The following is a 57,671-nucleotide window of genomic DNA, read 5'->3' as shown; positions in this document are numbered from 1 at the left end:
AAAATGCCAATACAGACAAAATGGTTTTCTTTTTAATTTTATATATACTAATAAACTTCTTCATAAACATACCTCTATCTATTGTATATATATTTATACTTTTTGAAAAAGTTTATTATCACATTTTCCTATTAATTTTTCACCCTAGTCTAACTGTTTCTAACCTTCACCTTAGTCCCTTCTTTTGAGTCTATTATATCTATTCCCATGGATTTAAGTTCATCCCTAATAACATCTGCCTTATGCCAATCCTTGTTGTTTCTTGCATCATTTCTTTCACATATGAGTCTTTTGATATCTTCTGAATCCAACTTTTCTAAATTATGATTGCTTAGCTTTAAAAGATCCAGTGAAAAAACAGTATCAAAACTTTCTATAAGTAAGCTTTTTTCCTTACTTGTCAATTCATTATCTTTTATAACTTCAAATAACACAGTAAATGCATTTGGTATATTCAAATCATCACTTATCTTTTCCTGAAATTTATTTTTATACTTATTAACAAGTTTCTCATCTGCCCTTTCATTTTCTTTTACATTTGAAACTATATCTGCAACTTTCTCCTTTAATTTTTTATAAGCTAACTGTGCCTGCCTTAATGCATCAAAACTAAACATAAGTTGTTTTCTATACCTAGATTGAAGACAAAAGTATCTATAATCCATAGGTGAGAAGCCCTCCTTTTCAATTTTAGAAAGAGTTAAAAAATCACCTTTTGATTTAGACATTTTGCCATCAGATAATACTAAAAATTCTCCATGCATCCAATAATTCACCCATTTGTGTCCAAGTACTGCTTCTGATTCAGCTATTTCATTTGTATGATGTACTGGAATATGATCTACTCCGCCGCAGTGTATATCTATTTTATCTCCTAAGTATTTTATTGACATAGCAGAACATTCTATATGCCAGCCAGGAAAGCCTTTTCCCCAAGGGGAATTCCACTGCATTATTTGATCTTTAAATTTAGAATTTGTAAACCAAAGTACAAAATCCAGCGGATTTTTCTTATTCTCATCCACATCTATTCTAGCTCCTGCCTCTAATTCTTCCATACTTAAATTAGCTAGTTTATTATAATCTTTAAATTTATCAATTTCATAATACACATTTCCATTTGATGTGTAGGTATATCCCTTTTCCTCCAGTGTCTTAATTATATCTATCATGTCTTGAATATGATCTGTGGCCTTACAAACTATATCAGGTTTTCTTATATTAAGTTTATGACAATCCTTAAAAAAAGCATTCTCATAAAATTTAGCAATCTCCCATACAGTTTTATTTTCACGTTCAGCCCCTATTTGCATCTTATCTTCACCTGTATCTGCATCAGATTGCAAATGTCCTACATCAGTTATATTCATAACATGCTTAACTTTGTAGTGACCATATTCAAAAGCTTTCTTTAATATATCTTCAAAAATATATGTTCTTAAATTCCCTATATGAGCATAATTATAAACTGTAGGACCGCAGGTATAAATTCCAACTTTTCCTTCATTTACAGGAACAAATTTTTCTTTTTTTCTACTCATTGTATTATAAACGTAAAAATTCATAGTATATCTCCCCTTACTAGGCATAAACTGTTAAAATTGTGTTATAAATAAATATTATCACAATTTTAATATAATTCAATAATCTCACATGTCCTATTTTACATAATCCCTTATATAATTGTGAAAATCCCAAAGATGCAAAAACCTTTCTGAACTACTATATCCTGATTGGAAAAGTTTCATCCTCATTTTACTGGATATATTAAATTCTGTGCTTCTAACTCCTAATGTTGGAATAAATACAGTTCTAACTGCATATTTATCCTTCACATACACTTCTTCATTTTTATCTACCATAGTCCCAAATATATCAAATAAGTAAGAAACAAAATCCATCTTTTTTGATTCTCCATAGCTTATATCCTCTTCCGCTAATTTAAATCCTATTGTAGGGAACTCCGGGACTTCCTCTGTATCAAATATCCATATTGGAAAATTACTGAGTATGCCCCCATCAACTATATAGCTGCATTCGCCTTTATAATAAAATTTTACCGGTTTAAAATAAAGGGGGATACTTATACTCATTCTAACTGCTTCTGCTATTTCAAACTTCATAGGATCTATACCGTATTCTTTTAAATCATCTGGTAATATTATCATTCTCTTTTTAGTTATATCTGATGCTACTATTTTAAGAGGTGACTTTCCATCTACACTTATATCTCCAAAAGTTCTTTTTCCCTTTTTAGATATGAGTTCTTCAATATATTTTTTTACAGCATCTGAAGAATATATTCCCTTATCTTTAAAAAGTGTAAAAGACTTTTTAATTAAAGAAAGTTCTCTTATCCATTTTTTTTTAAAGAATATATCTCTGTCTAGATTCATAGCTATGTTTTTCAACTCTTCTCCACTATACCCTACTGCTAAAAGTGAAGCTATTACCGCTCCAGCAGAAGTTCCTGCAAACTTGTTCCACTTATATCCCATTTTTTCAAAACAACATACTGCTCCTATAAGTCCTATTCCCTTCATTCCTCCACCTTCAAATACAGCATTTGCTATCATAAAACCACCTCAATATATAAATATGTAAATTTTCATATATTGGATACTTAAAAATCAATTATAGAATATTATTCAAAATAAGTGGGAAGCTATAATTATAATTATTGATATTATATTAAAAGAAGGGAGATTGTCAAAATGCGAATTGAAATTTACTATAAAGGCATTAAAAACGCCAATGAAGCTGTAAAAAAACTTAAAAGTGAAGGATTTAGCCATACTGCTGTGGATTTAAATGACAATTATATAGACCCCTTAAGCTCTAATTCAGATTTTGGTATAAATTTTTCAAATGTAATAAATTCCTCAGGAGTTTCCTATACTTCATCCGGAAGGACTCTTCCATCTACAAGTCCTATGATAAGTGGTTTCGGTAGTTTTAGAGACCTTGAAAACACATCTTATAAAGTAATTGTAAATTCTAATTCTTTAGATAATGAAAAATTGAAAGAAACCATAAAAAAAACTGGTGGAAAAATCAAAAATTATATTTCAAATAATGAAAGTAAAATTGGAGATAATAGTTTACTTTAATTTTAAGTAAACATAATAATTTTTACGTTAATTAAAAACCTCACATAAGTATCTTAAAATTTTATAACTCATTATGTGAGGTTCTCTTTTTAAATTTTCTGATTATCATTCTGTGGAATTTTATCTTTGTCCTTATTTATTTCCCCTGCAACAGATTGTCTTAATTGTTCTATTTGAGCAGTAGTCAAATCAGGCAATATTTTTAATATTTCTTCTTCAAATTTTTTTTGTTTGTTAGAAATAGTACTTTTTATGTTTGAATTTATCCTAAAATATTCATCTACAACCCTCCACACTTCCCTGGCAACTTGCAGCCATCCATTATATCTATTAATACGTATTTTTTGTATAACCTCCTCTTTTCTTTTCTCAACTAATACTACAATGGCATCTCCAATAGCTTTAATTACTGCAACTAACACCCCTACTATGACAGTTATAGCTATAGGAACAATTCCATTAATAATACTCTGTAACATTTACAAGTTCCCCCTTAAATTTACTTCAAATGTCTGTTACCAATTAGTTTATTAATGTAATACACGTAATGTTCCTATTATTGTATACGTAAACATATATATTGATAAAAAATAGACTAGCATACTGACTTGTTATTTCTTTGAAAATGCCTTATAGCAAGAGCTGCAGCTCCAATAGCCCCAGAATCTTCTCCTAAAAGTGCAGAAAGTATCTTAGTGTTTTCACTTATAGATTGAAAACATCTTTTTTTCACAACCTGTTTTACTTTACTTAAAACTATACTTCCACCCTTGGAGACCCCTCCTCCTATTACAACTACTTCCGGATCAAAGCAAGTGACTACATTTGCCACACATATTCCAAGATAATTTAAAGCTATGTCTAATATATTTTTAGATACTCCATCTCCAAGTTCTGCCTCTTTAAACACTTCTTTTGAAGTTATATTCTTATATTTAGAAAGAGAAGTACATTCTCCTGTTTTTACTGCTTTTTTTGCTTCTCGTGCTATAGCAGTACCGGATGCAAGTACCTCTGCACATCCATAATTTCCGCAGTTACATAGGGGACCTTCTTTTTCTAAAGTCATATGCCCTACTTCCAGTGCATTTTTAGTATTACCTCTATATATTCTACCATTTAATATAGCTCCTCCCCCTATTCCTGTAGAAACTGTTATGAATACCATGTTTTCACTGTCCTTGCCTGAACCAAACATATATTCCCCTAGTGCCGCTGCATTTGCATCATTATCTAAATATACGGGAATCTTAAAATTATCCTTTATAGGTTTTACAATATTAAAATTTCTAAAAGGCAAATTTGGGGTGCATATTATCTCGCCTTTATCTATATTAAGCGGACCTGGAGATCCGATTCCCACGCCTACTATTGCTTTTCTGTCAACTTTACACTCCTCAATTACCTTCTCAATAATCTCTATCATTCTATTTAATATGAAGTTTTCCCCTTTTTCCGCTTCCGTTGGCAAAGTAGCCTTACATATTACTTGTCCCATGAAGTTTACAACAGCAGCACAAATTTTGGTACCACCTAAGTCAATTCCCACTACATATTTATCTTTCAAGTTATCTTCTCTCCTCTCCATATAATATCTCCATCAAAATATAATATATCACATATTTATATCATTAACTAATTTTTATAAAAAGGTATATATCTACATAAAGTTACTCAAAATAACTTAAATTAGAGTTATTAAGTTGGATTAATATACACATATTATAGATATGTATTTTTTATATATTTTGGAGGAAGTATTATGTTAGAAAAATTTGTAGATGTTTTAATTGGTAAACCACTGCCAAATGAACAAACATCACATGAAAAATATAATATTTTGTTTGGATTAGCAATTATGGCTAGTGATGCTATTTCATCAGTTGCATATGCAGCAGAAGAAATTTTAGTCGTATTAATAGGCGTATTAGGTTTAGTTGCCTACAACTGGCTTGGATGGGTTTCATTAATGATTATAGGCTTATTGTTTATTCTCACCATATCATATGTTCAAATTATCAGAGCATACCCTCAAGGTGGAGGCGCCTATATAGTTGCCAAAGAAAATTTAGGGATAAGACCAGGATTAGTTGCTGCATCTGCATTATTAATAGATTATATATTGACGGTTGCAGTAAGTGCTAGTGCTGGAGTTTCAGCAATAATCTCAGCTTTTCCTACTTTAGGAATTCATAAGATTTCACTAGTAGTGGGATTAATTATCATACTTACTATCTTAAATTTAAGAGGTGTTAGTGAATCATCTAAAATATTTAGTATACCTACTTATCTCTTTATACTGGGTATGATAACTATGATTATATATGGTTTTATAAAATACTCTATATATGGTGCAGCTGCACCTATGATAAATACTTCTATTAAGGCAACGGGAACATTAAGTATATTTTTAATTCTTAGGGCTTTTTCTTCAGGTTGTTCAGCGCTAACGGGATTAGAAGCAGTAAGTAATGCAGTTCCTAATTTTAAAGAACCTAGCCAAAAAAATGCTAAAATGGTTATGATATTATTATCAAGTTTAATATTGTTTATCTTTGGTGGCACTTCACTGCTTGCTAGATTTTATCATGCTGTACCAACAAAAAATGTTACAGTTCTATCCCAAATAGCACTTGGTGTATTTGGCAGAAACTTTATGTACTATTTTATACAGATTACTACATCCATAATATTAATAATGGCATGTAATACAGCTTTTACAGGATTTCCTATGCTAATGTACGTTGTTGCTAGAGATGGATTTGCACCAAGACAATTCACTATGAAAGGTAAGAGATTAAGCTTCTCAATAGGCATTGAAGTATTATCCTTTATTGCAGGAATATTAGTACTTATATTTAAAGCAGATGTTCATAGCCTAATCCCTCTATATTCAGTAGGTGTTTTCTTGTCCTTTACTTTAGCACAAACGGGAATGGTGCTGCATTGGAAGAGTAGTACTGAACCTGGATGGAAAAAGCGTGCTTTAATTAATGGTATAGGTGCCATAGTAACTATAATTACAACGCTTATAATTATATATGAAAAAGCATTAGCTGGTGCATGGATAGTTATTGCTTTAATTCCTATAATAGTTATTATTATGGCATCTATAAAGAGACATTATGATAAAGTGGCAGAACAGCTGAGGGCATCAAAAGAAGATATATTAAATATAGAGTTAGGTAAAAAATTTACACATATTTGCATAATTCCTATTGCAAGTTTAAATAAAGCAACGTTAAACGCTTTACAATATGCTAGGAGCATAACACCAGATGTAATAGCTTTAAATGTATCTATTGATAAAACTTCTACAGAAAAACTAAAAACTAAATGGGCTGAGTTAAATACAGATATATTACTAGTAACTAAGTATTCTCCTTATAGACAAATAATAACTCCATTACTTAAGTATATAGAGATCATATCAAATGCAGCTTCTGAGGATGAGAAAGTAACTATAATATTGCCACAATTTATAACACATAAGTGGTGGGGAAATTTTCTTCATAATCATACAGGATTTTTGCTTAGAGAAAACTTACTGAGAAATAAAAATATTGTAGTATCAACTTATCCTTATCATTTAAATGATGAAGAATTGAATTAACTTTAAGTGCCTGGCACCTAATGGAAATATTTTTCTTCCACTCGATGCCAGGCACCATTACTATGCTTCTACACTTTTTAATTTATCTTTATGATCTTTATTATCTATAATGGATTGGTAATACTTTTCACCCTTTTCCTTGTCATATACATGTTCCCAGTTGGCAACAAATATACTAGCTAAAGAATTTCCAACAACATTTACTACTGTTCTTCCCATATCTAAAAGACGATCAATTCCAGCTATAAAAGCAAGACCTTCTATTGGAATACCGCAAGTTCCTAATGTAGCTAGTAGTACTACAAAAGAAGCCCCTGGGACACCTGCTATTCCCTTTGAAGTTATCATAAGTACTATTACTAAGCTTATTTGGGCTCCAATGGAAAGATGCATACCATATAACTGTGCTATAAATATAGCTGCCATAGATTCATAAAGTGTGGAACCATCAAGGTTAAAAGTATAACCTGTAGGAACTACAAAAGATACGGTAGCACTTGGACATCCATACTTCTCCATTTTTGACATTAACCTTGGAAGTACTGTTTCTGAACTAGCTGTACTAAAAGCAAGCAAAAGCTCATCTTTCAATATTCTTATTATCCTAAATATACTATTTCCAACCAATTTTGCTGCTATCCCCATAAATACAAGTATAAAGAAAATCATACCAGCATAAACTAATATCATTAGCTTTCCCAATGGAATAAGAGATTTAAGTCCAAAATTGCATACAGTGCAGCCAATTAATGCAAATACACCTATAGGTGCAGTTTTCATAATCTGGTTAGTTACCCAGAACATTGTATCTGCTACACCCTGGAAAAAGTTTAATATAGGTTTCCCTTTTTCTCCAATAGACGCAACTCCGAGTCCAAACATAACAGAGAAGAATATAATTGGAAGCATATCTCCTTTACTTAAAGAATCCATAATATTCGTAGGGAAAATATTTATTATAGTATCTACAAATCCCTTATTAGTAGCCTTTTTTGCAGTATCAACGTAACTAGCAATATTTGTCTTAGTCAAGCTACTCATATTTACGCCCGTACCTGGATGAAATACGTTTGAAAATAAAAGCCCAACAACTAATGCAATAGTAGTCATTATTTCAAAATATATTATAGTCTTTAATGCAAGAGCTCCTACTTTTTTCATATCGCCTACTCCTGCAACACCTACTATAAGACATGATACTACAATAGGTATAACTATCATTTTAATTAGCCTTAAAAAAATAGTTCCAAAAGGTTGAAGATATTTAGGTAGATTTGGATTACCATAAAAAATAGCTCCAACTATAACTCCAAGTATAAGACCAATTAAAATTTGAGTGGCTAATCCTCCTTTTAGTTTTCTTTTCTTTTCCATTCTAATCCCCCTTCTCGTCCTTCAAATAATTATATCGTTGTTTTGTAAACGATTAATATATGTATATATTTCAACATCTCAATGTTACAACTCAACATACAAAAAACTATATTATTATACTGAATTATATAAAAAATTTTTTATCAATTTTATAAATAAAGAATATATTTGCATGTACTAATTTAAATTTCAAACTAATTAAAATATATAATTAATAATGTTTTTGTAGAAGTTTGTCAATCTTATTTATTTAATTTATAATATATAGGGTTTTATTTTTATCTGATAACTACCTATTGATATAATTAAAATGAGGTGTGTTTACTTGAAGAATACTACATCTGCCTTAAAAGAAGACTTATTTATTTTAATATTAATAATAATTTCAGTACCAATAGTTGGAGAATTTAAATTTTTCCCACTAAATAGTACTTTTCGTGTTAGCTTTAGTCCTGTATTATTTTTATTTTTTTTATTTTGGGTTAAAAAACTTCCCATACCTTTATATGGGATTGTAGCTGGTATATTTACTGTTATATTTAGAGTTATTCTCGACTGCATACTTCAAAGTGGATTTGAATTTCAGCAAGCTTTTTTGATAAATTTTCCTGCATTTTTTTACTATTTAGTTTTTTCGTGTTTATTTTATTTAACAAAAATAAATAGCTTACACAATAATCCTCTTTTGATGGGTACTTTAGCTGCATGTATAGACATACTTTCTTCAACTTGTGAACTTATAGTGAGATTTTTAGTACTTAGAAATTCTATTTCAGTTTATGCTTTTGGGTTAGTTTCCATAGTGGCAGTTATTCGATCATTTTTTGTACTTGGTTTTTTCAACATAATAAAGTTAAATGAAGTGAGATCATCTGCTAACCAACAAAAAGAGCAAAACAGGTATATGCTGCTGCTTATCTCAAACTTATATGCAGAATCTGTACAATTAAAGAAATCCCTTAGCTTTGCAGAAAATATTACGAGAGACTGTTATACTTTATATGAATCTTTAAAAAACAATTATTCAAAATTAAATAAAACTGAATTGTCACAAAACCTATTAAAAATTGCAGGTCAAGTTCATGAAATTAAAAAGGACAACCAAAGAATATATTCTGGACTTTCCAAAATGATTTTATCTGAAAATTCTAAGGACTATATGAATATTGAGGAAATTGGCAATATAATAGTAGATACAAATAAAAAATATTCTATGGCTCTTGGAAAAAGCATTGATTTTTTAATAAAAATAGCACCTGGTGGCATTCCTGACCTTCATATTTATACTGTACTGTCACTTATAAATAACTTAGTATCAAATTCCGTAGAATCTATAGAAAATGCTGGTACTATAAAAATCCACATAAGCAAAATAGAAGACTTAATTAAATTTCAGATCTCTGATAATGGCGTAGGAATACCCGAAAAGAAAAGGGATCTCATTTTTAAACCCGGCTACACAACAAAATATAATAAGCTAGGAAAACCATCAACAGGAATAGGTCTTTCTTACGTAAAACAAATAGTTACAAATTTAAAAGGAAAAGTTATGCTGGAAAACACATCTAACTCAGATGAAACTACTTTTACTATTGAGCTTCCAATTAGAAGTTTGATAAAGGAAGGATGATATAAACATGCGATTTTTTATTGTAGACGATGATGAAGCTATTCGTTCGATGTTATCTGAAATAATTGAAGATTATAATTTAGGGGAAGTTATTGGTGAAGCAGCAAATGGCGTTCCCATATCAAGCAGTTTTCTATGTACTAAAAAAATAGATATACTTATAATTGATCTTTTAATGCCAGTTAAAGATGGTCTTCAAACTATAAGTGAACTTGACCCTTCTTTTAAGGGTAAATCAATAATGCTATCCCAGGTAGAAAACAAAGAAATGATAGGAAAAGCTTATTCTTTAGGCGTACAATACTATATTACAAAACCAATAAATAGGCTTGAGGTAATTGGTGTTATAAAAAAAGTAATTGAACAAATAAAAATTGAAAAATCCATAAATTATATTCAAGACACCTTGAACTTTTTAAAGATAGATACACAAGATGATAAAAACAGTTCAAAATCAAATAAAGGTATTTTAGAATATAGCGAATTTATATTAAATCAATTAGGTATAATTGCTGAAAGCGGCAGTAAAGATCTATTATCCATAGTAGAATATTTATATACTCGTGAGAGCGAAAAGGCTATTGAAAAAGATTTTCCATCTTTAAAAGAGATATTCACTAAAACCTCTGAAAAAAAACTTGGCCAAAGTTCTTCTTCGATTGATATAAAAAAGGAAGTAAAGGCGTCAGAACAAAGAGTTAGAAGGGCCGTACTCCAGTCACTAAATTATATAGCTTCTCTTGGGCTTACAGACTATTCTAACCCAAAATTTGAAGAATATGCTGCTGAGTTTTTCGATTTTACAGAAGTGAGAAAAAAAATGCTAGAATTAAAAAATAATACTCCCCTTAGTCAACCTATACATATAAACGTTAAAAAGTTTATCAAGGTTTTATACATAAAATCAAAAAACTATAAAAGCAATGATATATAAAAAATAGTATCAGAATTTTTACTAAAATTCTGATACTATTGTTCTATTTTTACTAAGTACTCTATTTCTTAGGGGCTAAAATCATAAACATATTATTCCCTTCTAATTTAGGTGCTCTTTCCACTACTGAGTTTTCATCTAATTTACTTAAAAATGTGTCGAAAACTTTCCTACCTAAACTTGTATAATTATTTTGTCTCCCCCTAAACCTTATAGAAACCTTCACTTTATTTCCTTTGGTCAAAAATTTTCTCGCATTATTTGCCTTGATTTCTATATCATTTTCCTCAATAGTAGCACTTAATCTAACTTCCTTTAATTCTACAATTTTTTGATTCTTTTTAGCTTGTTTTGCTTTTTTAGATTGCTCATAAAGAAATTTACTATAATTCATTATCTTACATACAGGCGGTTTAACCTGCGGCGAAACTGCTACTAAATCCATACCCTGCTCTCTTGCCATATTTAATGCATCTCTGGTATTTACAATTTCGCTTTCTTTTTCTCCTACCAATCTAACCTTTTCTGCCCTAATTTCTTCATTTAAGTTATTTTTTTTATTAATAGTATACACCTCCACAAATTAAAGTTTACCTATTTACTATTATATATAAGCATTCAATCTTGTGCAACCACAAAATATGGTTATTCATCTCATTTTCTCAATATTTTTCAATTATAATAATAAATATGCTTTTTAGTTTTCCCAATCTATATACTTCCTATTACTGCTTTAATCAGTCTTGTAAATTTTTCACTTGCATAGAGGGAATTTTTTATAACTTCTTCATGATTTAAGGGTTGTTTCAATATTCCTGCTGCCATATTAGTTATGCAAGATATTCCAATAGTTCTCATATCACTGTGATTTGCCACAATCACCTCAGGAACTGTGGACATTCCCACTGCATCCCCTCCTAATACACTTAACATTTTTATTTCAGCTGGCGTTTCATAGCTTGGCCCACTCATGTAAGCATATACTCCTTCTTTAATAGATATGTGCAATTCACCTGCCACCTTTTTTACCATTTCTCTAAGATGACTATCATATGCATCAGACATATCTGGAAACCTAGGTCCAAATTTCTCAAAATTCTGTCCTATTAAAGGATTTTGTCCTGATAGATTTAGATGATCCCTTATAAGCATCAGATCTCCACTTTTATAACTTTTATTTATTCCCCCTGCAGCATTAGTTACTATTAGATTGTGAATTCCCAACATTTTCATAACTCTAATAGGAAAAGTCACTTCTTTCATTGAATATCCTTCATAATAATGAAATCTGCCCTGCATTGCAGCTACTACCTTACCTTGAAGCTTTCCTATAACAAGACAGCTTTTATGACCTTCCACTGTAGAAATAGGAAAGTTTGGTATTTCACTATAAGGATAAATTTTTTTGTCTTCAATTTCATCTGCAATATGTCCAAGACCCGATCCAAGTATAAGTGCTATCCCTGGCTTTACCTTTATACCAGAGCTTATATAACTTGCAGCTTCCTCTATATTTGAGTTTAAATCCGTACCATTTTGTTTAAACATTAAATGCATTTCACTTCCTCTCTGCTAAATTTTATTATAGCACAAAATTTTCAACTATTTTATAGATTTCATCCCATATATTTCTTTACAGTATTGTACTGTTTCATGAATAGTTCTAGGAAAAAAGTCTGCCTTTACATATTCACAAACCTGTTTATCCAATACTCCCCCTCCAATTAATATCTTAATCTCTTTTCCAAACTCTGTATTCCTTATAGATTGTATGCATTCCTTTAAATTTTCAAAGCAATTCGTCAAAAGACATGAAATGGCTACAACCTTAGGATGATATTCTTTAATTGCTTTAATAAATTTTTCAGTTGATACATCCGTTCCTAGATCAATTACTTTAAAATCATTACTGCTCATGGCAGTACATACTATGTTTTTACCTACATCATGTATATCTCCGTAAATAGTTCCCATAACAAATACTCCATGTTTAGCTGTGCCAGATGGCATTAAATCTTTAAGTATTTGTGAAACTTCTTTAAATATTTCTCCTGATATAATAAGTTCAGACATAAAGTATCTTTTTTCTTGAAATCTTTTTCCTACAATTTCAATACCCTTTTGCAAATAGCCTACAATATCCATTACAGGTATATTTGCTTTTATAAGAGCCTTTACTTCTTCAATGACTAAATCTTCATCAAGTTCTGCCATTGCGTCTATAAGTACCTTGCTCATAAAAAATATCCCCCTCATAATTTATACTTATGTATATAAACTACCATAAATACACCCATAAAGCATCATACAATATGAAGAAATTTTAACTTAAAAGTATACAATATGTATAAAACGTTTTTCTAATAACAAATTAGCACTTTTATTATGTCAAATAATAGGTTATTATGATATTGAGAGGTGTTTAATATGGGAATGAACCTACATACTTTCCTAGGCAAAATAAAAAATTATAATCCTAGGTTATATATTTCACAAACAGAAGGAATAACAATTAAATATGTTAAACTCCTTGAAGAAAATCAAACTTTATTTGAACCAGACCATTTATACGTATGTGAAACCTTTAATTTTAAAAAAATCCCACCGCAAAAAGGTGCTATAAATATACTTTGTATTAAAACTGACGATCTTCAATATAAACCAGATAAAAATTCCATAGTAAATTTAATAGTGTTGAATACTAATATGGATATATTTAAAACTTTCAATGAAATACAAAGCATCTTAATAAAGTATCAGGAATTTAGTATAGCTTCAACAAAACTATTAGATGCTTTAATAAGTGGAAAGGGGCTTGAATATATAGTAAATACGGGATGTGAGATTCTTAAAAACCCTATATGTATTCTAGATCTTAGCTTTAAGCTCATTGCATCTTCTAAAGATATTAAAGTAGAGGATCCTGTATGGATTGAACTTTTAACTAAAGGCTACTGTTCCTACAACTTTGTACCTATGTCAAATGTTCGAAATTTTATTGATGTAGTACATAAAAGCAGTTCTCCTATTTTTATAGGAAAAGATAAATTTAGAATTCCACGTATAATATCAAATATTAAAATTAACGATAAAGTAGTTGGATATGTAACTGCGTTGGAATGTCAAAAACCATTTTCTAGAAATGACATAGAATTTATCTTTCTTTTATGTAAAGTAGCTGCTTCTGAAATGCAAAAAAACGGTTCCCTGCAAAACATAAAAGGATTGAAATATGAAAATTTTATCATGGATTTACTCAATGGAAAAGAAACTGACACACGGGTTATTGAAGAAAGGTCAAAATTTTTAGATTTACATTTCAAACCTAATCTCTATATACTTGTAGTAAATGTACCTCAAAATAATTTTGTAACCATCCCTCTTCACAGGGTAAGAGATGCTATTGAATATATGCTAGTAGGAAGTAAGTCTGTCATATATGAAAATTCTGTTGTCATACTAATAAGCCAAAAAAATAAAATATCAGATATTGAGCACAGTTTTAGTAAAGTCATAGACTTCTTTAAAAAAAATAATATACATGGCGGTTTAAGTAGATGTTTTCATGATCTAGCTAATACTAGGAAATACTATGAGCAATCTTTAAAGGCTATTACACTTGGTATGGGACTGAAAATAAATAAGTTTCTTTTTTTCTATGAAGATTTAGCAATATTTCATTTATTGGAAACATGTTCTTCAAAAAGTGATTTGAAAAATTTTTGTCATGATTCAATATTTAACTTAATGAGATATGATAAATCCCACAATACCAAATATTTAAAGTGTCTTCGTTTTTATTTGTCAAATGAAAAAAATCAGTTAAAAACATCAAAAACTTTAAATATTTGCAGGAGTACTTTAGTCCATCGTATAGAAAAAATCCAGGAAATTATGGGTGTTAATTTAAATGATGTAAAAATTACATTTCATCTCAATTTAAGTTTTATTATACTTGAATATATTGATGAATTTAAATAAGTTGTTTATATTTATCAATATAAATTTTATATTATTGGGGGGATATTAAATGAACAATTACACAGTTACTTTTAAACATGAAAACCGCAAAATATCTGTCTGTGAAGGAACTACCCTTAAAGAAGCTATCACAGCTGAAGGATTAGATTTTGATTTTCCCTGCGGTGGAATGGGCACTTGTGGTAAATGTAGAATTAAAATATTAGATAAAAACTTAAAGGCTACAGAAAAGGAACTTAAATTTTTAGAAGGAAAAGAACTTAAAGAAGGTATACACCTTGCTTGTGAAACTAAGGTATACAGCGATATAACCGTTCAACTAAATCAAAAGAAAAATGAAGTCTATAATATACTACAATCATCTACAGAAAGGACTTTTACTATTAAACCTCTTATTGAAAAAGTTTACGTAGAAGTAGACTTGCCTTCTTTAGACAAGCAGAAATCTGATTTAAAACGTTTAAAAGAAAAATTAATGCAAAAAAAACCAAATTATAAAAATATTAAAATGAATATTTCTGTTCTAAGGGAACTGCCCGTGAAACTTCGTGAAGCAAACCACCATATAACTGCAGTTATCCACGGCAATGAGATTATTGGTATAGAAATGGGAAATACTGAAAAGAGTATGCTTGGTATAGCTTTTGATATTGGTACTACTACTATTGTAGCTTATCTAATGGATCTATATACTGGAAAGAAACTTGCTGTTTCTTCAGCAATGAACCCTCAAATAAAGTTTGGGGCAGACGTAATCTCACGTACAACTTTTGCCAATCAAAATGAAAATGGTGTTAAACTAATGCAATCTACTCTCTTGGATGTATTAAATAAATTAATTGAAGATAGTGTACATAAAGCAACCATGTTAAAGGAAAACATATATGCAATTACCATTGTGGGAAATACCTGCATGCACCATCTATTTCTAGGTCTTACTCCAAAATATATTGCATATATACCTTATGTTCCTGTAATAAGTGAAACACTAGAAGTAAAATCATCAGATCTTAACCTTCACATTAATCCATCAGGTAAGGTATTTGTGCTTCCAAATATCGCTGGGTTTGTAGGGGCAGATACTGTAGGTGTAATTTTAGCCTCAGAAATGGATAAAAGTAAGGATATAAAATTAGCTATCGACATAGGTACTAATGGCGAAATAGTCCTAGGATCTTCAAAGAAACTTGTCTCCTGTTCTGCAGCAGCAGGCCCCGCTTTTGAAGGAGCTCAAATAAGCAGCGGTATGAGAGGGGCAAAAGGTGCTATAGATCATGTAAGCTTTGGTGAATCTCTAAACTACACTGTTATAGGAAATGAAAAACCTGAAGGTATTTGCGGATCTGCTCTACTTGATATTGTGGCAGGACTTGTGAGACTTGGAATAATAAATAAAAGAGGAAAGCTTTTATCCCCTGACAACTTTACAAATCCAAATGCACTTCCATTTAGAAATAATATAGTAACTTATGAAGGTACAAATGCTTTCTTAATAGTTCCTCCGTCGGAAACAGCACATGGACGTGCTATTATGCTTACTCAAAATGATATAACTTCACTTCAGCTAGCAAAAGGAGCTATATCTGCAGGTATAAGCATACTTGTGAAAAAGTGTAATATAAATACATCCGATATAAAAGAAGTAATCTTAGCTGGTGCTTTTGGTAACTATATGGACCCACATAGTGCCTGTACAATAGGTTTAATTCCACCAGAGCTTGAAAATAAGATACAATTAGTAGGGAATGCTGCTGGTACAGGCTCAATGCTTGCCCTACTGTCAAATGACGAATATGAGCATTCTAATGCTATAGCTAGTAAAGTAACCTACATTGAATTAGGAGCACAAAAAGATTTTAACAGGGAATTTGCTCATGGAATGCAATTTCAAGATTATAAGTAGAATAAAAGAATTCACCAGTTAATTTAAACTGGTGAATTTTTTTATTTCTATCTGCCTGTAGCTGCAGAAATCATTGCTTTTACATTTTCAACTTTTGCATTTGGAGGTACACTACATCCACTTGCTAAAATAAATCCATCTCCCATATCTTTAACAAGTTTAGAAGCATAATCATACACTTCATCAGGAGTACCAAGAACAAGCTTCCCAGCAGGTACATCTCCTTTAATGCACATACGATCTCCAAGCTTTTCTTTTATTTTATAAATATCTGTTACACCATCTGTTTCAAATACAATCTTTCCCTTTGGAAAATCTTTAAAGTAGTCAAGGTCACGCTCCCAGTTTCCATCAATGTGGATGCTACATATTGTACCTTCTTCTATAACAGCATCTGCTGTCTCCTTAATATATTTCCATACAAAACGCTCCCATAACTTAGGAGAATAGAATTCACTAGCTCCACGTGCTGGAGAAAGGAAAAGTACATCTGGTTTAGTAGCTCTTATTTGCTTCCTTATTCCTTCAACTACTTCTGCCTGAATAACATCCAAAGTTTCCTCAACTTTATCGGGCATTCTAAATAAATCTCTCATAAATTTTGCCATAGAACGTCCACCACTTAAATATTCATTTACAGTTATAACTGCAGCAGGACTATATACTACAAATCCAGCATCTTTGACATTCTGATCGGCTTGTGGAGCATAAGCTGCATCTGCCATAATTTCATCAACATTAATTCCCAATCTATCTTTTAAGTAACTAGGCATAAAATTGTTCCAGCCTTTATTTATAATGGTATCATAATCCTCTGGCTTCATCATTTCTGCTTCATCAATTTGCCAAAGCATGTCATCTGCAAGCTCTCGTCCTGGAAGCTTAACTCTTGACATAAATTCTAATGGAAATAAAGGTCCTACAGAGTAGGATGAATTAACTCCATCCACATCTCCCAAATCTTTTAGAGAATCTATTATAACTTTATTCGATACTTTAACACTATCTTTTCCACAAATATCTGCCAACTTCAATCCCATATGTCTAGCGGCAAAAGAATCGTTCATAAGTATAACAGGTGTTCTATCTGTTTTTTCTAATGCTAATGTTTTTCTAAATCTATTTAAACGTTCATCACATAACTCTTTTGTAGTTTTCAACTTACTTAACCCCCATAGCTTTTTTACAGAAATCTACTGTCTGCTGTGCATCTTTGCAAACTAAATCTGCACCCATGTATTTTCCTGCATTTTCATCTACAGGACCACCTCCAACTAGAATCTTTAAATCCTTTCTAAGTCCTGCATCTTCTATTTCCTTTATACATTGTTTTACATTATCAAAGCAAGTAGTCAAAAGGCAAGATATTCCTATCACCTTAGGCTTGTATTGCTTTATAGCTTCAATATATTTTGATGTAGGTACATCAACTCCAAGGTCTTTTACGTCAAAGCCATTGCTTTTCATTACAGTAGTTACAATATTTTTTCCTATATCATGTATATCATCATAAATAGTTCCCATTACAAATATTCCGTTATTTGGTCCTGAAGCTTCTCCTAATCCTCCAATGATCTCTGATGCTTCATTAAACACTTCTGCCGACATTATAAGTTCAGATAAAAAATATTCTTTTTTTTCAAATCTGCTTCCTACAATTCCCATTCCTTCCTGTAAATCTGCTATTATATCTAATACTGGTGTTCCGTTTTCCTTTTGTGCTTTTACCTCTGCTAAAACAACATCTTCGTCCAAATCTGCCATTGCATCAACTAACTTTTTATTCATTTTCATATCCTCCCTTTTAATTCAAATTAAATATAATATCTTTCAAATACTCTAAAACTTTTTCTAACTTCTAAAATAAATCATTCATTAAAAAGTATAAGTCCTACATAAGAAAGTGTATTTAATCCATTATAATATGGAATTCCTGCTCCTTTTTCAAGTGCCATAACATCAATTCCATAAGCCTCAACAGATGAAAGTGCTTTATCTGGATATCTGCACTCTTTTTTATCAAGATAAGTGCATCTTTTACACACTGTACAGCACCCTGCATTTAGAGGTAAAATATCCTCAAACTCATATTTGTCTTTTATGCTGCTAACAATATTTCTAAATATTTTTTCATGAACATCTTTAGAAGCAGCCATACCTCTCCAGTCAAAAGAATTAGACAATTTATGAACTGTCTGTATTAAAAGTCCTTTTCTATACTGTTTAACTTTTTCCATTAATTCTGATATAGGACCAATAGCTGGCGGACCCATCCAGTTGGTGTCATAATTGCGGCAAATATTTTTCTCACAGGCTTTTCTGTAATCTTCATGAAATTTAATTTTTGATGTATCTATAACTGCTGCGTAACTTGCATCTAACTCAAGTGCATCTTTGACCAAATCGTCAGAATTAATTTTCATATATTAGCTCCTCCTAAACTAGAAAATATTAAAATATATTTAATTCATATAACATAAAAGCTCTTCATCTAATTTTTTTAACACTACAGATTTTAAAGTTTCTTCATCAGTTCCAAAAACAATGGCTGTCATATTCACTGTAATATTTTTTATATCATAATCATTATTTTCAGAAAAGGTTTTAACGTTAATTTTCTTTCCTGTAGTAGCAACCCATAAATTAAAATCATTTTCATCCTTTACAAAGATTTTAATATGACCTATAAAATGTTTATTTTCTATGGCCCACTTTCTTAAACTTTCAATCCAATGTACAAAAGATTCTTGTAACTTATCTCCTTTAGCTTCTTTTTCAAGTTCAAAAGACTTTGTATATGAAAAAACAGCTGGTACTTCATTTAATTCTCCATATAAATCTTCTTCAGTTTCATCGCAATGATGATGGTGGTGATGTTCCTCACAATGGGAATGGTCATGTTCATGATTATTCATTGCTTTTAGCCACCTCTTTCCATATACTATCATTTATATCTTTATTTGCAGATACCTTATATAAAGCAGCCTTTAGATTAACTTCTTTTACAGAACGTTCTATATTTTTTAATTGCTTATCTGTAACTAGATCTATCTTATTTACAAGAATTGTATTTCCATCTGATATCTGTGATTTTATAAGTACCGGTGCTATTTCAGTAAGTTCTTCAAATCGTTCTGCATCAACTACACTTACAATCCGTATGCTTTCTATTCCCTTACCATATTTATTAAGTGTACCTAAAATCTTTCTAGGATAAGCTAGTCCCGTAGTTTCAATAATTACCCATTCGGGATCAACTTTTTCACGAAGATCATTTAAAGTAATTACGAGATCAGATGAAAGCTGACAACAAATACACCCAGAAAATAATTCTTTTACACTTAATCCTTTACTTTTAAGCACTTTGTCATCAATACCCGTTTCTCCAACTTCATTTTCAATTATTACAAGATTTTGCTTATTGGGACTTTGTTTTTCAACTAAAAAATGTGCTAGTGATAATATTAAACTTGTTTTACCAGATCCAAGAAATCCTCCAAAAATAATTAAATTCATTTAATTACACCATCCTTTTCATTGGAACTAGAGTTCAAATTATTTTTTTAAACTTCAGATCTACCATATATATGTTCCATTGAGACCGTTTCATAGGGGTTAATTACTACAAATTCATCATTATTCCAAGGACCAGTTAAAAGCTTTTTAATATAGCTAATTGTTCCGGGAATTACTTCCTGTGTTAATTTTAAATCTGCTGCAATCTGGTGAGTTATTTTTATAAAATCTTCCGATTCATTAGTTTCTGTTTCAATAACTCCAAGTCTTTCATAATTTCCTAGCATTATTTTATATACCTTATCTGCTTTAGCTTTCCCAAATCTTTTTACTGTATCCTTGTACTCAGCCCATATGTTTCTTTCAGAATTCAGCCAGCCTTTAGTGAGAAAATAAGTTTCCTTTTCTTTTGAAATATTTTTTCGTCTTTCACTAGAACCAAGTAATAAAGTAATACAATCATCTGCTCGTGGAAAAATAACTTTATAATCTAGTGATTTTAATCCGATGACGGCATTTCCGCAGTAACCAAAAGCTAAAAGCACCTGATCTATATTTGATATACTATCTAATTTTTTTTGTATACACTCTCTTAATTCTCCTGTATTAAGGTGCAGCCCTGATTCTATCCATAATATAGGATAATCACAATGAATTTCATTAATTACCCTTTCTAATTCCTCTTTAATAGTCCTGCATGCCACCACAACAGTTCTTATATTACTCATATAATCCCTCACGGAATGCTTTAATGAACTTTCTTGAGAACCTATCTTGTCCAAGTAATGTTTGTGATGCAAGTAAGGCTCCCCTCATTTCCTTGTTTGTTGGATCCATAATGTATGAGTCCATTCCACGAGCCATAGTTTGAACCATAAATAATCTATTCAATACTTTTCTTGCTGGCAAGCTATATGATATATTGCTTAATCCACAGGTAGTATGCACTCCTGGATAGCTTTCCATTATTTTTTGTATTGCAGCTAGTACCTCTATTCCATTGTTTTGTCCTGCACTTATTGGTTTTATAAGTGGATCTATATATATATCATCAAGAGCTATTCCTTCTCCAGTAAGTTTTGTTATAAGGGAATCTGCTATCCTAAGCCTGTCTTCCTGTGTCTTTGGCATTCCTGTGTTGTCAATACAAAGTGCTATTATTTTAGAATTAAACTCTTTTACTAGTGGAAGTATTGTATTCCACCTTTCGTCCTCTCCTGTTATGGAATTGATCATTGGTTTTCCGTTTTTTACTTTTTTTAATCCAGCTTCTAGAGCTAGAGGGTTAGGACTATCTATACATAATGGAAGGTCTGTTGCCTGAAGAATATTTTCAACCAGCCATTCCATGGTTTCCACTTCAGTTTGCATAAATGTTCCACAGTTTACATCTATATAAGTTGCCCCTGCTTCTTCTTGTTTTTTTGCAATTTCCTGTATGTAGTTTCTATCTTTTTTTTCTACAGCTTCACGTATAAGCTTCCTGCTTGTATTTATTAATTCTCCTATTATTAACATATTTTAACCTCCTTCTATTTTAACCTCATTTTCATAATTTCCTAATAAACAATTTAATTAAAACATTTACAATTTAACTTATAATAATTATTTCTCCTTTTTAGTATTAGGTAGTTCTTGTAATTTATCCTGTAAAAATTATTGAAAATGAATTGTTCATTAAATATAGAATAGCACATATTTTTTTGAAATTCACCTTACATAATGCAGAATTTGACATTGTTAATTTATACACACTGTGTACATACTTAGTTTTCTAAGTAAAAATAATTCATCCATATTAAATTTAGGGGAAGAATTTCTCTATATGATTGATCTTGAAGTATTTATGAATTATATTGAATGTTTTTGGATTAAAATGATTGTTTTTTAGAAAATTTTATACTATAATGTTTACATAAAATACATTTAATGATTAATAATAAATTTTATCTAGGAAAGAAGGTGAGCAATTTTGCTAACAGAACAGCGGCATAAGATAATATTAGATAAATTAAAGCAAAATGGAATTGTAAAGGTTAATGATTTAGTAAACCTTTTAAATACATCTGAATCTACTATAAGACGTGATTTAACTTATCTTGAAAATATAAATGTACTAAAGAGAATTCACGGTGGTGCTACAATGCCAAAAGGCCGTCTCATAGAACCAACTTATAATGAAAAACAAATTCAAAATATAGATCAAAAAAGAAAAATAGCAAAATTCGCAGCATCCTATATAGAAGAAGGAGATTGTATATATTTAGATGCAGGAACTTCTACTTTTGAAATGATTCAATATATAAATAAAAAATCTCTGATAGTAGTAACTAATGGATTAAATCATATAAATGCTATTATTGAAAACAATATAAATGGATATATACTAGGAGGAAAAGTTAAAAATAGTACAAAAGCTGTTATAGGATGCGATGCACTTAAAAGTATTGAAAAATTTAGATTTGACAAATGCTTTTTAGGTATAAACGGCATTCATCTAAAATACGGATTTACTACTCCCGACTCTGAAGAAGCTATACTTAAAGAAAATGCCATTAAACATTCAGATCAAAGCTACATCCTTGCAGATGAGAGTAAATTTGGAGAAGTAAGTTTTGTAAAGGTAGGAAATTTAGATCAAGCTTCCATAATTACAAACTGTAAAATAGAAAATTATGAAAAATATATACAAAAAACTAAAGTAAAGGTTGTGACAGATTAATGATATATACAGTAACTTTAAATCCTTCAATAGACTATGTTATACAAACTGATAACTTAATTTTAGGTTCCATAAATAGAGTTGTAAATGAAAAAAAATATGCCGGTGGAAAAGGAATAAATGTGTCCAGAGTTCTAAGCAATCTTGGATCATCAAGTAAAGCATTGGGATTCATAGGTGGATTTACTGGCAAGTTTATAGAGGATTCTCTTAAAGATTCAGGTATTCTTACAGATTTTATACAAGTTAATGAAGACACAAGAATAAATATAAAACTTAAATCCAATAAGGAAACTGAAATAAATGCTGCAGGACCACATATAGATAGCTCTAATTTAAATAAACTATTCAAAAAAATAGAAAATTTGAAGCCAGAAGATTTTATAGTACTTGCAGGAAATGTACAAAAATCTATACCATCCAATATATATTCTATAATTCAAGAAAAATGTGAAAACAGCAAAGTTATAGTAGATACTACCGGAGATGCCCTTACTTCTACATTAAAATATAAACCATTTTTAATAAAGCCAAATATACATGAACTTGGAGACATATTTGATGTAGAAATTAAAGATATGAAAAATTGTATTTATTATGCCAATAAATTAAAAGCTATGGGTGCCCAAAACATAATAATTTCAATGGGAAAGCATGGCGCCCTACTTTTATGCGATGAAGGTATTTACACTGCTTCTGCACCAAAAGGAGAAGTAAAAAATTCCGTAGGTGCTGGTGATTCCGTTGTAGCTGGTTTTCTTGCCCAATATACAAGAAATTTTAACATAGTTGAAAGTTTTAGATATGGTGCTGCTTCAGGAAGTGCAACTGCTTTTTCTAAAGACTTGTGCCAAAAAGAGGATGTTGAGAATTTACTTTCTGATGTACACATAGCTAAACTTTAACATAAACAGAGTTCTTGGTTTCAGGTGGAAGGTTTTTTTTCATCTGAAACTTAGAAATCGTTATCCAGGGGCGTAGCAGCCGTTATCCCCCACTTTATAAGAAGATGGGGATATTACGGCTGGTAGCCATCGGATAAAGCAACCTAGAGGCACAGCCATCAGATAAAAAGCTGTAATATATTTAACTCAACTTTTTTAGAGGACAATTGACAGAGGACATAGTACAGTAAAGGTAAGTTTTCTTCCTTATGTCAGAAAACTAATTTATTTTTTTAGGCTTGCTTTGCTAATCCAAAATTTTATATGTGCAAAAGTTGAAATATTAATTTAAATGGAGGTAAAATTATGAAAATCACTGAACTTTTAGAAGAAAATACAATAAAACTCAAATTAGATTCAAACACCAAATTAGAGGTAATAGACGAACTTATAAGTATACTCGATTCAGCTGAAAAATTAAACGATAAAGATGAATATAAAAAGCAAATACTTAAAAGAGAATCTGAGTTCTCTACAGGAATAGGAGAAGGTATAGCAATTCCCCATGCAAAAACAGCAGCCGTAAAAATTCCTTCCTTAGCTTTTGGAATAAAAAAAGAAGGATTAGACTACGAATCCTTAGATGGAACCGATGCCAAATTATTTTTTATGATAGCAGCAAGCGAAGGTGCTGATAATGAACATTTAGATACCCTTGCCAGATTATCCAGTATGCTTATGAATGAAGAATTCAAAAACAAACTTATAAATGCAAAGTCTAAAGATGAAGTATTAAATCTCATAGATAAACAGGAAGCTGAATATGTAAAATCTAAAAATCAAAGCACTGTATCTAAAGAAAACAATATAAGTGAATCCCCTAGTAAATTAGTATTAGCAGTTACAGCTTGTCCTACAGGTATAGCACATACATATATGGCAGCAGACGCTTTAAACAACAAAGCTAAAGATATGGGAATTGAAATTAAGGTAGAAACAAACGGATCTACTGGTGTGAAAAACAAGCTCACTGATGAAGACATACAAAAGGCAGATGGCATAATTGTAGCTGCAGATAAGCAAGTTGAAATGACAAGATTTAATGGCAAAAAATTAATCCAGGTATCCGTATCTGATGCAATTAAAGATCCTGAAGGACTTATAAATAAATCTTTGATGGATGATGTCCCTACATATCATTCAGATAAAAAAGTTGAAGAATCTAAATCAGATAAAAAGCAGCGAACAGGTTTTTATAAACATTTGATGAATGGTGTTTCAAATATGCTTCCCTTCGTCGTAGGTGGAGGTATACTTATAGCTATATCATTTATGTTTGGCATTAAAAGCTTTGATCCTAAAGATCCGTCTTTTAATGTTGTGGCCAAGCTATTACACGATATAGGCGGTACTTACGCATTCCCTCTCATGGTGCCTGTACTTGCTGGTTTTATTGGAATGAGTATAGCAGATAGACCTGGTTTTGCACCTGCTATGGTTGGTGGTTTTATAGCAGCTAATAATGGAGCTGGATTTTTAGGCGGATTAATTGCTGGATTTTTAGGTGGTTATGTTGTTATATTACTAAAGAAAGTCTTTTCTAGGCTGCCTGATTCACTTGAAGGTATAAAGCCTGTACTCTTATATCCGTTATTTGGAATATTAATTACTGGAGCTATAATGCTTTTGTTTATTGTAAATCCTGTAAAAGCTATAAATACAGCTCTAGAGCAGTGGCTTGGATCAATGGGAACAGCCAATAAAGTTATTTTAGGAATTATATTAGGTGGAATGATGGCTGTAGATATGGGAGGCCCTGTAAATAAAGCAGCTTATACTTTTGGAATAGCCATGATAGCTGCAGGTAAATTCACCCCTCATGCTGCAATAATGGCAGGGGGAATGGTTCCTCCTCTTGGAATTGCTATTGCTACTACATTTTTTAAACACAAATTTACAAGAGAAGAAAGGGATGCAGGCAAAACTTGTTATATAATGGGAGCTACTTTTATAACAGAAGGTGCTATACCCTTTGCAGCTTCAGATCCTGCAAGAGTAATTCCTGCATCTATAGTTGGAGCTTCTATTGCAGGAGGACTATCCATGATGTTCAACATAGGACTACCTGCTCCTCATGGCGGCATATTTGTAATACCAATAGTAAGTGGTAATCCACTCTTATACGTATTTGCTATATTAATAGGTTCTTTTGTAACTGCAGCCTTGCTTGGCTTTATGAAAAAACCTTTGGATGAAAAATTATAATTATTATTTCTTATAGAAAATGTTCCCAGGAATCTCCCAGGAACATTTTCTATTTTTTAAAATTAAATATTCTAATTTAGATTATTTACCAAGAGTTGCTAAAATAACAGCTTCTATATTTTTTCGTTTTGCATTAGGTGGAACACTGCAGCCTGAGTTCATAATAAAGCCATCATGATCTTTAAATAACTCTACAAGATCCTTAGCATACTTGTAACAGTCTTCAGGTGTACCAACTGATGTAAATGCCGGAGGCACATTGCCGGTAATACACATCTTGTCTCCAAGTATTTCTTTAATTTTTCGAATATCAGTTACATGATCAGGATCCCATATACATTGAGCTTTAGGAAACTCCCTAAAGTAAGGTAAAAATGCTTCCCAGTTACCGTCCATATGGAACCAAGTTTTTACATTATTTTGCTGCATTACAGGTACTAGCTTTTGATGATATGTGAAATAGAATTTTTCAAAAATCTTTGGCGATATAAAGTCACATCCGCAGCGGCTTCCACCTATGAATCCATATACACCAGGCATAGCTTTCATAGCTTTAACCGTATTTTTTAATTCTGCCTCTTCCATAACATCCAATGCCGCCCTAACTTTGTCAGGCATACGATATAAATCCCTAAAGAACTTGGACAATTTACGTGCACCACTTAAAGTTTCAAATGGTGCTATAGGTAATAATCCACCGGACATACCAACAGTTGTTTTTCCAAGAGATGCTACTCTTTTTTGAAGTTTTCCAGCATACTCCATATCCATTTGAGGAAGCTCTTCTGGATGATACCCAATTCTATTATAGAGTTCTTTCTTCATGTATTCCCAGCCTTTGTCTATAATTGTATCATAGTCTTCTTCCGTCATAGGTCCTTGTTCATCAATCTGCCATAATACATTATCACCTAATTCACGTCCAGGCACTTTCATCTTTGCAAACCACATAGCTGCAAAACTTTGCAGAAAAGTTTCCATAGGTATTCCTGTACATGTGGGAGCTGAATCCATTTCATCAAGTATAGGAAGTTCTGCAGCCTCTATAAGTTTTTCATCCACTAGTTCAGGTCTTCTCCAATAATCAGCAATAGTCATTGTAGGATCTATAAAATTGTAATACATCTGTCCAGAGAGAAATATTGGAATTCTATCTGTTTTCTCCATATTAAGTGCAGCCATAACCCTTTTATTACGTATTTCAGTCATTTCTTGTGGTATCATTTTATTACACCCCCATAATTTTTACATTTCATATACAATTAGTTGTTCATTATTTTTCATTTCAATTGCCTCTATTACAATTTTAGTTATTGACACATTTAATTTATTTTGAGTATAATTTATCTGAGTACTTTAACTGATATTATTAATTTAGAATAAGTCTGGCAGGATTTATACCAAATCGTATCAGTATGTACTCTTTTTTAATAACATTTGTATATAAAACACATCCCTATCTTTTATATTATTATCTTTTATATTATTTTCCACAAGTTGCAGAAAGCATAGCTTTTACATTTTCTACTTTAGCATTTGCAGGAAGCATACACCCTGCAGCCATAATAAATCCGTCAGGCCCAATTTCTTTCATAAGGCGCATACAGTAAGCATGTACATCATCTGGTGTACCTAACGTTAAAAGCGATGGAGAAACATCTCCCATAATGCACATATGACCATCTAAAACTTTTTTTGCCTTAAATATATCTGTTGTACTATCTGGCGAAAAGATGCACTTAGCTTTTGGGAGTTCCAAAAAGTAGTCTAGAAAACGATCCCAACACATGTCTAAATGGAGATATGCAAATGATCCTTCATCCACTACCACTTCAACTATCTTTTTAAGGTATGACCACATAAATCTGTCAAATAATTTTAATGATAAAAAATCTCCAGCTGCACGAGCTGCTCCAACAAACACTGTCAAAGGCTTAACCTCACGTATCTGTTGTCTTAAACTCTCCAAAGTATCTTCTAAAATTACATCAAGGGCAGCTTGTACTTTATCAGGCATCCTATATAGATCCCTCATAAATTTTGAGATGGAACGTGCTCCGCTTATAGTTTCAAAAGGAGGTAGAGCTACAGCTTCCGTTAAAATTGCATATCCCTCATCCACAATTTTTTTATTCAACTTAGGAGCAAGCGGAATAAAATATTCAATATCTTTATAAAGATTTCCCAACCTTTCCTTTATAAATTTCTGTGAAAAATAATTCCATCCTTTATCTATAATCGTATCATAATCTTCTTCTGTCATAAGACCTTTTTCATCGATTTGCCATAAATTATCACAAGGAAGTTCTCTACCTGGAAGCTTAGTTGGTGAAAGGTACACAGTGCCCATCATAGGTGGAAAGTCTGCTCCACCTTGTATGCAATCTACTACTCCAAGAGATTTTACCGCCTTCAAAATTAAGGAGTTTCCATATTCTACATTAGTAACCATATCCGATAATTTTCCACCTGCATATTTAACACAAAAGGCAGATGAATTCATAGAAAAAGGAGGTCTATCATTTTTTTGCAATGTTATAGCTGCCTTTATTCTATTTAATCGTTCACTATATAGTTCTTCTGCAGTTTTCATTTTATTATACCCCCATAGCTTTTTTACAGAAATCTACAGTTTGCTGTGCATCTTTACAAACTAAATCTGCACCCATATATTTTCCTGCATTTTCATCTACAGGTCCACCTCCAACAAGAATTTTTAAATCTTTTCTAAGTCCTGCATCTTCTATTTCCTTTATACACTGTTTTACATTGTCAAAACATGTAGTCAAAAGACAGGATATTCCTATTACCTTTGGTTTATATTGTTTTATAGCCTCAATGTACTTTGATGTAGGTACATCAACGCCTAAATCCTTTACATCAAAACCATTGCTCTTCATTACTGTAGTTACTATATTCTTTCCTATATCGTGTATATCATCGTAAATTGTTCCCATTACAAATATACCATTGCTTGATCCAGAGCACTCTCCCAATCCTCCAATAATTTCTGAAGCTTCATTAAAAACTTCTGCCGACATAATAAGTTCGGATAAAAAGTATTCCTTTTTTTCAAATCTGCTTCCTACAATTCCCATGCCTTCCTGTAGATCTGCTATTATATCTAATACCGGTGTTCCATTTTCCTTTTGTGCTTTTACCTCTGATAAAACCACATCTTCATCCAAATCTGCCATTGCATCAATTAGTTTTTTACTCATAACATTTCCCCCTTTAATATAAAGTAATTACTTGTTTAATAACAGAATAACATATATATTATGGGAATTCACCCTGCATAATGACTAAATATAGCATATTTATTTATACATTATGAGTATTTTCAATAATCATAATGACTAAATAAATATGCTTCCTTGAAATAAACAGTTTTATTATTTTAACTATTCATCACAAAGGAAGCATATATAAGTTTTAATTTTCTAATTTTTTACTCTAATTTTTTCTTGCTTTAATTTCTTCTTGCATCTTTTCAAGACTATCAGGTGTAATTTTATAAAGTAACACAATAAAAATCAATCCTACTATCATGATAATTGCTGGAATTAATGCCATTCCATTCTTTATACCTGATATTAATTGAGTTGTAGGCTTCATATTTGCAACATACCCTGCCCCCACAAGGACAGCTGTTATAATAACACTTCTTAAAAATATTGCAATTTTAATTGGGAAACTTATTAGTGACATAATAAATCCTCGTGCATTTTTTCCAGTTTTCCATTCACCATATTCCACAGTAGATGAATACATAGCAACACCTAATGCATCAGGAATTCCATATCCTAAATATGCTACAAACATCAACGCTATAAATGACATATAATTCATTGGCATTGCCCATACAATAAGTAATCCAACTATAAATATTACAAGTGATAAAATATAAGTATTTCTTTCTCCAATTTTTTTAGCCAGCGGATTTGTAATAACAGCACCAAAAAGACACATTATACTAAGACCTGTAAAAAATACAGTAACTACTGCCAAATTATTAACAACATATTTAAAATAATAAAATGCCATTCCAAAAATAATAAACCTTCCTAAATATCTTCCAAGTTCACCTAATAGCAATCCTATAAGAGGTGGATTTACTACTATTTGTTTTAGCATCTCACCTATAGACATTTTTTCTTCTGATTTACCTGTTTGAGTTGAAACTCCAGCATTTGCATAGTCTTTAGTCATAAAAAATAATATATAATAGCATCCCATCATAAGAATACCTGCAATTGCAACGGTAAAAGTATATCCACCTGCAGGATTGCCGATAGCTTTACCTATCATCAATATTAAAGGCATACTTAACAAAGAAAAGCAAATATTACCTAATGAATTAAACATACCTCTGTTTGATGCCATAGCAATTCTTTCTTCCCTTACTTCTGTCATAGAAGAGTTCATTGCTATATGTCCTGCATAAAAAATATTCCAAATTAAATGACTTACTATAAATCCTATTGAAATTATAACTGCATTTACCCCTGCAGAACCTATCTTGGAAAATTGTAAAATATAAAACAATACTGCAAAAGGAGGTCCTACTAATAGCCATGAACGATATTTCCCCCACTTCAGGTTGGTTTTTTCCAATATAACTCCTGCAGTAGGAACCCATACCAGATCAAATATACTTGTAATCATCAATACAGTGCCTGCTAGAGCTGCCGATATTTTTGCGTAATCAGTTAAGAATGCAGCGAAATAATATATTTCCACATTTACAAATAACTGAAATCCAAAAGATGGTACCCCATAAAAATTAATAATAGATTTTTTCAATTTTCTTTCCATAATATTCTCCTTTCATAATATATTTTAGAAAAGTATAAACCTTAGTTGAATTTATACTTTACTTGCCTATTGCAGCTGAAATTATAGCTTTTTTACAAAAATCTACAGTCTGCTGTGCATCTTTACAAACTAAATCTGCACCCATATATTTTCCTGCTGCCTCGTCTACAAGTCCTCCTCCAACAAGAATCTTTAAATCTTTTCAATGTATTTTGATGTAGGCACATCAACACCTAAATCCTTTACATCAAAACCATTGCTCTTCATTACCGTAGTTAATATGTGCCTTTAGCTCTGATAAAACCACATCTTCATCTAAGTCAGCCATTGCATTAACCAATTTTTCATTCATAACGCCTCCCCTTTAATAGAATTAAACATTTATGTTAACTTATACTAATAATAGCATATCATGTATATTTTCATAATTCAACTTACATAGTGTTTAAATTTATCATATTTATTTATACATTGTGAATATTTCTATTATATACTATTTTCAGTAAATTGTAAAAATAGAATATATAATAAGAGGAACTATTAAAAATAGTCCCTTATTCAATCAATATCAATCCATAACAATTTAATTCATTTTTGCTTTCACTTTTTTCACCTTTCAATACCTCTATAGGGAAACCGCTTTCCCTTACAGTTGCAAATACATCTATACCACAAGCTTCCATAGAAGGTCTGGCTTCCTGTGGATGTGCACAATGTTCCATATTGCATTTCTCACACAATCTGCAAGGCCCTGCACCAAATCCAAATGCCTTATAATAACCTGAAAGGAAAATTTCATTTTCTAATTTATTTATAATTTTTGTAGTAGCTACAAGATCTGATTTAGATTGCACTATCAATCCAGTACTATAACAATCGATTATATTTTGAGTTTCCTTATAAGAAGGAGTCTTGGGAGGACAACAATAACTTGTATTATAATTTTTACAACCATACCTACACTTTAATATTGTCCATGCCCCTGTTTTTATAGTATCTGTACTTATTATTTTAGCATTATAGGCCCCAAGTTCCTTTGCTTTTTCTACATATTTTGTCATGTCATTTTTCATTTCAAATTTCCCCTTTTCCACAAATATAATTTTTACATATATAAATTATAACATTTCACAATTAGTGTGGTTAATTTATCCTAATATCTGATGCTGCTTTTTTGCATAAAATGCTTTTAAAAATTCATATTTAAAATTTTTATGTACATTCTTATGTGTAAGTTAGTTCCATATTCTTAGCCATGTACTTTAAAATTATATAATAATTTAAAATTTACTTAGAATGTGATATTATACTTATATGACATTCTACTAATTTAAAAATTCATAAATTAGTTTTAACAAAACTTAAATTATAAGAAGGAGAATTTATATGAAGTACTATTCACTTATGGCTATCGGGCTGTATTTACTTATTTTGCTCTTGATAGGCTATTATTCTTACAGGAAAACCCACGACATTTCAGACTATATGCTTGGGAGTAGAAGTCTAAGTCCTATGGTTACAGCATTATCTGCTGGTGCAAGCGATATGAGCGGTTGGATGCTTATGGGTCTTCCTGGTGCTGTATATACTACAGGTATCTCCAGTATGTGGCTTGGAATTGGTTTAACTATAGGAGCTTATTTCAATTATCTCTTATTAGCACCACGTTTTAGAATTTATACAGAAGTCTCAAATGACTCTTTAACTGTGCCAGATTATTTACAAAACAGATTTAAAGATAATGCTAATATGCTGAGGCTTGTATCCGGAATAATAATTCTCGTTTTCTTCACTTTATACGTTTCTTCAGGTATCGTAGCCGGCGGAAAATTATTTAGGGACATTTTTGGATTTACATATACATCAGGAGTAATAGTTACACTGTCCATAGTTGTAATATATACATATTTTGGTGGCTTTTTAGCAGTAAGTCTCACTGACTTTTTCCAGGGAAGTCTTATGTTTGTAGTTCTCGTCATGGTACCTGTAGTTGCATACATGAATATAGGGGTAGATCCTGGAACTTTTGTAAGTAAAGTAAAACATATCAATCCAGCACTATTTGACATACTTAGAGGAACAAGTTTTTCTACTATTATTGGATTTTTAGCTTGGGGACTTGGTTACTTTGGACAACCTCATATTATTGTACGTTTTATGGCAATAAAATCTGCAAAAGAATTAAAATCTGCAAGAAGAATAGGTATAAGCTGGATGGCTATTGGCCTTTTAGGTGCAATAAGCAGTGGACTTATAGGTCTTGTATATTTTACAATGCACAATCAACCTCTAAAAGATCCTGAAATGGTATTTTTGCGTCTTGGTGATATATTATTCCATCCATTTATTACAGGTATAATACTATCTGCAGTGCTTGCTACTATTATGAGTACTATTTCTTCCCAACTTTTAGTTTGCTCCAGCTCTATTACAAAAGATTTTTATCTTACATTTTTAAATAAGAAAGCACCTGAGCACACTCAGGTATTTATAGGAAGAATATCTGTACTTGTAGTTGCAGCTGTTGCAGTTTTATTTGCTTATGTTCCAAATAAAACTATCTTAAGTATAGTAGGACAGGCATGGGCAGGTTTTGGTTCCGCTTTTGGTCCAACTCTTTTAATAAGTCTCTACTGGAAGAGAATGACAAAATGGGGAGCTTTGTCTGGAATGGTTGTAGGAGGACTAACAGTTATAATATGGATTGTATCAGGGTTATCTGCTCATTTATATGAGATGATTCCTGGCTTTACCTTATCTCTCATATCCATCGTAGTTGTAAGTCTTTTGACTAAAAAACCTGATGAAGCTGTAAATAAGGAATTTGAATCTATGGAAGAAAAGTTGAACTTGATGTAATTATTTAAATATTAAAAATGCTGTTTTCAAAAAACAGCATTTTTAATTTAACTTTAATTCTTTTTAAATGTTGTAAATTTAATACTCATCCACCCAAAAATCAATCCGATGAAATTTGCTCCTGTAATCCAAATTGCTGCATTAAGCAGAGCAGGCATTCCTTTAATTGTCATATACGCTCCTGCACCATAACCTATGAACATACATGAATAAGCATTAAAAGACATAAGAGAAATATTCAATGCAGATATTTTTAGTGATATCATTAACAAAAATACTGTAATAAAAACTGAAACTATGGTAGCTGCCATAGCTGGCATAAATCCCGTAAATATATTGATAAGGACAAATGCTAAAATTGCAAGTACTGATCCTGTAATCATCGGTGGTATTCCCTTTGCAATAAGGTCTGGAGTTGCCCCTAAAGTAAAGTACCATGCCCAGCCTATAAACAAAGCCCAAACAGGAACTTTTATATACATAAAAAGACATGATACTGCTGCTAGAACTGCTACCGATACATCTAATGCTTCAATTTTTTTCATCTCTACTCCACCTCCTATGTTTGTCCAAAGTATCCATTCAGGTTTGTAACTGTTACACCACTGTTTTCTAATGATTCCCTCACCGCAGTTGCCACCATAGTAGCATTAGGTGAATCACCATGAATACATACTGTGCATCCATTAACATCAATTAGTTTTCCATCAATTGTATCAATTTTTCCTTCTTTTGCAACCTTAACGGCCCTATCAGCTACTTCCTCTGGAGAACGTGCTTTCTTTACTCTTTCAAGCATCCAGTTTCCATTTTTATCATAGCCAAGGTCAATCAATACCTCTGGTGCTGTCTTCAAGCCTCTCTTTTCTGCACGTTTTAAAGCCTCGCATTCTGTATGAAGCATAATATAAAGATCCTTATTATATTCCTCAATAGTATCGAGAAAAGTATCAATATATTTCTCCTGCTCACCAACCATTCGGTATAATATTCCATGAGGCTTTACATGCTGCATTTTAAGGCCCTGCAATTTTAAAAATGCATCCATTGCTCCTAACTGATATAACATATCGGATCTAAGTTCTTCAACTGAAATATCCATCTGTCTTCTTCCAAATCCCTGCCTATCAGGAAGACCTATATGTGCACCTATTGCTACTCCATACTTTTTTGCCCATTTTATGGTACGTTCCAAAACAAGTGGATCGCCGGCATGAAAGCATGTTGCAATATTTGCAGATGTTACATAAGGCATAAGTGCTTCATCGTCTCCAAGAACATAACGTCCGAAGCTTTCACCCATATCAACATTAATATCTATCTTCATACTGATTCACCTCCATTAAACTTCTAAAATAATCATAGGAGATCCTATATCCATTTCATCCCATTCAGCAACAAGAACTTTCTTTACTACACCTGCTTTTTCTGTCTGGCAGCTCATTTCTGTTTTCATACAGTTAATAACTGCAAGCTCCTGTCCTTCTTCAACCTTGTCACCAACATTTACTACTACTCGAGCTACAAGCCCAGGCATATGTGCTTTTAATGTATATTCCATAATCTTATCCTCCATTTTCCTATTTTTGTTTTTATTAACCAATTACTAAATCAACTGATTCAAACATTGCTTCTCTTTCTTTACGTGCTTTTATTGCATCTTCTACAGTAACCAGCTTAAGTTTTACTTTATCTCTTGCAGGTATCCCCTGGCCAATTTTCCACAAATCTACATTAATAACATTTGCAACACATACAAAACCACCTAATGTAGGCCCATCTGCTATAAGCAGAGAAGGGGTATTTCCAGTTACATTAACTGCACCACGCATATTGTAACCATGATCAACAATATTTGAAGGATGGCTTCCGCCTTTTCCACCATCCTCACGTGCCCAAAAATAATCTGGTACTTCCTGCAAACGATAAGCAGCTCTGTTTGCATTATGTGAGATTTTCATTGGCGTACTAAACAAATAATCCATTCCACTTTCCGTTACGTAGTCAGGTACTGAATTAGGTCCTGGAATAGTTCTTAATTCCCATTCATTCACGTATTCAGGTATATACTTAGGATTTAATTTTTTACCAACAATTCTTGAAACATCTTTTTTATTCACCTTTATAACATCATCTTTTGCAAGCTTGCGCCCTTCAAAACCGCCATAGCTTCCAAAAAGACAAGTTGATTTGCTTCCAAGATATTCTGGCACATCAATTCCTCCTGCTATACACACATAAGCTCTGAAACCAGCTTGTCCAAAGTGTGAAAATTTAAGTATATCACCTGCTTTAACTGCAATTGCCTTCCACATTGGTACAACACTTTCATTAATTGTAGGGCTCATGTCACTTCCTGTTATTGCAATAACTCCGTCTTCTACAATTTCAAACTGGCAATAACCACCAGCAATTTCTAGAGCTGCGTCACCTTTTTTGTTTCCTAAAATTAAGTTTCCAAGCTGTAATGCAAGGTTGTCCATTGCGCCTGCGGCAGCCATTCCAAGTCCCATGTATCCAAGTCTTCCTGGCCAATCTTCTACCAAAACTTCAATTCCACCGTTTATAACTTTAATCATATTTTTTACCTCCTTCTTATATTATTTATTAGAGCTTAGGTGCTATTTTGGAGCCTTGTTCCTGGCGCTTCGCAAATTCTTTGGCACCTTTAACGACTTCTGGTTTTTCAAGGAATTCCAGATAATCCTTAACAACAATTTGGCTTTCCTGAATATCATATACATAATCTGTTTTTTCATGAACATGATCATATATATCTAATATTTCTTTTTCTGAAACTTCTACAAATTTTATGCGATCCCCTGATGGACGATATAAAAATGGTCCGTCTTTAAATTGTGGATGTTTCATTGATAACTGAAATGTAGGAATAGTACGTCCAAATAATTGATATCCACCACCAGTTGCTGTAGTGTAAGTAAATAGACAGGCTCCACCAATACCAACTGCTCCTTCTGGAGTCCATATACGGGGAGGATTGTATTTTGGTACAATCATTTTGCACCTTGGATCCATTGGCCAGAAAAATCCACCGCCCGGCCAGAAACCGCATCCGCTGTTATACCAATAAGTATCTAATAACATATGTTTAATATCATCTACAGTGCATCCATTACATAGAGCCATATAATCAAGATTATATCCATCCTTGCAGTTTGGTGCATCAGGACGAATCTGTTTTAAATACATTTCAACTGCCTTTTTAGTCTGGCTATCTTCAAAAGCAATTGGCAGCGTAATGATTCTTGAATCAATTACCATATCATCAACACCAGCAATAGATTCTTCTGCATCTTTAATTTTGTCAATAAGTTCTTGTGGGGAAATAATGGTAGGATCAAAATGTATCATATTTGCTCTTAAACTTGGTAATGTCTCAATTAATCCCTTGATATTCATTTTCTTAACCTTTGAATCTACTGCCAGAATTCTAAAGGAATCCAGCAGTTCCACCCTCTGTTCATAACCATATTCCACTTGAATAAAGCCATCACCTGCCTGACGGAATAATATTTCAATTCTGTCGCCTTTAGCAGGAAGAGTATCAATAATAACATCATACTTGCTCATACTTTTTCCTCCCTTTTCACATTTAATTATTTGATTCAATTGTGTAATTTATAATAGAAAAGTAACTTACTTTTGCATACACTTATAAATTGCTTTTTCAAAAATATCTAATCCTGCTTCAAGCTGCTTATCTGTAATTACAAGTGGTGCTAAAAAGCGGATAACATTTCCATAAACACCCGAGTTCTCAATCATAAGTCCATTTTGGGCTGCTTCTTGAATAACTGCTGATACAATTTCAGGATTTGGATCTTTCTTTTCTTTGTTTTTTACAAATTCTATTCCAACCATTCCGCCGAGTCCTCTTACATCTCCAACAATCTCATATTTTTCTTTCCATTCCATATAGCGTTTCATTACTTTCTTACCTATTTCCATAGAACGGTCAGCCAAATTATCTCTTTCCATAATTTCTATCACTTTTAATGCTGCTGCACATGCCACTGCATTTCCACAAAAAGTTCCTCCAATTGTTCCAGGTCTTACTGCCTCCATAATCTCTTCCCTTGCTGTTATTGCGCTTAATGGCATACCAGCTGCAATAGATTTTGCAGTTGCTATTATATCTGGAGCTGCTCCTGCTTCCTTCCAATATTCAGAAGCAAACATTTTACCTGTACGGCAAAACCCGCATTGTACCTCATCTGCAATGAGCAATATATCATATTTATCACAAATAGTTCTTACTGCTTTAACCCATTCAATCGGAGCTGGAATAAATCCGCCTTCACCCTGAAGTGGTTCTACTACTATAGCTGCTACATACTCTGGTGGTGAAGCTTGATCAAATACTTTTTTAATGCTTTCTATATAATAATTAATGGTTTCACTTTCTGGCATTCCTTCAGGTCTTCTATATAAATATGGGAATTCTGCACGGTATACACCGTCTGGAAAAGGTCCCATTCCATAGGCATAAGATTTTTTCGATGTCATTGCCATGGTCATAACTGTACGTCCATGAAATGCTCCTGAGAATACAATTATATTTGGTCTCTTTGTAAAAGCTTTTGCTATTTTTACTGCATTTTCATCAGCCTCTGCTCCACTATTTGCGAAAAACGTTTTTTTATTTTCTCCCTTTACAGGAACAATGGAATTCATTTTTTCTGCCAACTTAACATATCCTTTATGCGTAACAATATTAAACATACCATGAAAATATTTCTCTGATTGTTCTTTCACAGCTTCAACCACTTCTGGATGGGAAAATCCAATGTTTAGTACGCCTACCCCCCCAGTCCAATCAAGAAAATAATTCCCATCAACATCCTCAATCACCGCACCTTCTGCCCTTTTTATTACAACAGGATATACACATTTAATTGCGGAAGGTACTGCATCTTTTCTTCTTCGTATTACTTCTGCCGCTTTCGATCCCGGAACTTGATCAGTTATTATTTTAGGTAATTCTTCCTTTAACATTTTTAAGCCTCCTTAACTGGCAACTAATTCTTTAAACATGGCATTTTGTATTAAATTATTTAATTGTTAAATTGTCAATTTCAAATTATGTAAACTGTTACAATGTTTTGTGGCTATTTTTGCAAGAATCAAAATAATAAATTTCAAAATAAAAATTAAAAGTGTAATATTTACTTTTTTTCATCAATATTGAATAATTAAATACTACAATATTTCATTTTGTATAACAATAGCATATGAACACAAACTTTATTTGTCTAATTTGTGCTGAGTATACATAAGGCGCATGTATAAAGCTTTTCCATATCTTTTTTTCTTTGATCTCGTATATTTTTTAAATAAAATATCATAAATTGCATGATAAATTATTAAAAAAATCAATTTTATATTTATGATTTGTTAATTTTAGAGGTATGTATTTGAAAATTATTGTTAGTTATAATTACCATTTATCAATAAAATTACTATTAAGGAAAATACTTAAATTGAAGAATTGAATTTAACAAAATATTTATCTTATACATCTTTTACCATAATATAACAAGAACTATCTCATCCATATTTTAATATTGATAAGATAGTTCTATATTTTATCCGATGACTACCTGCTCTAATACTCTCACATACTCTGTGAAAGCGACTGTCACCAAATCAAAGAATTTGGGACATCTGCTTTTCTCTAAGTGTACGTTGCGAGTATCTACGTCCCTGGATAACGATTTTTCCTAAAGGGTAACGCCTTCTAAGTGCTGAAGCATTAAGAATCCTGTTAATAAGCATCATGTGGAGTAAAAACTCCATCTGATGCCAAGAACTCTGTTTATCATGCATTTACAATCTCAGATATTCTTTAATATAAAAGGCCATCCTTAAATTAAACTTATCCTCCGTTGAGGTTAAATCTTTTTTTAAAAGATCATGTATTTTCTTCATGCGATAATTGATGGTATTGCGATGGTTATATAGGAAATTTGCAGTTTCCTGAATGCTGCCATCAAAATCCAAATATACTTTCAGAGTTTTTAGCAGTTGGGTGTTATTCTTCCTGTCATAATCTATTATGGGATCAAGCATTTCAAAATATATATTTCGTAGTAATTCTTTGTTAGATACAGAACTCAGTATGCGAAATATACCAAGATCATCAAAATACACACAGTCCTTATTCGAAGCTTTAGCTGTTTCTAAAGCATAGGAAGCAGTAGAGTAGCTAAAATAAAGTTTTGATAATGAAGAAACTTTTTCACCTATTCCTATTTGAGGTCTCAATATTGATGAGTTTAAAGCTATTTCATTATCAATTATTTCAAAATAGTTTTTCATAAGATTATTTAGTAATTTTTTTGAGCATTCCTGCAGAATTAAAATATAATAGTTATTTTTTAAAAATATATGATATTTTATCGACAAGAGATTAATACAATTTTGTAATTTCAACGGCGAACTAATATTAGTTATTTTAGCTGCATAATAAGAAGATTCTGTAGGATAACCATTTGAATTTAAAAGAGGAATATAATTTTTAACATTTTGTGAATCGAATATTACATTGTAAAACAGCTTAGACAAAGTATTTTCCAGGTATTTATCCATAAATATCTTATTACAGTAATCTTGCATAATATCAGAAATGTGTATCTTCCAAGGCATTATAAAAAGAGGGAAATTTTCTGAATTACACAGTTCAATAACTTCTCTAGAAATATCCTTAATAAGAATATATTTATCAGTATTTATTAACAAGCCGCTGCACTTTCGGTAAATTAATTCTCTAATTAATTCATAAAGCCAGCTTATTTTTGTTCCAGCTGACAAACCAGTAGTAATAACTAATTCATTTCCTCTTAGAAAATCTGCATTTTCTATATCTTCAGCAAGGTACACCCAGGTTATATCATTTATGAGGCCTTTTTCCCCTGCGATTAACTTGATCTTATATATTTCTTTTGAAGATGAATAAAATTCGGATAAAAGATAACTCATATTTTGACTCCCTTTTATAATTTTAAATTGATTTTTTAATAGTATATCATAAATTTTTTTATTTGTTTTGTACTCACAGCATAAAAAAATCAGGAAAATTTGTGTTTGTTTACTGTTGTCATAAAATTTAAAATATGCTATAGTTTAATCTAACAAGGACATGGCAATGTATCTGTTATAGTTATTTTTGCCATGTCCTTGTTTTTTATCTGCATAATTTGTAAACTGTTATCTCCCACTTTGATAGAAGTTGGAGTGTTACAGTAGGTAGCCATCAGATAAATGGTTATTGTAAAACTTAATTAATAAAACAATAATTTATTGAAAAGGAGAGCTAACATGATAAAAAAAATTTTAATTGCAAATCGCGGTGAAATTGTAAACAGGATTATTCATACATGTAATAAACTTAACATTGAAACTGTTGTTGTATACTCAGACGCTGATAAAAATGCTGATTACATTAACAAAGCTGCAGAAAGCTATAATATCGGCCCTTCCGCACCTGTTAAAAGTTACTTAAATATTGATGCACTTGTAGATGTTATTAAGAAATCAGGGGCAGATGCAGTACATCCTGGATATGGATTTTTATCAGAGGCAGCATCATTTGCTAATGCAGTTACTGCTGCAGGTGCAAAATGGATCGGACCTGACCCTTCAATTCTAGAAAACATCGAATCCAAATGTTATTGTCGTATTATTGCTAATAAATTAGGAGTTCCTGTTACACCAGGAACAATTAAGCCGATTTCCAGTATAAAAGAAATTTACGATACTGCAGAAAAAGTCGGATTACCTATTTTACTTAAACTGGACAAAGGCGGCGGAGGTAAAGGAATAGAAAAAATCACTTATTTTGAATCTGAAAAAGTCACACAGGCTATTTTCGAAAGCATGCAGAGAATAGGAAATATGGCATTTGCAAGTGGAGATATTTACATTGAAAAAGCAGTACTATCTCCTAGACACATAGAAGTACAGTTTATAGCAGACGACTATGGAAATGTAGTCTGCTTAGGAGAAAGAGAATGTTCTATTCAGAGAAGATATCAGAAGATTATTGAGGAATCACCGTCAACTGTAGTTACTGAAGAAGACAGAAAGAAACTTTATTCATATACACAAAAGATAATCAAGGAAATGAAATATTCCGGAGCAGGTACCATTGAATATTTAAGGGGTGCTGATGGAAACTATTATTTTATGGAAATAAATGCAAGGCTTCAAGTAGAACATCCAGTATCCGAATATGTTGTAAATATGGATTTAGTAGAAAATCAGATTCATGTTGCAAACGGAGAAAAATTGCCATTCAAGCAGGAAGATATTAAACTAAAAGGCCACAGTATTGAATGCCGTATTTATGCAGAAGATCCCAAAACCTTTAAACCTTCGCCAGGTACAATTACAACTTTATCTTTTCCTGATGCCTCGGATGGAACTGTTCGTATAGAGCATGCTATTCACGAAGGATACAAGATTTCTCCATTTTATGATCCTATGCTCTGTAAACTTGTTGTTTGGGAAAAAGATAGAACTACCTGCATTGCCAATATGATAAAAGCATTGAAAAACTTTAAGCTAGACGGAGTTTCCACAACCATAAATACTAATATTACAATAATGCGAAATAAAAGTTTTGTCTCCGGCAACTTTACCACAGCTTTTCTAGAAAATGAAAAGGTAAATATCGGATTAGAGAATTATGTAATAACTATTTCTCGCCAATTCGGGAGCCTGGGGCGTCCCATTGCTAAAAAAATGGCTGAATTGTTAGGTGTTGAATACTACGACAGGGATATCGTAGAAGAAGCTGCAAAGAAGATGAATTTGCCTGTATCTACTATTGACAGTGGAGAAGAAATAGATAAAAATGAATATAAAAAAATGAAATTTCCACTAGGAACTAGTTCAGAAAAGATACAGGAAGAAATATTTGAAGCCCAAAAGAAAATCATTTGTGATCTGGCAGATAAATCATCCTGTATATTTGTAGGAAGGTGTTCTGACTATATTTTAAGAAATCATTCAAATCATTTCAGCATATTTATCTATGCTCCATATGAGATACGAAAGGAAAATTGTATCAATATACTTCATATAAATCCGGACGAAGCAGATAAGCTGATTAAAGAAGTTGATGAAGCACGTCAGCTATACAGCCTAAGTTATGCAAAATCATACAGTGATAATGTACTTTACAAGGACATTTTAATTAACAGCAGCCTATTCGGCGGAGTTGATGAAACAGCAAAGGTATTAGTTAATATGATTAGAAAGAAATTTAATCTTGCTTAATAAAAATGGAGGTATAGATTGTTTTTACACAAATCTATACCCATTCCCTTTCATATTTAATATTCGTACAATTTCGCATCAATATATAGTGTTTATCAACTTATACGCATTCTTCCGATATATCACCTTCTATACTGCTGATAATTACAACTTGATCTGGTAAATCTTCAATTTCAATTTTAATTTCTGTAGATTCGTCTACTATGTCTTCATTACAACTTTTCAGGTACTCATAAAGATTACAAGAATTAATATAACTGTTTTCATTTACATTCACAGTTAATTTGTTTACTCTTGAAAATTTTTTTGATTTACAGCATTCTATTAAGCCTTGGGATATCTTACTCAATAATATGGTATTATCCATGTCCGTGTCCCTCCTCTAAATTTAATTTTCATACCACCCTTATGGCATTTCATCTATAATTTTAAATAAGTTCTTTACTTCAAATATTAATTTTGTATTCCCATCTTTTAAAATATAATTTGTCTATATTAAGTATATAATTTTTATTTGCTAATATTCCTATTTATAAGTAATATTAGCAAATAAAAAAATACCTCTTTGCCTTTAATATAGTGATTCTAATTGAAATTTTAACTTATACATAAAATATACTAACAAAATGGAAATCACACTTAAAAACTTTTTTTATAAGTCTTAGTGAGGTATTTTAGAAAATTTTAGAAGCTTATATATGTCTGAGGTACGAGTTTATATAAGCTTCTTTAGATTTTCAAAATACTGAGCTTTAGACTTATAAGAAGTTTTTAGTGTGATGATTTTTGTTAGTATATGGCTGGCATAAGTAAACTTTCAAACTAGAAACTCTATATAGGGTTTCTAAGTGATAATTTAACTTATACTAGGAAACTTCTAGCATAAGCTAATGAATGAATCTTAGCAAAATTAGAATTAAGTTCGTCAAAAAGAATTTTAATATCTGATACTAATTCCCATATACAACTTCTAGCAGATGGTTTAAACAACTTTGCTTTTAGGTTTCTCCACATATTTTCTTGAGGGTTCATATATGGGGAATACCTTGGTAGAAGTACTACCTTCAATTTATCTTTGTTATCATAGTAAAAGCTTTGCATTAGCTTACTTGTATGGGTTTTAGCATTATCCATAAATATTACAATTTTTTTATTAGGATTAAGTTCCATCAGATATTCTATATGCGACTTAATTTTTTCAGATGTTATAGATTCTTGGGAAGAATAAACATCATTGACAGTATGAAAATTATTTAAAATTGAAGTAGACCCTACAATATTTACCCCTTTATGCGAAGCATTCTTCTCTAGTATAGGGGGATTACCTACAGGGCTCCAAGATGAATAGTTGTCCGACTCTATGCTGATACCAGTCTCATCTAATGCATATACAATAGTATCAGATGAAGACTCTAAAGTATCTAGCAGTTTTGGCATTTTTTTTAAAAGCTTCTTGTTCATCTTTATCAGCTTTTGTAGGTTTATGTTGAGATCTTTTATAAGATATATTATGAGATATTAAAATGGATCTGATAGTTTCATTACAAACTTTTACTCCATATGTTTTTTCAACATATAGAGCTAAAAGCGCTAAAGTCCAAGTATGACATGTAAAATCAAAATCTATAGGGGATTTTTTTAGAACTACGTCTATAAGATCATCAACTATTTCTGGTTCTAATTTAGCTTCACTACCGCCACGATGATCTTTTATAGCTTTGATGCCAACTTCGTTCCAATTTTTAATATGTTTAACTATAGATACTTTACTTAGACCTGTTTCTATCATAATATCTCTATTTGAGCATCCTCGATATCTCATAGTAACCACAGCTAATACTAATCTAGTAAATTTAGAATTCGTAGTGTTTTTTAGCTCAATTAAATCTTCAATTTTATAATCATACAGTGATTCTATTTCAAATGATTTTCTTCCCATAATTAAAACTCCTTTCTCCGTACATTTAGTATTTGGAGAAGAATTTTAATTATTCTGTATAAGTTAATATTTTAGTTAGAAACCCTATATTATTTTTAGTTTACTTTATTTTTTATTTACATAATATTTATTATTTTAACAATTTATATTACATTACATCTTTCTTTAAATAAAAGTCATAATTATCACATTAATTGATAATTATGACTTTTAAGTCTTCTCTTAATTATATTTTTGTTATTAACATTGTTTATACTGTGGTTCTTCTTGCTGTATGAACTTTTGTCTTCCTTGAAGTATTTGAAGAGCGTCATCCAAATTTGTTGCTATTTGGTGAAAATCTTTTTTAGCACTTTTGTCCTGTGTCTCCAGTTCAAATGTCTTCATAGTTGCAGCCGCACTTTGAATTCCTGCTATTGCTTGCTGCATTTGAGTTCCAACTGTCATTTATTATCACCTCCTTTAAATTATCCTTTAGGTTTAAATATTAAAGCCCCTATAAATCCAAAAATCACAGCAGCAGAAATACCAGCACTGGTAATCTCAAAAATTCCTGTTAGCACACCTATTATTCCATATTCATCTGCTTCCATCATGGCTCCTTTAACCAACGAATTTCCAAAACTACTTATTGGTACAGAAGCACCGGCACCAGCAAATTTTACTAAAGGATCATATAATCCTAGCCCTCCAAGGATAGCTCCTACTACTACAAGAGTAGTTGTTGTATGTGCCGGTGTGAGCTTAAATACGTCCATCATTATCTGACCTATTACACATATTCCTCCACCTACTAAAAATGCCCAAAGAAATTTTTCCATATGAATGCACCTCTTTTCTATGCTTCTATAGATACTGCATGAGCTACAGATGGTATACTTTCTTTTTGTTGATATGACATAGGTGACATAAGGGCTCCTGTTGCCACTACCAATATTTTATTTAACTTTTTTTTCTTCATTTCCTTAAAAAAATGTCCATAGGTTACTGTAGCAGAACATGCACATCCGCTGCCACCTGAAAATACAGGTTGATCTTTGTTATATATTAGCTTTCCACAGTCTTTAAATACTCCTTCTTGAAACTTAAATCCATCCTTTTTTAAAATTTCTTCTGCTATGTCATGGCCTATTTTCCCTAAATCTCCTGTGGCTATTATGTCATAATAAGAAGGATCTCTATTTAAATCTCTAAAATGAGCTTCTATTGTATCTACTGCCGCTGCTGCCATAGCAGCACCCATATTAAATGGATCAGAAATTCCCATGTCTACTACTTTACCTATAGTAGCTGATGTAACTTTAGGTCCAGTACCTTTTCCAACTACTGCAGCTCCTGCTCCTGTTACCGTCCATTGAGCTGTAGGTGGCTTCTGTCCTCCATACTCTGTAGGGTATCTAAACTGTTTTTCTGTAGCAGCATTATGGCTGGATGTTCCACAAAGAACGTATTCTGCTGCACCATTATCTATGAGCAACGACGATATAGCTAACCCTTCCATAGAACTTGAACAAGCTCCAAATATACCTAAATACGGTATGCTTAAAGTTCTAGCAGCAAAACTACTGATAACTATCTGATTCATAAGATCTCCACTTATGAAAAAATTTATACTTTCTTTTTTTACTTTTGCATTTTTTATAGCAATCTGACAAGCTTCCTCCAATAACTTTTTTTCAGATTTTTCAAAACTATCCTGACCAAGCCATATATCTTCATGAAGCAAGTCAAAATCTTTAGCTAAAGCACCTTTTGCTTCAAACGGTCCTCCTACTGCACCACATCCAAGTATAGTCGGTTTAGATTCAAATACCCATGATTGATGACCTTGAATCATTTACATCCCACCTAACCATTTAATAATTACTTTTATAGTACCAACTACAAAAGCAGAAAAAACTCCAAAAGTTATTACAGGACCTGCAATTTTAAACATATTTCCTCCTACACCAAGAACGAATCCTTCGCTTCTATGTTCTATAGCAGCAGATGCAATGGAATTTGCAAAACCAGTAACAGGAATAGATGTTCCTGCCCCAGCCCATTGTGCAATATGATCAAACACTCCAAACCCTGTAAGTAATACAGCAATTATTATTAAAACTGCAGATGTCGGATTACCAGCGTTGGCTTCTGTAAATTTAAAATACTTTATAAATATAATTTGAAGTCCCTGACCAAAAGCACAAATACTTCCGCCAACCAAAAATGCCTTCAGACTATTTTTAAGAACATTTCTTTTTATCTCTTTTGTTTTAGCCAAGTTTTGATACTCCTGTTGTACAGGAGTCAGCTTTTTATTTTTTTTATTAGACATTTTATCACCTTCTATTTCAATAAATAGGGTTTTAACTTTATTAATACATTCTTTAAAATATCAGAGTCCTTTTTATACATATCTTTTACCTTTTTATCCTGAGTTTCAAGTGCAAATGACATCAAATCTGCCTGAGCCTTTTCCAGATTGGCATAGAGAATTTTTCTAACATTTGATTGGGGAGTTTGAATTAAATCATCAAATAAATCTATGTAGAGCTCGCCTTTTGAATTAACCTGACCTATAAATACATTATCCAAAGATACACCTTTAGATTCTAACTGTACATCAAGCCATCCTTGATTTAGTCCTAAATTGCTCAAAGATTCATTTATTACATTTCCGTCCAATATTACAGTCTGCGGTGCTCCTTCTTGACATACTTCTATCTGAAGATCATTTGGGGTAAGTGGCCTTTTATCTGATTTCATCAGTATATTTATATCTCCTGTAGACTCCATCATGGCAAATTCCACATCTGCTAAATTAAATACATTTTTTGAGCGAAGTTCCCTTAATAAGTCTTCACCGCTGCATCCAATTTTACTTAAATTTTCTTCCATTACTTTTCCTTCTTTTACAACTACAACTCCTTCACCCTTTAGCAAATTGCATATAAACTTACTTTTCATAGAAGCATATTCTAAAATTAATGGGAGTAACATCCATACAGCTATAGCCAGAATACCAATTACCCAGTTATATATAACATTTGTACACGTTAGTGCTATTAAAACCGCTATTACACTATAGTTTATAAAATTAAAAGGGGTTATCCTCCTGGGATGCTTTTTCCCAACTATTGTTATAAAAAATAAGGTAACAAAAAATAGTACCGTAGATTTTAACAAAATTATAATCCAAATTTTCATATATTATTCCCCCAAATCAGTTCTGTTTATATTGAGGCTCTTCATATTCTAAATATTTCAATCTATCATTTAGATTCTTTGTAACACCATCTACAGCATCCAGTGCCTCTTTGTACACATTCTTTACTTTTTTATCCTGTTCTTGAAGAGAATATACTCTCAAAGTACTTTCAGCACCTTTAAGAACAGCCAGTGTCTGTTTTACTTGAGATCCTACAGTCAATTTATTAAGCCCTCCCTCACATTTCTTATAAAATTGCTAACCAACTTTTCTAATATAGTTTTACCCTGTTTAAATAGAATTATTACACATAATTTATGTACACTTATATTTAAATTTTTTAAATAAAAAAAGGCCCAAAAAATAATAATATTTTTAAAGGCCTTTTTTTATTTAGTACATATAACTAATACGCTATTTCTGTCTTTATAACTTTAATGTCTTCTTCACCTTTATTGCAAAGTTTAATATTAAAAGGATCACCATTAACCAAAGTGGTTACAGCTAATGTATCTTTATTGTTAAGATACACCTTCATATCACTAATATAAGCTTCCACTTTTTCACCCAAAATATAAAATACATATGTAATTTGTTTTATATCTTTTTCTCTATTAATATGTTCACCTGGATTAAGTTTTTCTTCATACATTTTTTTACCTTCAAAAATGTATGTTTCTATTTTTCCCTGGCATCCAGGAGCCATCATTAAGTTAAAATCTGTTACCTTTCCAAAACTTTTAGTATTCCAATCGCCCATAAAATTATCCTGTTCAAAAGGCTTTAAATCTTTTTCATAGTGTCCCTCATGATGAAGAGTTAAATTCCCGTCTATACTCATTATGATTCTAGCAATTCCAGGTAAATGAGTGAATACAGATTCTTCATCTATAACCTTTGCAGAACTTAATCTCCATTTAAAATTTCTTTCAGCATATTTTGCTTCATAAGGATATATTAAAAGCTCTGTAGTAGTCCCTCCCGACCATCTGCTTGTCTTATATTCATCCGACCTTATAATTTTTACTGTATTCATCATATTACGCATCTCCTCATACATATAGATTTAATTCTAGATAAAGTATATCACAACAAATTTTATTTTAATTTCTATTCCAAAATAAACAGGAAGTAAATGTGCCTACTATTATTATCCCTAGTATGGTTTCCATAATTACCATAAAACGCACTATAATAGAATTAGGCAAAATATCACCATATCCCAGTGTGGTTATAGTTACAGCACTAAAATATATAAAATTCTCTATTGGATATTTGAAGTTTCCACAAACCACTGATTTAAGTACTAGAGGACTATTGTCCAAAAATGATATAGAATTTTCAACAAGCTTTGAAAAATAAAAGCTTAGTGGATAATAATAGTATTCTTCTTTGAAAAATTTACTTTTAAGCATAGTATAATCATTTACCCACATATATTTAGTATCCACTTTTCTTAACTGATTTGCTTGACTTTTTTTATAACACTTAAAGCTTTTATAGATTTCATTTTCATTTACTGTATAAAAGCATATTTTTAATTTACAACTGCTAAATTTACTATTAACCCTATCTTCTCCCATATCTTCTACACTTATATGGGTTACGCCCTTATCTTTTAACAATGTACTATAATAATTGGCCCATAATTTTCCTAAAGATTTATCAAAGGAAAATACCTTTATAGAAGAACCTGAATCGTCTACAATTTCTAAATTTGCAAAAGGTCTTTTGTATTCATCAGAATTTATTAAATCTTCCACAGTGCTTTTCAATTCTTTGCTTTTAATTTTAATGTTTAGATTTTTTTTAAATACATCTACTTTTGTAGTCATATTTACATCTTTTTGAAATACAAAAAAATCTCCCCTAGAATTATTTGCAATGCTCCAATAGATAAGCCCAAATAGAAATAATACAGTTACATAGGAAAATGCCAATACAGACAAAATGGTTTTCTTTTTAATTTTATATATACTAATAAACTTCTTCATAAACATACCTCTATCTATTGTATATATATTTATACTTTTTGAAAAAGTTTATTATCACATTTTCCTATTAATTTTTCACCCTAGTCTAACTGTTTCTAACCTTCACCTTAGTCCCTTCTTTTGAGTCTATTATATCTATTCCCATGGATTTAAGTTCATCCCTAATAACATCTGCCTTATGCCAATCCTTGTTGTTTCTTGCATCATTTCTTTCACATATGAGTCTTTTGATATCTTCTGAATCCAACTTTTCTAAATTATGATTGCTTAGCTTTAAAAGATCCAGTGAAAAACAGTATCAAAACTTTCTATAAGTAAGCTTTTTTCCTTACTTGTCAATTCATTATCTTTTATAACTTCAAATAACACAGTAAATGCATTTGGTATATTCAAATCATCACTTATCTTTTCCTGAAATTTATTTTTATACTTATTAACAAGTTTCTCATCTGCCCTTTCATTTTCTTTTACATTTGAAACTATATCTGCAACTTTCTCCTTTAATTTTTTATAAGCTAACTGTGCCTGCCTTAATGCATCAAAACTAAACATAAGTTGTTTTCTATACCTAGATTGAAGACAAAAGTATCTATAATCCATAGGTGAGAAGCCCTCCTTTTCAATTTTAGAAAGAGTTAAAAAATCACCTTTTGATTTAGACATTTTGCCATCAGATAATACTAAAAATTCTCCATGCATCCAATAATTCACCCATTTGTGTCCAAGTACTGCTTCTGATTCAGCTATTTCATTTGTATGATGTACTGGAATATGATCTACTCCGCCGCAGTGTATATCTATTTTATCTCCTAAGTATTTTATTGACATAGCAGAACATTCTATATGCCAGCCAGGAAAGCCTTTTCCCCAAGGGGAATTCCACTGCATTATTTGATCTTTAAATTTAGAATTTGTAAACCAAAGTACAAAATCCAGCGGATTTTTCTTATTCTCATCCACATCTATTCTAGCTCCTGCCTCTAATTCTTCCATACTTAAATTAGCTAGTTTATTATAATCTTTAAATTTATCAATTTCATAATACACATTTCCATTTGATGTGTAGGTATATCCCTTTTCCTCCAGTGTCTTAATTATATCTATCATGTCTTGAATATGATCTGTGGCCTTACAAACTATATCAGGTTTTCTTATATTAAGTTTATGACAATCCTTAAAAAAAGCATTCTCATAAAATTTAGCAATCTCCCATACAGTTTTATTTTCACGTTCAGCCCCTATTTGCATCTTATCTTCACCTGTATCTGCATCAGATTGCAAATGTCCTACATCAGTTATATTCATAACATGCTTAACTTTGTAGTGACCATATTCAAAAGCTTTCTTTAATATATCTTCAAAAATATATGTTCTTAAATTCCCTATATGAGCATAATTATAAACTGTAGGACCGCAGGTATAAATTCCAACTTTTCCTTCATTTACAGGAACAAATTTTTCTTTTTTTCTACTCATTGTATTATAAACGTAAAAATTCATAGTATATCTCCCCTTACTAGGCATAAACTGTTAAAATTGTGTTATAAATAAATATTATCACAATTTTAATATAATTCAATAATCTCACATGTCCTATTTTACATAATCCCTTATATAATTGTGAAAATCCCAAAGATGCAAAAACCTTTCTGAACTACTATATCCTGATTGGAAAAGTTTCATCCTCATTTTACTGGATATATTAAATTCTGTGCTTCTAACTCCTAATGTTGGAATAAATACAGTTCTAACTGCATATTTATCCTTCACATACACTTCTTCATTTTTATCTACCATAGTCCCAAATATATCAAATAAGTAAGAAACAAAATCCATCTTTTTTGATTCTCCATAGCTTATATCCTCTTCCGCTAATTTAAATCCTATTGTAGGGAACTCCGGGACTTCCTCTGTATCAAATATCCATATTGGAAAATTACTGAGTATGCCCCCATCAACTATATAGCTGCATTCGCCTTTATAATAAAATTTTACCGGTTTAAAATAAAGGGGGATACTTATACTCATTCTAACTGCTTCTGCTATTTCAAACTTCATAGGATCTATACCGTATTCTTTTAAATCATCTGGTAATATTATCATTCTCTTTTTAGTTATATCTGATGCTACTATTTTAAGAGGTGACTTTCCATCTACACTTATATCTCCAAAAGTTCTTTTTCCCTTTTTAGATATGAGTTCTTCAATATATTTTTTTACAGCATCTGAAGAATATATTCCCTTATCTTTAAAAAGTGTAAAAGACTTTTTAATTAAAGAAAGTTCTCTTATCCATTTTTTTTTAAAGAATATATCTCTGTCTAGATTCATAGCTATGTTTTTCAACTCTTCTCCACTATACCCTACTGCTAAAAGTGAAGCTATTACCGCTCCAGCAGAAGTTCCTGCAAACTTGTTCCACTTATATCCCATTTTTTCAAAACAACATACTGCTCCTATAAGTCCTATTCCCTTCATTCCTCCACCTTCAAATACAGCATTTGCTATCATAAAACCACCTCAATATATAAATATGTAAATTTTCATATATTGGATACTTAAAAATCAATTATAGAATATTATTCAAAATAAGTGGGAAGCTATAATTATAATTATTGATATTATATTAAAAGAAGGGAGATTGTCAAAATGCGAATTGAAATTTACTATAAAGGCATTAAAAACGCCAATGAAGCTGTAAAAAAACTTAAAAGTGAAGGATTTAGCCATACTGCTGTGGATTTAAATGACAATTATATAGACCCCTTAAGCTCTAATTCAGATTTTGGTATAAATTTTTCAAATGTAATAAATTCCTCAGGAGTTTCCTATACTTCATCCGGAAGGACTCTTCCATCTACAAGTCCTATGATAAGTGGTTTCGGTAGTTTTAGAGACCTTGAAAACACATCTTATAAAGTAATTGTAAATTCTAATTCTTTAGATAATGAAAAATTGAAAGAAACCATAAAAAAAACTGGTGGAAAAATCAAAAATTATATTTCAAATAATGAAAGTAAAATTGGAGATAATAGTTTACTTTAATTTTAAGTAAACATAATAATTTTTACGTTAATTAAAAACCTCACATAAGTATCTTAAAATTTTATAACTCATTATGTGAGGTTCTCTTTTTAAATTTTCTGATTATCATTCTGTGGAATTTTATCTTTGTCCTTATTTATTTCCCCTGCAACAGATTGTCTTAATTGTTCTATTTGAGCAGTAGTCAAATCAGGCAATATTTTTAATATTTCTTCTTCAAATTTTTTTTGTTTGTTAGAAATAGTACTTTTTATGTTTGAATTTATCCTAAAATATTCATCTACAACCCTCCACACTTCCCTGGCAACTTGCAGCCATCCATTATATCTATTAATACGTATTTTTTGTATAACCTCCTCTTTTCTTTTCTCAACTAATACTACAATGGCATCTCCAATAGCTTTAATTACTGCAACTAACACCCCTACTATGACAGTTATAGCTATAGGAACAATTCCATTAATAATACTCTGTAACATTTACAAGTTCCCCCTTAAATTTACTTCAAATGTCTGTTACCAATTAGTTTATTAATGTAATACACGTAATGTTCCTATTATTGTATACGTAAACATATATATTGATAAAAAATAGACTAGCATACTGACTTGTTATTTCTTTGAAAATGCCTTATAGCAAGAGCTGCAGCTCCAATAGCCCCAGAATCTTCTCCTAAAAGTGCAGAAAGTATCTTAGTGTTTTCACTTATAGATTGAAAACATCTTTTTTTCACAACCTGTTTTACTTTACTTAAAACTATACTTCCACCCTTGGAGACCCCTCCTCCTATTACAACTACTTCCGGATCAAAGCAAGTGACTACATTTGCCACACATATTCCAAGATAATTTAAAGCTATGTCTAATATATTTTTAGATACTCCATCTCCAAGTTCTGCCTCTTTAAACACTTCTTTTGAAGTTATATTCTTATATTTAGAAAGAGAAGTACATTCTCCTGTTTTTACTGCTTTTTTTGCTTCTCGTGCTATAGCAGTACCGGATGCAAGTACCTCTGCACATCCATAATTTCCGCAGTTACATAGGGGACCTTCTTTTTCTAAAGTCATATGCCCTACTTCCAGTGCATTTTTAGTATTACCTCTATATATTCTACCATTTAATATAGCTCCTCCCCCTATTCCTGTAGAAACTGTTATGAATACCATGTTTTCACTGTCCTTGCCTGAACCAAACATATATTCCCCTAGTGCCGCTGCATTTGCATCATTATCTAAATATACGGGAATCTTAAAATTATCCTTTATAGGTTTTACAATATTAAAATTTCTAAAAGGCAAATTTGGGGTGCATATTATCTCGCCTTTATCTATATTAAGCGGACCTGGAGATCCGATTCCCACGCCTACTATTGCTTTTCTGTCAACTTTACACTCCTCAATTACCTTCTCAATAATCTCTATCATTCTATTTAATATGAAGTTTTCCCCTTTTTCCGCTTCCGTTGGCAAAGTAGCCTTACATATTACTTGTCCCATGAAGTTTACAACAGCAGCACAAATTTTGGTACCACCTAAGTCAATTCCCACTACATATTTATCTTTCAAGTTATCTTCTCTCCTCTCCATATAATATCTCCATCAAAATATAATATATCACATATTTATATCATTAACTAATTTTTATAAAAAGGTATATATCTACATAAAGTTACTCAAAATAACTTAAATTAGAGTTATTAAGTTGGATTAATATACACATATTATAGATATGTATTTTTTATATATTTTGGAGGAAGTATTATGTTAGAAAAATTTGTAGATGTTTTAATTGGTAAACCACTGCCAAATGAACAAACATCACATGAAAAATATAATATTTTGTTTGGATTAGCAATTATGGCTAGTGATGCTATTTCATCAGTTGCATATGCAGCAGAAGAAATTTTAGTCGTATTAATAGGCGTATTAGGTTTAGTTGCCTACAACTGGCTTGGATGGGTTTCATTAATGATTATAGGCTTATTGTTTATTCTCACCATATCATATGTTCAAATTATCAGAGCATACCCTCAAGGTGGAGGCGCCTATATAGTTGCCAAAGAAAATTTAGGGATAAGACCAGGATTAGTTGCTGCATCTGCATTATTAATAGATTATATATTGACGGTTGCAGTAAGTGCTAGTGCTGGAGTTTCAGCAATAATCTCAGCTTTTCCTACTTTAGGAATTCATAAGATTTCACTAGTAGTGGGATTAATTATCATACTTACTATCTTAAATTTAAGAGGTGTTAGTGAATCATCTAAAATATTTAGTATACCTACTTATCTCTTTATACTGGGTATGATAACTATGATTATATATGGTTTTATAAAATACTCTATATATGGTGCAGCTGCACCTATGATAAATACTTCTATTAAGGCAACGGGAACATTAAGTATATTTTTAATTCTTAGGGCTTTTTCTTCAGGTTGTTCAGCGCTAACGGGATTAGAAGCAGTAAGTAATGCAGTTCCTAATTTTAAAGAACCTAGCCAAAAAAATGCTAAAATGGTTATGATATTATTATCAAGTTTAATATTGTTTATCTTTGGTGGCACTTCACTGCTTGCTAGATTTTATCATGCTGTACCAACAAAAAATGTTACAGTTCTATCCCAAATAGCACTTGGTGTATTTGGCAGAAACTTTATGTACTATTTTATACAGATTACTACATCCATAATATTAATAATGGCATGTAATACAGCTTTTACAGGATTTCCTATGCTAATGTACGTTGTTGCTAGAGATGGATTTGCACCAAGACAATTCACTATGAAAGGTAAGAGATTAAGCTTCTCAATAGGCATTGAAGTATTATCCTTTATTGCAGGAATATTAGTACTTATATTTAAAGCAGATGTTCATAGCCTAATCCCTCTATATTCAGTAGGTGTTTTCTTGTCCTTTACTTTAGCACAAACGGGAATGGTGCTGCATTGGAAGAGTAGTACTGAACCTGGATGGAAAAAGCGTGCTTTAATTAATGGTATAGGTGCCATAGTAACTATAATTACAACGCTTATAATTATATATGAAAAAGCATTAGCTGGTGCATGGATAGTTATTGCTTTAATTCCTATAATAGTTATTATTATGGCATCTATAAAGAGACATTATGATAAAGTGGCAGAACAGCTGAGGGCATCAAAAGAAGATATATTAAATATAGAGTTAGGTAAAAAATTTACACATATTTGCATAATTCCTATTGCAAGTTTAAATAAAGCAACGTTAAACGCTTTACAATATGCTAGGAGCATAACACCAGATGTAATAGCTTTAAATGTATCTATTGATAAAACTTCTACAGAAAAACTAAAAACTAAATGGGCTGAGTTAAATACAGATATATTACTAGTAACTAAGTATTCTCCTTATAGACAAATAATAACTCCATTACTTAAGTATATAGAGATCATATCAAATGCAGCTTCTGAGGATGAGAAAGTAACTATAATATTGCCACAATTTATAACACATAAGTGGTGGGGAAATTTTCTTCATAATCATACAGGATTTTTGCTTAGAGAAAACTTACTGAGAAATAAAAATATTGTAGTATCAACTTATCCTTATCATTTAAATGATGAAGAATTGAATTAACTTTAAGTGCCTGGCACCTAATGGAAATATTTTTCTTCCACTCGATGCCAGGCACCATTACTATGCTTCTACACTTTTTAATTTATCTTTATGATCTTTATTATCTATAATGGATTGGTAATACTTTTCACCCTTTTCCTTGTCATATACATGTTCCCAGTTGGCAACAAATATACTAGCTAAAGAATTTCCAACAACATTTACTACTGTTCTTCCCATATCTAAAAGACGATCAATTCCAGCTATAAAAGCAAGACCTTCTATTGGAATACCGCAAGTTCCTAATGTAGCTAGTAGTACTACAAAGAAGCCCCTGGGACACCTGCTATTCCCTTTGAAGTTATCATAAGTACTATTACTAAGCTTATTTGGGCTCCAATGGAAAGATGCATACCATATAACTGTGCTATAAATATAGCTGCCATAGATTCATAAAGTGTGGAACCATCAAGGTTAAAAGTATAACCTGTAGGAACTACAAAAGATACGTAGCACTTGGACATCCATACTTCTCCATTTTTGACATTAACCTTGGAAGTACTGTTTCTGAACTAGCTGTACTAAAAGCAAGCAAAAGCTCATCTTTCAATATTCTTATTATCCTAAATATACTATTTCCAACCAATTTTGCTGCTATCCCCATAAATACAAGTATAAAGAAAAATCATACCAGCATAAACTAATATCATTAGCTTTCCCAATGGAATAAGAGATTTAAGTCCAAAATTGCATACAGTGCAGCCAATTAATGCAAATACACCTATAGGTGCAGTTTTCATAATCTGGTTAGTTACCCAGAACATTGTATCTGCTACACCCTGGAAAAAGTTTAATATAGGTTTCCCTTTTTCTCCAATAGACGCAACTCCGAGTCCAAACATAACAGAGAAGAATATAATTGGAAGCATATCTCCTTTACTTAAAGAATCCATAATATTCGTAGGGAAAATATTTATTATAGTATCTACAAATCCCTTATTA

56 protein-coding genes and 2 pseudogenes (1 of these 58 running past the window's edge) are annotated in these 57,671 nt (G+C 31.4%); 13 read left to right on the top strand and 45 right to left on the bottom strand.

What is annotated here, in order from left to right; all coding sequences use genetic code 11:
- The 3 genes from B5S50_RS00290 to B5S50_RS00280 all read right to left on the bottom strand — a co-directional run.
- On the bottom strand, positions 1–64 hold the beginning of the coding sequence (locus B5S50_RS00290) for a potassium channel family protein (RefSeq protein WP_065078210.1). It extends 827 nt beyond the left edge of the window; 64 of the gene's 891 nt are visible here — the first part of the coding sequence; its start codon is at positions 62–64; the stop codon falls past the left edge of the window.
- A gap of 85 nt (positions 65–149) precedes the next feature.
- Positions 150–1,565, bottom strand: coding sequence for a cysteine--tRNA ligase (gene cysS, locus B5S50_RS00285; RefSeq protein WP_065078211.1), 1,416 nt, complete (start codon positions 1,563–1,565; stop codon positions 150–152).
- Positions 1,566–1,658: 93 nt separating this feature from the next.
- Positions 1,659–2,576, bottom strand: coding sequence for a patatin-like phospholipase family protein (locus tag B5S50_RS00280; RefSeq protein WP_217302785.1), 918 nt, complete (start codon positions 2,574–2,576; stop codon positions 1,659–1,661).
- Positions 2,577–2,714: 138 nt separating this feature from the next.
- Here B5S50_RS00280 and B5S50_RS00275 point away from each other — a divergent pair, with 138 nt between their 5' ends.
- Entirely contained in the window at positions 2,715–3,110 is a 396-nt protein-coding gene (locus B5S50_RS00275; RefSeq protein WP_065078213.1) for a hypothetical protein, read from the top strand.
- Positions 3,111–3,199: 89 nt separating this feature from the next.
- Here B5S50_RS00275 and B5S50_RS00270 read toward each other — a convergent pair whose 3' ends face one another.
- Both B5S50_RS00270 and B5S50_RS00265 read right to left on the bottom strand, forming a co-directional pair.
- Positions 3,200–3,589, bottom strand: a complete 390-nt coding sequence (locus B5S50_RS00270) for a hypothetical protein (RefSeq protein WP_065078214.1) — start codon at positions 3,587–3,589, stop codon at positions 3,200–3,202.
- 116 nt (positions 3,590–3,705) lie between these two features.
- Complete coding sequence (locus B5S50_RS00265; protein ID WP_065078250.1) at positions 3,706–4,677, bottom strand: ROK family protein; 972 nt, start codon at positions 4,675–4,677, stop codon at positions 3,706–3,708.
- A 195-nt stretch (positions 4,678–4,872) separates the two neighbouring features.
- Here B5S50_RS00265 and B5S50_RS00260 point away from each other — a divergent pair, with 195 nt between their 5' ends.
- Positions 4,873–6,723, top strand: a complete 1,851-nt coding sequence (locus tag B5S50_RS00260; protein WP_217302784.1) for an APC family permease — start codon at positions 4,873–4,875, stop codon at positions 6,721–6,723.
- A gap of 60 nt (positions 6,724–6,783) precedes the next feature.
- On the opposite strand, the gene B5S50_RS00255 is transcribed toward B5S50_RS00260, so the two are convergent.
- Entirely contained in the window at positions 6,784–8,097 is a 1,314-nt protein-coding gene (locus tag B5S50_RS00255) for a cation:dicarboxylase symporter family transporter (RefSeq protein WP_217302801.1), read from the bottom strand.
- 325 nt (positions 8,098–8,422) lie between these two features.
- On the opposite strand from B5S50_RS00255, the gene B5S50_RS00250 reads away from it, so the two are divergent.
- Positions 8,423–9,727, top strand: a complete 1,305-nt coding sequence (locus B5S50_RS00250) for a sensor histidine kinase (protein ID WP_254306650.1) — start codon at positions 8,423–8,425, stop codon at positions 9,725–9,727.
- Positions 9,728–9,734: 7 nt separating this feature from the next.
- Positions 9,735–10,661 carry a response regulator gene (locus B5S50_RS00245; RefSeq protein ID WP_217302799.1) on the top strand — a complete coding sequence of 309 codons (927 nt, stop codon included), beginning with the start codon at positions 9,735–9,737 and terminating at the stop codon, positions 10,659–10,661.
- 61 nt (positions 10,662–10,722) lie between these two features.
- Here B5S50_RS00245 and infC read toward each other — a convergent pair whose 3' ends face one another.
- From infC to B5S50_RS00230, 3 genes are all read right to left on the bottom strand, one after another.
- The gene (gene infC, locus B5S50_RS00240; protein WP_217302798.1) at positions 10,723–11,241 is read right to left on the bottom strand and encodes a translation initiation factor IF-3; all 519 of its coding nucleotides are present in this window, start codon (positions 11,239–11,241) and stop codon (positions 10,723–10,725) included.
- A 131-nt stretch (positions 11,242–11,372) separates the two neighbouring features.
- Positions 11,373–12,218, bottom strand: coding sequence for a purine-nucleoside phosphorylase (locus tag B5S50_RS00235; protein WP_083985652.1), 846 nt, complete (start codon positions 12,216–12,218; stop codon positions 11,373–11,375).
- 45 nt (positions 12,219–12,263) lie between these two features.
- Complete coding sequence (locus B5S50_RS00230; protein ID WP_065078220.1) at positions 12,264–12,899, bottom strand: B12-binding domain-containing protein; 636 nt, start codon at positions 12,897–12,899, stop codon at positions 12,264–12,266.
- A 189-nt stretch (positions 12,900–13,088) separates the two neighbouring features.
- Here B5S50_RS00230 and B5S50_RS00225 point away from each other — a divergent pair, with 189 nt between their 5' ends.
- Positions 13,089–14,642: a CdaR family transcriptional regulator gene (locus B5S50_RS00225; protein ID WP_065078221.1), complete on the top strand. Its 1,554-nt coding sequence runs from the start codon at positions 13,089–13,091 to the stop codon at positions 14,640–14,642.
- A 49-nt stretch (positions 14,643–14,691) separates the two neighbouring features.
- Positions 14,692–16,545 carry an ASKHA domain-containing protein gene (locus tag B5S50_RS00220; RefSeq protein ID WP_065078222.1) on the top strand — a complete coding sequence of 618 codons (1,854 nt, stop codon included), beginning with the start codon at positions 14,692–14,694 and terminating at the stop codon, positions 16,543–16,545.
- 47 nt (positions 16,546–16,592) lie between these two features.
- Here B5S50_RS00220 and B5S50_RS00215 read toward each other — a convergent pair whose 3' ends face one another.
- From B5S50_RS00215 to B5S50_RS00185, 7 genes are all read right to left on the bottom strand, one after another.
- Positions 16,593–17,705 carry a uroporphyrinogen decarboxylase family protein gene (locus tag B5S50_RS00215; protein ID WP_217302797.1) on the bottom strand — a complete coding sequence of 371 codons (1,113 nt, stop codon included), beginning with the start codon at positions 17,703–17,705 and terminating at the stop codon, positions 16,593–16,595.
- Position 17,706: 1 nt separating this feature from the next.
- Positions 17,707–18,333, bottom strand: a complete 627-nt coding sequence (locus B5S50_RS00210) for a B12-binding domain-containing protein (RefSeq protein WP_065078224.1) — start codon at positions 18,331–18,333, stop codon at positions 17,707–17,709.
- A gap of 80 nt (positions 18,334–18,413) precedes the next feature.
- Positions 18,414–18,968, bottom strand: a complete 555-nt coding sequence (locus tag B5S50_RS00205; RefSeq protein WP_217302796.1) for a DUF2284 domain-containing protein — start codon at positions 18,966–18,968, stop codon at positions 18,414–18,416.
- A gap of 39 nt (positions 18,969–19,007) precedes the next feature.
- Positions 19,008–19,460 carry a hypothetical protein gene (locus tag B5S50_RS00200; RefSeq protein WP_063602644.1) on the bottom strand — a complete coding sequence of 151 codons (453 nt, stop codon included), beginning with the start codon at positions 19,458–19,460 and terminating at the stop codon, positions 19,008–19,010.
- Complete coding sequence (locus tag B5S50_RS00195; protein ID WP_217302795.1) at positions 19,453–20,061, bottom strand: GTP-binding protein; 609 nt, start codon at positions 20,059–20,061, stop codon at positions 19,453–19,455. Before B5S50_RS00195 ends, B5S50_RS00200 begins: the two co-directional genes overlap by 8 nt.
- A gap of 47 nt (positions 20,062–20,108) precedes the next feature.
- A complete protein-coding gene (locus B5S50_RS00190) occupies positions 20,109–20,789 on the bottom strand; it encodes a DUF1638 domain-containing protein (protein ID WP_217302794.1) in 681 nt (226 codons plus the stop codon).
- Positions 20,782–21,579: a methyltetrahydrofolate cobalamin methyltransferase gene (locus tag B5S50_RS00185; protein ID WP_217302793.1), complete on the bottom strand. Its 798-nt coding sequence runs from the start codon at positions 21,577–21,579 to the stop codon at positions 20,782–20,784. The genes B5S50_RS00190 and B5S50_RS00185 overlap by 8 nt, the downstream gene beginning before the upstream one ends.
- Before the next feature lie 454 nt (positions 21,580–22,033).
- Here B5S50_RS00185 and B5S50_RS00180 point away from each other — a divergent pair, with 454 nt between their 5' ends.
- From B5S50_RS00180 to B5S50_RS00170, 3 genes are all read left to right on the top strand, one after another.
- Positions 22,034–22,783: a DeoR/GlpR family DNA-binding transcription regulator gene (locus tag B5S50_RS00180; protein WP_217302792.1), complete on the top strand. Its 750-nt coding sequence runs from the start codon at positions 22,034–22,036 to the stop codon at positions 22,781–22,783.
- Positions 22,783–23,688: a 1-phosphofructokinase gene (gene pfkB, locus B5S50_RS00175; protein ID WP_217302791.1), complete on the top strand. Its 906-nt coding sequence runs from the start codon at positions 22,783–22,785 to the stop codon at positions 23,686–23,688. The genes B5S50_RS00180 and pfkB overlap by 1 nt, the downstream gene beginning before the upstream one ends.
- Before the next feature lie 345 nt (positions 23,689–24,033).
- Complete coding sequence (locus tag B5S50_RS00170) at positions 24,034–25,932, top strand: PTS fructose transporter subunit IIABC (RefSeq protein ID WP_217302790.1); 1,899 nt, start codon at positions 24,034–24,036, stop codon at positions 25,930–25,932.
- Between the two features lie 81 nt (positions 25,933–26,013).
- Here B5S50_RS00170 and B5S50_RS00165 read toward each other — a convergent pair whose 3' ends face one another.
- The 5 genes from B5S50_RS00165 to B5S50_RS00140 form a co-directional block, all read right to left on the bottom strand.
- On the bottom strand, positions 26,014–27,156 hold the full coding sequence (locus tag B5S50_RS00165; RefSeq protein ID WP_217302783.1) for a uroporphyrinogen decarboxylase family protein: 1,143 nt from the start codon (positions 27,154–27,156) through the stop codon (positions 26,014–26,016).
- A 259-nt stretch (positions 27,157–27,415) separates the two neighbouring features.
- Positions 27,416–28,525, bottom strand: coding sequence for a uroporphyrinogen decarboxylase family protein (locus tag B5S50_RS00160; RefSeq protein WP_217302789.1), 1,110 nt, complete (start codon positions 28,523–28,525; stop codon positions 27,416–27,418).
- Positions 28,526–28,529: 4 nt separating this feature from the next.
- Positions 28,530–29,153 carry a B12-binding domain-containing protein gene (locus B5S50_RS00155; protein WP_217302788.1) on the bottom strand — a complete coding sequence of 208 codons (624 nt, stop codon included), beginning with the start codon at positions 29,151–29,153 and terminating at the stop codon, positions 28,530–28,532.
- Positions 29,154–29,388: 235 nt separating this feature from the next.
- Positions 29,389–30,750 carry an MFS transporter gene (locus B5S50_RS00150; protein WP_217302787.1) on the bottom strand — a complete coding sequence of 454 codons (1,362 nt, stop codon included), beginning with the start codon at positions 30,748–30,750 and terminating at the stop codon, positions 29,389–29,391.
- A 554-nt stretch (positions 30,751–31,304) separates the two neighbouring features.
- A complete protein-coding gene (locus tag B5S50_RS00140) occupies positions 31,305–31,823 on the bottom strand; it encodes a DUF2284 domain-containing protein (protein WP_217302781.1) in 519 nt (172 codons plus the stop codon).
- 313 nt (positions 31,824–32,136) lie between these two features.
- Here B5S50_RS00140 and putP point away from each other — a divergent pair, with 313 nt between their 5' ends.
- The gene (putP, locus tag B5S50_RS00135; protein ID WP_217302780.1) at positions 32,137–33,609 is read left to right on the top strand and encodes a sodium/proline symporter PutP; all 1,473 of its coding nucleotides are present in this window, start codon (positions 32,137–32,139) and stop codon (positions 33,607–33,609) included.
- Between the two features lie 53 nt (positions 33,610–33,662).
- On the opposite strand, the gene B5S50_RS00130 is transcribed toward putP, so the two are convergent.
- The 7 genes from B5S50_RS00130 to B5S50_RS00100 form a co-directional block, all read right to left on the bottom strand.
- Positions 33,663–34,154, bottom strand: coding sequence for a DUF1097 domain-containing protein (locus tag B5S50_RS00130; RefSeq protein WP_013238705.1), 492 nt, complete (start codon positions 34,152–34,154; stop codon positions 33,663–33,665).
- Between the two features lie 14 nt (positions 34,155–34,168).
- Positions 34,169–34,936, bottom strand: a complete 768-nt coding sequence (locus B5S50_RS00125) for a 5-oxoprolinase subunit PxpA (protein ID WP_217302779.1) — start codon at positions 34,934–34,936, stop codon at positions 34,169–34,171.
- A 15-nt stretch (positions 34,937–34,951) separates the two neighbouring features.
- Complete coding sequence (locus tag B5S50_RS00120) at positions 34,952–35,170, bottom strand: acetyl-CoA carboxylase biotin carboxyl carrier protein subunit (protein WP_013238703.1); 219 nt, start codon at positions 35,168–35,170, stop codon at positions 34,952–34,954.
- Between the two features lie 34 nt (positions 35,171–35,204).
- Entirely contained in the window at positions 35,205–36,188 is a 984-nt protein-coding gene (locus tag B5S50_RS00115) for a biotin-dependent carboxyltransferase family protein (RefSeq protein ID WP_217302778.1), read from the bottom strand.
- Between the two features lie 28 nt (positions 36,189–36,216).
- A complete protein-coding gene (locus B5S50_RS00110) occupies positions 36,217–37,200 on the bottom strand; it encodes an allophanate hydrolase subunit 1 (RefSeq protein ID WP_217302777.1) in 984 nt (327 codons plus the stop codon).
- Positions 37,201–37,266: 66 nt separating this feature from the next.
- The gene (locus B5S50_RS00105; RefSeq protein WP_217302776.1) at positions 37,267–38,625 is read right to left on the bottom strand and encodes an aspartate aminotransferase family protein; all 1,359 of its coding nucleotides are present in this window, start codon (positions 38,623–38,625) and stop codon (positions 37,267–37,269) included.
- Between the two features lie 831 nt (positions 38,626–39,456).
- Positions 39,457–40,608 carry a PucR family transcriptional regulator gene (locus B5S50_RS00100; protein ID WP_217302775.1) on the bottom strand — a complete coding sequence of 384 codons (1,152 nt, stop codon included), beginning with the start codon at positions 40,606–40,608 and terminating at the stop codon, positions 39,457–39,459.
- 339 nt (positions 40,609–40,947) lie between these two features.
- On the opposite strand from B5S50_RS00100, the gene B5S50_RS00095 reads away from it, so the two are divergent.
- The gene (locus B5S50_RS00095; RefSeq protein ID WP_217302774.1) at positions 40,948–42,909 is read left to right on the top strand and encodes a cytidylate kinase family protein; all 1,962 of its coding nucleotides are present in this window, start codon (positions 40,948–40,950) and stop codon (positions 42,907–42,909) included.
- Positions 42,910–43,009: 100 nt separating this feature from the next.
- Here B5S50_RS00095 and B5S50_RS00090 read toward each other — a convergent pair whose 3' ends face one another.
- From B5S50_RS00090 to B5S50_RS00030, 13 genes and pseudogenes are all read right to left on the bottom strand, one after another.
- Complete coding sequence (locus tag B5S50_RS00090; RefSeq protein WP_217302773.1) at positions 43,010–43,276, bottom strand: hypothetical protein; 267 nt, start codon at positions 43,274–43,276, stop codon at positions 43,010–43,012.
- A 494-nt stretch (positions 43,277–43,770) separates the two neighbouring features.
- Positions 43,771–44,346 carry a transposase gene (locus B5S50_RS00085; protein WP_065079513.1) on the bottom strand — a complete coding sequence of 192 codons (576 nt, stop codon included), beginning with the start codon at positions 44,344–44,346 and terminating at the stop codon, positions 43,771–43,773.
- Positions 44,309–44,848: a winged helix-turn-helix domain-containing protein gene (locus B5S50_RS00080; RefSeq protein ID WP_217302786.1), complete on the bottom strand. Its 540-nt coding sequence runs from the start codon at positions 44,846–44,848 to the stop codon at positions 44,309–44,311. The genes B5S50_RS00085 and B5S50_RS00080 overlap by 38 nt, the downstream gene beginning before the upstream one ends.
- Positions 44,849–45,088: 240 nt before the next feature.
- Complete coding sequence (locus tag B5S50_RS00075) at positions 45,089–45,295, bottom strand: DUF1657 domain-containing protein (RefSeq protein WP_065078204.1); 207 nt, start codon at positions 45,293–45,295, stop codon at positions 45,089–45,091.
- A gap of 20 nt (positions 45,296–45,315) precedes the next feature.
- On the bottom strand, positions 45,316–45,669 hold the full coding sequence (gene spoVAE, locus B5S50_RS00070) for a stage V sporulation protein AE (protein WP_065078205.1): 354 nt from the start codon (positions 45,667–45,669) through the stop codon (positions 45,316–45,318).
- A 17-nt stretch (positions 45,670–45,686) separates the two neighbouring features.
- A complete protein-coding gene (gene spoVAD, locus B5S50_RS00065; protein ID WP_065078206.1) occupies positions 45,687–46,685 on the bottom strand; it encodes a stage V sporulation protein AD in 999 nt (332 codons plus the stop codon).
- A complete protein-coding gene (gene spoVAC / locus B5S50_RS00060; RefSeq protein WP_065078207.1) occupies positions 46,686–47,165 on the bottom strand; it encodes a stage V sporulation protein AC in 480 nt (159 codons plus the stop codon).
- 11 nt (positions 47,166–47,176) lie between these two features.
- On the bottom strand, positions 47,177–48,037 hold the full coding sequence (locus B5S50_RS00055; protein WP_065078208.1) for a YetF domain-containing protein: 861 nt from the start codon (positions 48,035–48,037) through the stop codon (positions 47,177–47,179).
- Between the two features lie 16 nt (positions 48,038–48,053).
- A complete protein-coding gene (locus B5S50_RS00050; RefSeq protein ID WP_065078209.1) occupies positions 48,054–48,260 on the bottom strand; it encodes a DUF1657 domain-containing protein in 207 nt (68 codons plus the stop codon).
- Between the two features lie 184 nt (positions 48,261–48,444).
- A complete protein-coding gene (locus tag B5S50_RS00045) occupies positions 48,445–49,077 on the bottom strand; it encodes a HutD family protein (RefSeq protein WP_242872125.1) in 633 nt (210 codons plus the stop codon).
- A 64-nt stretch (positions 49,078–49,141) separates the two neighbouring features.
- Complete coding sequence (locus tag B5S50_RS00040; protein WP_065078210.1) at positions 49,142–50,032, bottom strand: potassium channel family protein; 891 nt, start codon at positions 50,030–50,032, stop codon at positions 49,142–49,144.
- An 85-nt stretch (positions 50,033–50,117) separates the two neighbouring features.
- Positions 50,118–51,532: pseudogene (gene cysS / locus B5S50_RS00035) on the bottom strand (cysteine--tRNA ligase).
- A gap of 93 nt (positions 51,533–51,625) precedes the next feature.
- On the bottom strand, positions 51,626–52,543 hold the full coding sequence (locus B5S50_RS00030) for a patatin-like phospholipase family protein (protein ID WP_217302785.1): 918 nt from the start codon (positions 52,541–52,543) through the stop codon (positions 51,626–51,628).
- Positions 52,544–52,681: 138 nt separating this feature from the next.
- On the opposite strand from B5S50_RS00030, the gene B5S50_RS00025 reads away from it, so the two are divergent.
- Positions 52,682–53,077 (top strand): hypothetical protein, encoded by a 396-nt coding sequence (locus B5S50_RS00025; protein ID WP_065078213.1) that lies wholly within the window; start codon positions 52,682–52,684, stop codon positions 53,075–53,077.
- 89 nt (positions 53,078–53,166) lie between these two features.
- On the opposite strand, the gene B5S50_RS00020 is transcribed toward B5S50_RS00025, so the two are convergent.
- Positions 53,167–53,556: a hypothetical protein gene (locus B5S50_RS00020; RefSeq protein WP_065078214.1), complete on the bottom strand. Its 390-nt coding sequence runs from the start codon at positions 53,554–53,556 to the stop codon at positions 53,167–53,169.
- A 116-nt stretch (positions 53,557–53,672) separates the two neighbouring features.
- Positions 53,673–54,644 carry an ROK family protein gene (locus B5S50_RS00015; RefSeq protein WP_065078250.1) on the bottom strand — a complete coding sequence of 324 codons (972 nt, stop codon included), beginning with the start codon at positions 54,642–54,644 and terminating at the stop codon, positions 53,673–53,675.
- A gap of 195 nt (positions 54,645–54,839) precedes the next feature.
- On the opposite strand from B5S50_RS00015, the gene B5S50_RS00010 reads away from it, so the two are divergent.
- Positions 54,840–56,690: an APC family permease gene (locus B5S50_RS00010; RefSeq protein WP_217302784.1), complete on the top strand. Its 1,851-nt coding sequence runs from the start codon at positions 54,840–54,842 to the stop codon at positions 56,688–56,690.
- A 60-nt stretch (positions 56,691–56,750) separates the two neighbouring features.
- On the opposite strand, the pseudogene B5S50_RS21355 reads toward B5S50_RS00010, so the two are convergent.
- Both B5S50_RS21355 and B5S50_RS21350 read right to left on the bottom strand, forming a co-directional pair.
- Positions 56,751–57,333: pseudogene (locus B5S50_RS21355) on the bottom strand (cation:dicarboxylase symporter family transporter).
- A complete protein-coding gene (locus B5S50_RS21350) occupies positions 57,302–57,622 on the bottom strand; it encodes a cation:dicarboxylase symporter family transporter (RefSeq protein ID WP_254306649.1) in 321 nt (106 codons plus the stop codon). The pseudogene B5S50_RS21355 and the gene B5S50_RS21350 overlap by 32 nt, the downstream one beginning before the upstream one ends.
- Between the last annotated feature and the right edge of the window lie 49 nt (positions 57,623–57,671).

The organism is Clostridium sp. 001 (genome assembly GCF_019056555.1).
Taxonomy (GTDB): Bacteria; Bacillota; Clostridia; order Clostridiales; family Clostridiaceae; genus Clostridium_B; species Clostridium_B ragsdalei.
This window is presented reverse-complemented; position numbering and strand designations above follow the sequence as displayed.

Bases quoted from the DNA above. Each gene is read 5' to 3' on its own strand.
- cysS (WP_065078211.1), bottom strand. From the start codon at position 1,565: ATGAATTTTTACGTTTATAATACAATGAGTAGAAAAAAAGAAAAATTT.
- B5S50_RS00280 (WP_217302785.1), bottom strand. From the start codon at position 2,576: ATGATAGCAAATGCTGTATTTGAAGGTGGAGGAATGAAGGGAATAGGA.
- B5S50_RS00275 (WP_065078213.1), top strand. From the start codon at position 2,715: ATGCGAATTGAAATTTACTATAAAGGCATTAAAAACGCCAATGAAGCT.
- B5S50_RS00270 (WP_065078214.1), bottom strand. From the start codon at position 3,589: ATGTTACAGAGTATTATTAATGGAATTGTTCCTATAGCTATAACTGTC.
- B5S50_RS00260 (WP_217302784.1), top strand. From the start codon at position 4,873: ATGTTAGAAAAATTTGTAGATGTTTTAATTGGTAAACCACTGCCAAAT.
- B5S50_RS00255 (WP_217302801.1), bottom strand. From the start codon at position 8,097: ATGGAAAAGAAAAGAAAACTAAAAGGAGGATTAGCCACTCAAATTTTA.
- B5S50_RS00245 (WP_217302799.1), top strand. From the start codon at position 9,735: ATGCGATTTTTTATTGTAGACGATGATGAAGCTATTCGTTCGATGTTA.
- B5S50_RS00235 (WP_083985652.1), bottom strand. From the start codon at position 12,218: ATGCATTTAATGTTTAAACAAAATGGTACGGATTTAAACTCAAATATA.
- B5S50_RS00230 (WP_065078220.1), bottom strand. From the start codon at position 12,899: ATGAGCAAGGTACTTATAGACGCAATGGCAGAACTTGATGAAGATTTA.
- B5S50_RS00225 (WP_065078221.1), top strand. From the start codon at position 13,089: ATGGGAATGAACCTACATACTTTCCTAGGCAAAATAAAAAATTATAAT.
- B5S50_RS00220 (WP_065078222.1), top strand. From the start codon at position 14,692: ATGAACAATTACACAGTTACTTTTAAACATGAAAACCGCAAAATATCT.
- B5S50_RS00210 (WP_065078224.1), bottom strand. From the start codon at position 18,333: ATGAATAAAAAGTTAGTTGATGCAATGGCAGATTTGGACGAAGATGTT.
- B5S50_RS00205 (WP_217302796.1), bottom strand. From the start codon at position 18,968: ATGAAAATTAATTCTGACGATTTGGTCAAAGATGCACTTGAGTTAGAT.
- B5S50_RS00200 (WP_063602644.1), bottom strand. From the start codon at position 19,460: ATGAATAATCATGAACATGACCATTCCCATTGTGAGGAACATCACCAC.
- B5S50_RS00195 (WP_217302795.1), bottom strand. From the start codon at position 20,061: ATGAATTTAATTATTTTTGGAGGATTTCTTGGATCTGGTAAAACAAGT.
- B5S50_RS00190 (WP_217302794.1), bottom strand. From the start codon at position 20,789: ATGAGTAATATAAGAACTGTTGTGGTGGCATGCAGGACTATTAAAGAG.
- B5S50_RS00185 (WP_217302793.1), bottom strand. From the start codon at position 21,579: ATGTTAATAATAGGAGAATTAATAAATACAAGCAGGAAGCTTATACGT.
- pfkB (WP_217302791.1), top strand. From the start codon at position 22,783: ATGATATATACAGTAACTTTAAATCCTTCAATAGACTATGTTATACAA.
- B5S50_RS00170 (WP_217302790.1), top strand. From the start codon at position 24,034: ATGAAAATCACTGAACTTTTAGAAGAAAATACAATAAAACTCAAATTA.
- B5S50_RS00165 (WP_217302783.1), bottom strand. From the start codon at position 27,156: ATGATACCACAAGAAATGACTGAAATACGTAATAAAAGGGTTATGGCT.
- B5S50_RS00160 (WP_217302789.1), bottom strand. From the start codon at position 28,525: ATGAAAACTGCAGAAGAACTATATAGTGAACGATTAAATAGAATAAAG.
- B5S50_RS00155 (WP_217302788.1), bottom strand. From the start codon at position 29,153: ATGAGTAAAAAACTAATTGATGCAATGGCAGATTTGGATGAAGATGTG.
- B5S50_RS00150 (WP_217302787.1), bottom strand. From the start codon at position 30,750: ATGGAAAGAAAATTGAAAAAATCTATTATTAATTTTTATGGGGTACCA.
- B5S50_RS00140 (WP_217302781.1), bottom strand. From the start codon at position 31,823: ATGAAAAATGACATGACAAAATATGTAGAAAAAGCAAAGGAACTTGGG.
- putP (WP_217302780.1), top strand. From the start codon at position 32,137: ATGAAGTACTATTCACTTATGGCTATCGGGCTGTATTTACTTATTTTG.
- B5S50_RS00130 (WP_013238705.1), bottom strand. From the start codon at position 34,154: ATGAAAAAAATTGAAGCATTAGATGTATCGGTAGCAGTTCTAGCAGCA.
- B5S50_RS00125 (WP_217302779.1), bottom strand. From the start codon at position 34,936: ATGAAGATAGATATTAATGTTGATATGGGTGAAAGCTTCGGACGTTAT.
- B5S50_RS00120 (WP_013238703.1), bottom strand. From the start codon at position 35,170: ATGGAATATACATTAAAAGCACATATGCCTGGGCTTGTAGCTCGAGTA.
- B5S50_RS00115 (WP_217302778.1), bottom strand. From the start codon at position 36,188: ATGATTAAAGTTATAAACGGTGGAATTGAAGTTTTGGTAGAAGATTGG.
- B5S50_RS00110 (WP_217302777.1), bottom strand. From the start codon at position 37,200: ATGAGCAAGTATGATGTTATTATTGATACTCTTCCTGCTAAAGGCGAC.
- B5S50_RS00105 (WP_217302776.1), bottom strand. From the start codon at position 38,625: ATGTTAAAGGAAGAATTACCTAAAATAATAACTGATCAAGTTCCGGGA.
- B5S50_RS00100 (WP_217302775.1), bottom strand. From the start codon at position 40,608: ATGAGTTATCTTTTATCCGAATTTTATTCATCTTCAAAAGAAATATAT.
- B5S50_RS00095 (WP_217302774.1), top strand. From the start codon at position 40,948: ATGATAAAAAAAATTTTAATTGCAAATCGCGGTGAAATTGTAAACAGG.
- B5S50_RS00090 (WP_217302773.1), bottom strand. From the start codon at position 43,276: ATGGATAATACCATATTATTGAGTAAGATATCCCAAGGCTTAATAGAA.
- B5S50_RS00085 (WP_065079513.1), bottom strand. From the start codon at position 44,346: ATGCCAAAACTGCTAGATACTTTAGAGTCTTCATCTGATACTATTGTA.
- B5S50_RS00080 (WP_217302786.1), bottom strand. From the start codon at position 44,848: ATGGGAAGAAAATCATTTGAAATAGAATCACTGTATGATTATAAAATT.
- B5S50_RS00075 (WP_065078204.1), bottom strand. From the start codon at position 45,295: ATGACAGTTGGAACTCAAATGCAGCAAGCAATAGCAGGAATTCAAAGT.
- spoVAE (WP_065078205.1), bottom strand. From the start codon at position 45,669: ATGGAAAAATTTCTTTGGGCATTTTTAGTAGGTGGAGGAATATGTGTA.
- spoVAD (WP_065078206.1), bottom strand. From the start codon at position 46,685: ATGATTCAAGGTCATCAATCATGGGTATTTGAATCTAAACCGACTATA.
- spoVAC (WP_065078207.1), bottom strand. From the start codon at position 47,165: ATGTCTAATAAAAAAAATAAAAAGCTGACTCCTGTACAACAGGAGTAT.
- B5S50_RS00055 (WP_065078208.1), bottom strand. From the start codon at position 48,037: ATGAAAATTTGGATTATAATTTTGTTAAAATCTACGGTACTATTTTTT.
- B5S50_RS00045 (WP_242872125.1), bottom strand. From the start codon at position 49,077: ATGATGAATACAGTAAAAATTATAAGGTCGGATGAATATAAGACAAGC.
- B5S50_RS00040 (WP_065078210.1), bottom strand. From the start codon at position 50,032: ATGAAGAAGTTTATTAGTATATATAAAATTAAAAAGAAAACCATTTTG.
- B5S50_RS00030 (WP_217302785.1), bottom strand. From the start codon at position 52,543: ATGATAGCAAATGCTGTATTTGAAGGTGGAGGAATGAAGGGAATAGGA.
- B5S50_RS00025 (WP_065078213.1), top strand. From the start codon at position 52,682: ATGCGAATTGAAATTTACTATAAAGGCATTAAAAACGCCAATGAAGCT.
- B5S50_RS00020 (WP_065078214.1), bottom strand. From the start codon at position 53,556: ATGTTACAGAGTATTATTAATGGAATTGTTCCTATAGCTATAACTGTC.
- B5S50_RS00010 (WP_217302784.1), top strand. From the start codon at position 54,840: ATGTTAGAAAAATTTGTAGATGTTTTAATTGGTAAACCACTGCCAAAT.
- B5S50_RS21350 (WP_254306649.1), bottom strand. From the start codon at position 57,622: ATGGATTCTTTAAGTAAAGGAGATATGCTTCCAATTATATTCTTCTCT.